At 45.6% G+C, this 40,829-nt stretch carries 65 protein-coding genes; 16 read left to right on the forward strand and 49 right to left on the reverse strand.

Annotated elements, in window-relative coordinates; all coding sequences use genetic code 11:
- Positions 1-222: 222 nt before the first annotated feature.
- The 11 genes from ACGF7G_RS17200 to ACGF7G_RS17250 all read right to left on the reverse strand — a co-directional run bounded on the left by ACGF7G_RS17200 (position 223) and on the right by ACGF7G_RS17250 (position 7,068).
- Positions 223-735 carry a KilA-N domain-containing protein gene (locus ACGF7G_RS17200; protein WP_387467070.1) on the reverse strand — a complete coding sequence of 171 codons (513 nt, stop codon included), beginning with the start codon at positions 733-735 and terminating at the stop codon, positions 223-225.
- Positions 736-778: 43 nt separating this feature from the next.
- Positions 779-994 carry a KilA-N domain-containing protein gene (locus ACGF7G_RS17205; RefSeq protein WP_387467071.1) on the reverse strand — a complete coding sequence of 72 codons (216 nt, stop codon included), beginning with the start codon at positions 992-994 and terminating at the stop codon, positions 779-781.
- A gap of 128 nt (positions 995-1,122) precedes the next feature.
- Positions 1,123-1,530, reverse strand: a complete 408-nt coding sequence (locus tag ACGF7G_RS17210; protein ID WP_387467073.1) for a type II toxin-antitoxin system HicB family antitoxin — start codon at positions 1,528-1,530, stop codon at positions 1,123-1,125.
- Between the two features lie 53 nt (positions 1,531-1,583).
- Positions 1,584-1,760, reverse strand: coding sequence for a type II toxin-antitoxin system HicA family toxin (locus ACGF7G_RS17215; RefSeq protein ID WP_387467075.1), 177 nt, complete (start codon positions 1,758-1,760; stop codon positions 1,584-1,586).
- A gap of 235 nt (positions 1,761-1,995) precedes the next feature.
- On the reverse strand, positions 1,996-2,763 hold the full coding sequence (locus ACGF7G_RS17220; RefSeq protein ID WP_387467076.1) for an antitermination protein: 768 nt from the start codon (positions 2,761-2,763) through the stop codon (positions 1,996-1,998).
- Positions 2,763-3,737, reverse strand: coding sequence for a toprim domain-containing protein (locus ACGF7G_RS17225; protein WP_387467078.1), 975 nt, complete (start codon positions 3,735-3,737; stop codon positions 2,763-2,765). Before ACGF7G_RS17225 ends, ACGF7G_RS17220 begins: the two co-directional genes overlap by 1 nt.
- Entirely contained in the window at positions 3,734-5,281 is a 1,548-nt protein-coding gene (locus tag ACGF7G_RS17230; protein WP_387467079.1) for a DEAD/DEAH box helicase, read from the reverse strand. The genes ACGF7G_RS17225 and ACGF7G_RS17230 overlap by 4 nt, the downstream gene beginning before the upstream one ends.
- 9 nt (positions 5,282-5,290) lie before the next feature.
- Positions 5,291-5,491, reverse strand: coding sequence for a hypothetical protein (locus tag ACGF7G_RS17235; RefSeq protein WP_387467081.1), 201 nt, complete (start codon positions 5,489-5,491; stop codon positions 5,291-5,293).
- Positions 5,492-5,520: 29 nt separating this feature from the next.
- Complete coding sequence (locus ACGF7G_RS17240; protein WP_387467083.1) at positions 5,521-6,318, reverse strand: hypothetical protein; 798 nt, start codon at positions 6,316-6,318, stop codon at positions 5,521-5,523.
- A 195-nt stretch (positions 6,319-6,513) separates the two neighbouring features.
- On the reverse strand, positions 6,514-6,834 hold the full coding sequence (locus tag ACGF7G_RS17245) for a hypothetical protein (RefSeq protein WP_387467085.1): 321 nt from the start codon (positions 6,832-6,834) through the stop codon (positions 6,514-6,516).
- Positions 6,835-6,837: 3 nt separating this feature from the next.
- Positions 6,838-7,068, reverse strand: a complete 231-nt coding sequence (locus ACGF7G_RS17250; protein ID WP_387467087.1) for a helix-turn-helix domain-containing protein — start codon at positions 7,066-7,068, stop codon at positions 6,838-6,840.
- A 126-nt stretch (positions 7,069-7,194) separates the two neighbouring features.
- Here ACGF7G_RS17250 and ACGF7G_RS17255 point away from each other — a divergent pair, with 126 nt between their 5' ends.
- The 16 genes from ACGF7G_RS17255 (at position 7,195) to ACGF7G_RS17330 (ending at position 13,662) form a co-directional block, all read left to right on the forward strand.
- Positions 7,195-7,905: an XRE family transcriptional regulator gene (locus ACGF7G_RS17255; protein WP_387467089.1), complete on the forward strand. Its 711-nt coding sequence runs from the start codon at positions 7,195-7,197 to the stop codon at positions 7,903-7,905.
- A gap of 201 nt (positions 7,906-8,106) precedes the next feature.
- Entirely contained in the window at positions 8,107-8,382 is a 276-nt protein-coding gene (locus ACGF7G_RS17260; protein WP_387467091.1) for a hypothetical protein, read from the forward strand.
- Between the two features lie 109 nt (positions 8,383-8,491).
- A complete protein-coding gene (locus ACGF7G_RS17265) occupies positions 8,492-8,686 on the forward strand; it encodes a hypothetical protein (RefSeq protein WP_387467092.1) in 195 nt (64 codons plus the stop codon).
- Entirely contained in the window at positions 8,679-8,882 is a 204-nt protein-coding gene (locus tag ACGF7G_RS17270) for a hypothetical protein (RefSeq protein ID WP_387467094.1), read from the forward strand. Before ACGF7G_RS17265 ends, ACGF7G_RS17270 begins: the two co-directional genes overlap by 8 nt.
- Complete coding sequence (locus tag ACGF7G_RS17275; RefSeq protein ID WP_387467096.1) at positions 8,875-9,189, forward strand: hypothetical protein; 315 nt, start codon at positions 8,875-8,877, stop codon at positions 9,187-9,189. Before ACGF7G_RS17270 ends, ACGF7G_RS17275 begins: the two co-directional genes overlap by 8 nt.
- The gene (locus ACGF7G_RS17280) at positions 9,177-9,473 is read left to right on the forward strand and encodes a hypothetical protein (protein WP_387467097.1); all 297 of its coding nucleotides are present in this window, start codon (positions 9,177-9,179) and stop codon (positions 9,471-9,473) included. The genes ACGF7G_RS17275 and ACGF7G_RS17280 overlap by 13 nt, the downstream gene beginning before the upstream one ends.
- A gap of 25 nt (positions 9,474-9,498) precedes the next feature.
- Positions 9,499-9,660, forward strand: a complete 162-nt coding sequence (locus tag ACGF7G_RS17285; RefSeq protein ID WP_387467099.1) for a hypothetical protein — start codon at positions 9,499-9,501, stop codon at positions 9,658-9,660.
- Between the two features lie 72 nt (positions 9,661-9,732).
- Positions 9,733-10,002: a hypothetical protein gene (locus ACGF7G_RS17290; protein WP_387467100.1), complete on the forward strand. Its 270-nt coding sequence runs from the start codon at positions 9,733-9,735 to the stop codon at positions 10,000-10,002.
- 36 nt (positions 10,003-10,038) lie between these two features.
- A complete protein-coding gene (locus tag ACGF7G_RS17295) occupies positions 10,039-10,434 on the forward strand; it encodes a hypothetical protein (protein ID WP_387467102.1) in 396 nt (131 codons plus the stop codon).
- A 91-nt stretch (positions 10,435-10,525) separates the two neighbouring features.
- Entirely contained in the window at positions 10,526-10,891 is a 366-nt protein-coding gene (locus ACGF7G_RS17300; protein WP_387467103.1) for a hypothetical protein, read from the forward strand.
- A 13-nt stretch (positions 10,892-10,904) separates the two neighbouring features.
- Positions 10,905-11,192, forward strand: coding sequence for an ANR family transcriptional regulator (locus ACGF7G_RS17305; protein WP_387467105.1), 288 nt, complete (start codon positions 10,905-10,907; stop codon positions 11,190-11,192).
- Positions 11,193-11,194: 2 nt separating this feature from the next.
- Complete coding sequence (locus ACGF7G_RS17310) at positions 11,195-11,935, forward strand: Rha family transcriptional regulator (RefSeq protein WP_387467107.1); 741 nt, start codon at positions 11,195-11,197, stop codon at positions 11,933-11,935.
- Entirely contained in the window at positions 11,935-12,573 is a 639-nt protein-coding gene (locus ACGF7G_RS17315) for a hypothetical protein (RefSeq protein WP_387467109.1), read from the forward strand. Before ACGF7G_RS17310 ends, ACGF7G_RS17315 begins: the two co-directional genes overlap by 1 nt.
- Before the next feature lie 71 nt (positions 12,574-12,644).
- Positions 12,645-13,205: a hypothetical protein gene (locus ACGF7G_RS17320; RefSeq protein WP_387467111.1), complete on the forward strand. Its 561-nt coding sequence runs from the start codon at positions 12,645-12,647 to the stop codon at positions 13,203-13,205.
- A gap of 2 nt (positions 13,206-13,207) precedes the next feature.
- Complete coding sequence (locus ACGF7G_RS17325; RefSeq protein WP_387467112.1) at positions 13,208-13,429, forward strand: hypothetical protein; 222 nt, start codon at positions 13,208-13,210, stop codon at positions 13,427-13,429.
- Positions 13,426-13,662: a hypothetical protein gene (locus ACGF7G_RS17330; protein WP_387467114.1), complete on the forward strand. Its 237-nt coding sequence runs from the start codon at positions 13,426-13,428 to the stop codon at positions 13,660-13,662. Before ACGF7G_RS17325 ends, ACGF7G_RS17330 begins: the two co-directional genes overlap by 4 nt.
- 145 nt (positions 13,663-13,807) lie before the next feature.
- Here ACGF7G_RS17330 and ACGF7G_RS17335 read toward each other — a convergent pair whose 3' ends face one another.
- From ACGF7G_RS17335 to ACGF7G_RS17520, 38 genes are all read right to left on the reverse strand, one after another.
- Complete coding sequence (locus ACGF7G_RS17335) at positions 13,808-15,073, reverse strand: tyrosine-type recombinase/integrase (RefSeq protein ID WP_387467115.1); 1,266 nt, start codon at positions 15,071-15,073, stop codon at positions 13,808-13,810.
- Between the two features lie 342 nt (positions 15,074-15,415).
- Positions 15,416-15,754, reverse strand: coding sequence for a recombinase family protein (locus ACGF7G_RS17340; RefSeq protein ID WP_387467117.1), 339 nt, complete (start codon positions 15,752-15,754; stop codon positions 15,416-15,418).
- Positions 15,733-16,359 carry a tail fiber assembly protein gene (locus tag ACGF7G_RS17345; RefSeq protein ID WP_387467118.1) on the reverse strand — a complete coding sequence of 209 codons (627 nt, stop codon included), beginning with the start codon at positions 16,357-16,359 and terminating at the stop codon, positions 15,733-15,735. Before ACGF7G_RS17345 ends, ACGF7G_RS17340 begins: the two co-directional genes overlap by 22 nt.
- Positions 16,359-17,732, reverse strand: a complete 1,374-nt coding sequence (locus ACGF7G_RS17350; protein ID WP_387467120.1) for a phage tail protein — start codon at positions 17,730-17,732, stop codon at positions 16,359-16,361. The genes ACGF7G_RS17345 and ACGF7G_RS17350 overlap by 1 nt, the downstream gene beginning before the upstream one ends.
- Before the next feature lie 11 nt (positions 17,733-17,743).
- Positions 17,744-18,400, reverse strand: coding sequence for a DUF2612 domain-containing protein (locus ACGF7G_RS17355; RefSeq protein WP_133815803.1), 657 nt, complete (start codon positions 18,398-18,400; stop codon positions 17,744-17,746).
- Between the two features lie 2 nt (positions 18,401-18,402).
- Positions 18,403-19,587 carry a baseplate J/gp47 family protein gene (locus tag ACGF7G_RS17360; protein WP_387467122.1) on the reverse strand — a complete coding sequence of 395 codons (1,185 nt, stop codon included), beginning with the start codon at positions 19,585-19,587 and terminating at the stop codon, positions 18,403-18,405.
- Positions 19,587-19,940, reverse strand: a complete 354-nt coding sequence (locus tag ACGF7G_RS17365; RefSeq protein WP_387467123.1) for a hypothetical protein — start codon at positions 19,938-19,940, stop codon at positions 19,587-19,589. The genes ACGF7G_RS17360 and ACGF7G_RS17365 overlap by 1 nt, the downstream gene beginning before the upstream one ends.
- Positions 19,937-20,695 carry a phage baseplate assembly protein V gene (locus ACGF7G_RS17370; protein WP_387467125.1) on the reverse strand — a complete coding sequence of 253 codons (759 nt, stop codon included), beginning with the start codon at positions 20,693-20,695 and terminating at the stop codon, positions 19,937-19,939. Before ACGF7G_RS17370 ends, ACGF7G_RS17365 begins: the two co-directional genes overlap by 4 nt.
- A gap of 60 nt (positions 20,696-20,755) precedes the next feature.
- Positions 20,756-21,088 carry a hypothetical protein gene (locus ACGF7G_RS17375; RefSeq protein ID WP_242688781.1) on the reverse strand — a complete coding sequence of 111 codons (333 nt, stop codon included), beginning with the start codon at positions 21,086-21,088 and terminating at the stop codon, positions 20,756-20,758.
- Complete coding sequence (locus ACGF7G_RS17380; RefSeq protein WP_133815807.1) at positions 21,081-21,512, reverse strand: hypothetical protein; 432 nt, start codon at positions 21,510-21,512, stop codon at positions 21,081-21,083. Before ACGF7G_RS17380 ends, ACGF7G_RS17375 begins: the two co-directional genes overlap by 8 nt.
- A 49-nt stretch (positions 21,513-21,561) precedes the next feature.
- Complete coding sequence (locus tag ACGF7G_RS17385; RefSeq protein WP_172910963.1) at positions 21,562-21,906, reverse strand: hypothetical protein; 345 nt, start codon at positions 21,904-21,906, stop codon at positions 21,562-21,564.
- A 25-nt stretch (positions 21,907-21,931) separates the two neighbouring features.
- Positions 21,932-22,993, reverse strand: coding sequence for a baseplate hub protein (locus ACGF7G_RS17390; protein WP_387467128.1), 1,062 nt, complete (start codon positions 22,991-22,993; stop codon positions 21,932-21,934).
- 8 nt (positions 22,994-23,001) lie between these two features.
- The gene (locus tag ACGF7G_RS17395; protein WP_387467130.1) at positions 23,002-23,307 is read right to left on the reverse strand and encodes a phage baseplate plug protein; all 306 of its coding nucleotides are present in this window, start codon (positions 23,305-23,307) and stop codon (positions 23,002-23,004) included.
- On the reverse strand, positions 23,307-23,921 hold the full coding sequence (locus ACGF7G_RS17400; protein ID WP_387467132.1) for a phage baseplate protein: 615 nt from the start codon (positions 23,919-23,921) through the stop codon (positions 23,307-23,309). The genes ACGF7G_RS17395 and ACGF7G_RS17400 overlap by 1 nt, the downstream gene beginning before the upstream one ends.
- The gene (locus ACGF7G_RS17405) at positions 23,921-25,924 is read right to left on the reverse strand and encodes a lytic transglycosylase catalytic (RefSeq protein ID WP_387467134.1); all 2,004 of its coding nucleotides are present in this window, start codon (positions 25,922-25,924) and stop codon (positions 23,921-23,923) included. Before ACGF7G_RS17405 ends, ACGF7G_RS17400 begins: the two co-directional genes overlap by 1 nt.
- The gene (locus ACGF7G_RS17410; protein ID WP_133815812.1) at positions 25,914-26,066 is read right to left on the reverse strand and encodes a DUF6889 family protein; all 153 of its coding nucleotides are present in this window, start codon (positions 26,064-26,066) and stop codon (positions 25,914-25,916) included. Before ACGF7G_RS17410 ends, ACGF7G_RS17405 begins: the two co-directional genes overlap by 11 nt.
- 35 nt (positions 26,067-26,101) lie before the next feature.
- Positions 26,102-26,527, reverse strand: coding sequence for a phage tail assembly chaperone (locus tag ACGF7G_RS17415; RefSeq protein WP_387467136.1), 426 nt, complete (start codon positions 26,525-26,527; stop codon positions 26,102-26,104).
- 2 nt (positions 26,528-26,529) lie between these two features.
- Positions 26,530-26,970: a DUF3277 family protein gene (locus ACGF7G_RS17420; protein ID WP_172911073.1), complete on the reverse strand. Its 441-nt coding sequence runs from the start codon at positions 26,968-26,970 to the stop codon at positions 26,530-26,532.
- Between the two features lie 6 nt (positions 26,971-26,976).
- Positions 26,977-28,440 (reverse strand): DUF3383 domain-containing protein, encoded by a 1,464-nt coding sequence (locus ACGF7G_RS17425; protein ID WP_387467138.1) that lies wholly within the window; start codon positions 28,438-28,440, stop codon positions 26,977-26,979.
- A gap of 3 nt (positions 28,441-28,443) precedes the next feature.
- Entirely contained in the window at positions 28,444-28,992 is a 549-nt protein-coding gene (locus ACGF7G_RS17430; protein WP_387467140.1) for a hypothetical protein, read from the reverse strand.
- Positions 28,982-29,371: a head-tail adaptor gene (locus tag ACGF7G_RS17435; protein WP_387467142.1), complete on the reverse strand. Its 390-nt coding sequence runs from the start codon at positions 29,369-29,371 to the stop codon at positions 28,982-28,984. The genes ACGF7G_RS17430 and ACGF7G_RS17435 overlap by 11 nt, the downstream gene beginning before the upstream one ends.
- Positions 29,358-29,876, reverse strand: coding sequence for a hypothetical protein (locus tag ACGF7G_RS17440; protein WP_387467143.1), 519 nt, complete (start codon positions 29,874-29,876; stop codon positions 29,358-29,360). Before ACGF7G_RS17440 ends, ACGF7G_RS17435 begins: the two co-directional genes overlap by 14 nt.
- Complete coding sequence (locus ACGF7G_RS17445) at positions 29,873-30,283, reverse strand: DUF4054 domain-containing protein (RefSeq protein ID WP_387467163.1); 411 nt, start codon at positions 30,281-30,283, stop codon at positions 29,873-29,875. Before ACGF7G_RS17445 ends, ACGF7G_RS17440 begins: the two co-directional genes overlap by 4 nt.
- Positions 30,252-30,464 carry a hypothetical protein gene (locus ACGF7G_RS17450; protein WP_172911067.1) on the reverse strand — a complete coding sequence of 71 codons (213 nt, stop codon included), beginning with the start codon at positions 30,462-30,464 and terminating at the stop codon, positions 30,252-30,254. Before ACGF7G_RS17450 ends, ACGF7G_RS17445 begins: the two co-directional genes overlap by 32 nt.
- A gap of 46 nt (positions 30,465-30,510) precedes the next feature.
- The gene (locus tag ACGF7G_RS17455) at positions 30,511-31,458 is read right to left on the reverse strand and encodes a DUF2184 domain-containing protein (protein ID WP_133815820.1); all 948 of its coding nucleotides are present in this window, start codon (positions 31,456-31,458) and stop codon (positions 30,511-30,513) included.
- Positions 31,459-31,466: 8 nt separating this feature from the next.
- Positions 31,467-31,967, reverse strand: coding sequence for a hypothetical protein (locus tag ACGF7G_RS17460; protein WP_133815821.1), 501 nt, complete (start codon positions 31,965-31,967; stop codon positions 31,467-31,469).
- Positions 31,968-31,977: 10 nt separating this feature from the next.
- A complete protein-coding gene (locus ACGF7G_RS17465; RefSeq protein WP_387467146.1) occupies positions 31,978-33,231 on the reverse strand; it encodes a DUF2213 domain-containing protein in 1,254 nt (417 codons plus the stop codon).
- 3 nt (positions 33,232-33,234) lie between these two features.
- Positions 33,235-33,768, reverse strand: a complete 534-nt coding sequence (locus tag ACGF7G_RS17470; protein ID WP_133815991.1) for a phage minor head protein — start codon at positions 33,766-33,768, stop codon at positions 33,235-33,237.
- A gap of 76 nt (positions 33,769-33,844) precedes the next feature.
- Positions 33,845-35,305, reverse strand: a complete 1,461-nt coding sequence (locus ACGF7G_RS17475; RefSeq protein WP_387467148.1) for a DUF1073 domain-containing protein — start codon at positions 35,303-35,305, stop codon at positions 33,845-33,847.
- Positions 35,305-36,924, reverse strand: coding sequence for a TerL protein (locus ACGF7G_RS17480; RefSeq protein WP_387467150.1), 1,620 nt, complete (start codon positions 36,922-36,924; stop codon positions 35,305-35,307). The genes ACGF7G_RS17475 and ACGF7G_RS17480 overlap by 1 nt, the downstream gene beginning before the upstream one ends.
- A 2-nt stretch (positions 36,925-36,926) precedes the next feature.
- Positions 36,927-37,553 carry a terminase small subunit gene (locus tag ACGF7G_RS17485; protein WP_387467152.1) on the reverse strand — a complete coding sequence of 209 codons (627 nt, stop codon included), beginning with the start codon at positions 37,551-37,553 and terminating at the stop codon, positions 36,927-36,929.
- 311 nt (positions 37,554-37,864) lie between these two features.
- Positions 37,865-38,164: a hypothetical protein gene (locus tag ACGF7G_RS17490; RefSeq protein ID WP_387467154.1), complete on the reverse strand. Its 300-nt coding sequence runs from the start codon at positions 38,162-38,164 to the stop codon at positions 37,865-37,867.
- 196 nt (positions 38,165-38,360) lie between these two features.
- Entirely contained in the window at positions 38,361-38,771 is a 411-nt protein-coding gene (locus ACGF7G_RS17495; RefSeq protein ID WP_133815827.1) for a hypothetical protein, read from the reverse strand.
- Positions 38,771-39,307: a KilA-N domain-containing protein gene (locus ACGF7G_RS17500; RefSeq protein WP_133815828.1), complete on the reverse strand. Its 537-nt coding sequence runs from the start codon at positions 39,305-39,307 to the stop codon at positions 38,771-38,773. Before ACGF7G_RS17500 ends, ACGF7G_RS17495 begins: the two co-directional genes overlap by 1 nt.
- A 173-nt stretch (positions 39,308-39,480) precedes the next feature.
- Positions 39,481-39,930, reverse strand: a complete 450-nt coding sequence (locus tag ACGF7G_RS17505; RefSeq protein WP_387467156.1) for a lysis protein — start codon at positions 39,928-39,930, stop codon at positions 39,481-39,483.
- Positions 39,927-40,151: a hypothetical protein gene (locus ACGF7G_RS17510; RefSeq protein ID WP_387467158.1), complete on the reverse strand. Its 225-nt coding sequence runs from the start codon at positions 40,149-40,151 to the stop codon at positions 39,927-39,929. Before ACGF7G_RS17510 ends, ACGF7G_RS17505 begins: the two co-directional genes overlap by 4 nt.
- Before the next feature lie 11 nt (positions 40,152-40,162).
- Positions 40,163-40,576, reverse strand: a complete 414-nt coding sequence (locus tag ACGF7G_RS17515; RefSeq protein ID WP_387467160.1) for a structural protein — start codon at positions 40,574-40,576, stop codon at positions 40,163-40,165.
- The coding region (locus ACGF7G_RS17520) for a phage holin, lambda family (protein WP_387467161.1) at positions 40,566-40,829 on the reverse strand (264 nt) is incomplete at its 5' end. The genes ACGF7G_RS17515 and ACGF7G_RS17520, both read right to left, overlap by 11 nt.

Consider the following 40,829-nt stretch of genomic DNA (forward strand, 5'->3'; position numbering starts at 1 on the left):
AACCACAGCTGCATCCATATATCAGGCTGCTTGTCCATGAGTTTCATATCCACCCCCATAAATGGGTGTCCGTGGGGTGAACTATGTTACCCCTGTGAGTTGTAGTTAATTAAAGACGCCAACCGCAACAAAGATTGGAGTGTTGAGAAGTTGCGGCGGCGAATAGGAAAAAACCAGCACTTGGCTGGTTATATAGCTATCCAAATCAAATATTGAATAGTTTTAATTTTCAGGAGAAGGTAAAGCAACAATGATATTTTCTAGATGAGGCAGTGCTTCACGATCCCTTGAACCAAAATAACTGAGAGACTTATCTCTAATCCAGTTATGAACCTCTAAGTTGAAAGATGTCATCAACTCATTAGGATAAAGTCTTGCCGCTACCGCCTTCCTTTTCCCATCATCAAACTCGTGTGTATATGTAGGGAATGAATCAGGATCGTGTCCTTGAGAACGCAAGAAAGCACTAAACATTCTTCCTAATGAAATATCAGGCATTAACCTATCAGGCAATAAGTACCCCCTAGATTCCAGCGGGGCCAGTAGTTTCAATGTCATCTGATCCAACATGGAAAAGTGAGTGGGGGGAATCTTATCTCTATTAATAAGATAGCGTTTTACATGGTATGGCATGACAGATTTCTGTTGCTTTCCGCCAGTCATCCAATCAAACACCCATTTTGAGACTAAAACAGCAAACTTAGGTGATGCCCATTGACCTAAATTTATTGCCACTTGAGGATGAACCCATGTGCCTTGAAGATCAGAAAAACCACCCTTAACTATTTGAATTAGTTCCGATATCGGAATTCCGATATCGGCAGACAACTCCGATTAAGAACAATTTCGCGGTACTATTCTCTAAATAATGCCCAAGTTGCTTCCCAGCCGCTTTACACATCGCTGTTGCATTAATGTAACCATCATATGCACGCTGAGCTATCACCACATTATTCTCTTCACGAGCAATAAGCGGTAAATCTAACTGTTTCATCCGACCTCCGTTTTGCTTGTATCGGATGAACATCTTAGATCGTATACATATCAAACAAAGGACTTTTTCAGAATTATGTGAAAAAGGCCACGCAATGCGTAGCCTGGAATAATGTGGGTAATGCGTTGTCAATTAATCGCGAGATCCAATCTTTTACCGAGTGCGTTCAACGCGCTTTCTACTGTGTCAATCTTCGTGCTGTGACGCAATGATACTATACGTTGCACGTCTTGCGGACGCGTGCCTAGTTTTCTCGCTAACTCTGCATTGCTTGTTTTTGTTTGCAGCATGGTGTTTAACAACAGTACCTTAGCTGCAACACTCGCCGGAACATCAACAAAAGCCTCCCCTTCATTAGAGGGCATCGGTACTTCGCGTTGATCATCAAAATAAAAATCAAACGCAGTGACAAGAGCATCTTGCGCCATTTCCAACGCCTCCTCTCTTGTTTCACCCCCTGTTAACGCTTCGGGAATATCGGGAAACATGACTGCCCATCCCGTTTCATCGTGTTCAAATTTTACCGGATACCGCATAGTATATTTAGTGAAGCGCGGCGAACAACCGGCCCATTTCTGAGCCAGTTTTATTATTTAATGCCAAGTTGTTTCAGTATCAATTTCCGCAATGGTTCGGGGAGCTCTTTACTGGGGTGCCTTGGCATCGTTGTTTGCTTGCCATTCAGGAAGATCTTTAGATGATTACTACCCTCTTTAAATTCCGCTCCCTGAGCTTTAAGCCACCGTCGAAATTCGCTTTGCTTCACTACCTCCTCTCCTGTTTGTTTAACTTGAAACAAGTATAAACATTTTTGTTTATAAAAACAAGGGAAATATAAACATTTTTGCTTATATTATCGTGAGAGGGAGTACAAGATAATAGAAATAGAAAAACCCGCTCATCGGCGGGCCTGAATGTTCTTTAGTGAGCATAGCTACAATTCCCCACTATTGATAGACAATAAACCAATTGCGGACAAAATGCAAATTGTCGATATGTTTTTATTGTGTAACTTTGCTGAATTCGGATGCTGCCCTGCTTTCTTCAATATCGCATTTCGCCACCAGCTTTTCATAGAATGGCTTCCAGTTCCTTCTCCACGTCCTTTCGTTTAAATCAGGCAAAAGGGCCTTAATCGCTGAATATGCAACTGATGATGGCACCCGGCTATAACCGCGGCCAGAACAACGCTCACAGATTTTAATCACCGGCGCACCAGCGACTTTCGTTGCTTCACGATCAACGACTTTTCCGGTACCGTTACAACGACAACGGCCGGATACAATCCCTTTGCCGTTACAGGGAGAACAAAGCTCATCCACCTGCTCAGTTTCTACCCGTTGCTCTATCACATCCTTATACCCTGCATACTTAATCACATCACGCTGAACTGATATCAGCCCACGTCCATTGCAGTGAGTACATGAAGTGGTAGTTGCCGCCGATCGGGAATATTCTTCAAAAGCCATTTTTGCCAAGATCACAATGCATTTTCCTAACTTCCGCCCGCCCGCCGCCTTGGTAATAAGTTTGGGTACCTGACGTTTGGCATACAAAGTCAGTTGCTCAACAGTCCGAATGGTATCTTCATTGCTGACGCCGTGCTTGCCAAGGAACGCGGCCATCCCAAATGTCGCTTTAGATTCGGCCATGCCTAATGCTGCCATCACATCAGTACCGGTGATCCGGTCTGTTGATGTGCATTTTGATGAGTTGCTAATTGCCAGTCCTTTTGGGCTAAAATGTTTTAATGCTGATTCGAGTTTCATTATTCCATCCACTTCTTAAAAGACAGTTGACGCACCTCATCACCGTTAAGGAGCATGTCATTAAAATCACCGTGATCGGGCCAGCGAATACTGACCGTTTCTAAATCATTTTTGGCAATGAGATTGCCTCTGGCGCACTCAAACGCGGCGGCGTGTCCGGTCGCTGAATGCAGATCCATATCAGCGAAAATAATTAAATGTTTAACCCCGTTCGGTACCCGGAATTTCTCCATGAATCCCGCGTTCATCACCGACCAGGTATTGCAGCCGTATATCTGTTTGCAGGACAGTGCTGTTTCTATGCCCTCTGAAATCCCTAATGTTGATGAAACTGGAAATATGCGGATAGCAACAGAGCCTGTGTGCTTTAAATAATCATCAGACTGGAGGGAATAAGTCTGCTTGGCGAGATCCATATTGGCTTTTTTGTCACCCTCTAATAACGTCCTGTGCAAGTAACAAAGCGCACCTTTATCATCCGTCGCCAGAGAATACATGGCCTGAAAAGCTTTCGCTCCCACGGGCTGATGATTGCAATACCTGATTTGTTCGACAGGTAAACAGTTAATCCCCCGGTTACGTAAATAGCTTTCGGCTGACGTTCCATGTAGATTCACCAGTGTGGAATACTTCCTAATCACCCTGTCACGAAGTAATGACCGGTCATCTTTATTGACAGAAGATTGAACGCTTTCTGTCTGATAGGCATACGTATTGCCAATAATTTCATCAACTTCTTTCGCTTGCGTTTTAAAGTCTTTCTTTTGAGTCAGCGCAAGTAATTTCCAGCCATCGCCGGTATTACAGACACAAATAAAAGTTCCCCGCCCATCTCGATCATCACAACGATACTTACCTTTCTGACCGCAAATAGGGCACTTGCCTTTGTAATGTTTCCTTCCTGTCACAGGGGGCAGGCCGTAATACTCAAACACTTTCGACCACTGCCCAATTACCGCATCCGTTGTTTTCATAAACCACCTCCCTGCATTGCTGAACTGCGTTGTTTTTTCTCCTGGCTCTTCGCGTAAGCAATTAATGTCCATTTGATGAAATTGTTTACTTCCGGGGTGATCTCGACCGGATGGTCATTTAAGCCATCAGGCCACTCGCTGAATTTGCTTCTAAAGGTATGCGCACACCAGCCATCACTAATGGGCTTCCCTTGGTTGGCTCGCTGGCGCTGGTAGTATTTGATTTGTGACCACCAGCTTTGACGCTCTGCCTTGCTATAGACGCGATCCTTGCCGTTGAGCTTTTTCAGTCCTCGAGAGCGATCTACTTCCACATCTTCACCGCTTAAGGGCTTAAATCCGCACTTAGGGCAGACATAGACGCCTACCGGCTTCATAAAGTGGCAACTGGGACATTCCTTCGGCAGTCTTTCGGCTTTATCGCTGTCAGTGCTGCGAGAGGCGTCTTTCATGCCATCATTTTTAGATGGCAATGCGTCATACTCAATATCGTCGGGATAACCAAGCCGGTGAATAGAGCCGCTGTGATCGAATATCAAGCAGGTTTCTTTGCCGGGCGCAGCCCTTAAGCCTCTGCCAAGACTTTGAGCCCATCGGATTTCTGATTTGGTCGGACGAGCATAAATGATACAACGCACATCACTGTCAAACCCGGCCATCAGCGTACCGACACTCACTAATATTTTTGTTGCGCCTTGTTCGAAGCGATGAATGATGATCTGCCTTTCTTCCGGGGGGGTCTCAGCAATGATTACCTCGGCATTGACACCCGCTTTATTAAATTCGACCGTGATAAAATTGGCATGAGCTACGTTGACGCAAAAACAGATCGTCGGTGCATCGTTACCATTCTCCAGCCAGTTCCTGACGATATCGCCTACCAGCGTTGAATCCCCCATAATTTCAGCCAGTTGATCCTCTTTATAATCCCGCCCGAACTCATCACTGGAAGTCATTTTTACGCCTTTCAAGTCCGGCTTGGTGGGAGCATAAAATTCATAAGTACTGAGTTCGCCTTTATCAATAAGCTCTTTCATCGTGGTGGGTTTCAGGAGCTGCTGATAGTAGTTTCCCAGAAATGGGGAAAACGGCGTTCCTGACAGGCCGATAACTTTTACATCGGTGTTTTCTGCCAGATATTGAATCACTTCAAGCAGTTTTTTACGGCGTAAATGGGCCTCATCAATGATCAACAGATCGATGTTGTCCGGGAAGTCACGGCGGATCAGCGTGTCAGCCGAGGCAATTTGAATCAGCCGGTTTGGGTCATGAGGCTGGTAATCCCGCCATACGTAACCAATTTCCTCCTCTGGCAGTCCGTACTGAATAAATCGGGTTGCAGTCTGGCGAACCAGAGTCAGGTAAGGCGCGACAAACATGACACGCATACCGCGAGAAATAAAACCCGCTGTGATGAAGGCTGATAAGCCTGTTTTGCCACTCCCGGTAGGCGCATATACCATGAAGGTACTGTGTTGTTTCCAGTTCTGGCGCAGCATGTTTAATGCACGGCTCTGAGTTGTATTTGGGGTTATCGTCAGCATGAATACCCCTTATTTACGCAATAATGCGGTCTTGTGATGTTCGATAGCAGACGAAGAAGCTGTATTCGCCCTTCGCAGTATGCTTTCCGCTTCAAGATTTCGACCTTCCCTTATCAGCGTGATAGCGACATCAATAAGTTGGTGAGTGCCACATAAGGTTGCGAATAAGTCGGCATTAGTGACATAATCCCTTTGAGATGTGATGTTCATTATTTCGTCTCCTGTGCAAGAACCGGTGCTCAACTCGCCAAAGTTTCAGCCGGTTTCTTGCCTCCTTTGATTTTCAGTTCGTTTTTCCATTCATTGATAATCCGCTTACTGTCCTCAGCGTGTTCACGCGCGGGCATATCGTTGTACTGGCGCTCATAGTCAATTTTGTGGAAATAGGGATTAATGATTACAGGCGCAACGATACCCACCGCGTATTTGACATCTTCGTCAGTCGGTACACGGTCAAGGTATTTTTTAAAGGTTAATTCTCCGTTATCCGTCAGGTGGTCAGTGATTTTTTTCAGTTGCTTAACTGCACGAAAAACCCCCTTCACGCTGTCGTTATTCGCTGACGGCATGATTTCACCCTCGATCATCTCCCCGTCAATGAGTAACGGAATGCTGTCGATGAATGCCCCACGACTGAGGAATTTATTCACCTCGGCTGTCGTGATTATCGGATAGGCTTTAACTAATCCGAACAGCGTTACTGCCATTGGTTCGTCATACCATGAACTCTTGCCTTTTCCGTTTCGGATAGCGGCAATCAATACATCCTGATGCTTGAGGCTCAGCAGGTCATAATCACCGACCACGATGTAGTGAGTACTCAGCGCTTCCAGATCTACCGGTTTTGCGTGGCTGTTGTGAGGCTTGTGAGGTTTGTGTTTTTTGCGTTCCGGTGCGCTCGCCCTGACCATAGCGGCGGCGTCAGACTCTGATATGCCAGCGGCGACTAATTCAGCAATGGCTCGCGCAGGCTTCCAGCTCACGAGAGCACGATGTTTTTTGATAATCTTTTCTGCTTTTTCGTTTTTGATAATCATTCTCATTTGTCCTAAAAAAATAAGGGGGTACTTATTTAATACTTTTCCGTGCCTGCCATTTTTTTGGCTTTTTACCCACTTTGATAATCATTCTCATTTGGCTATTTTTCTCATGCTTAGCCCCAGTGATCCCCTAACCTCCGATCCACAGCCAGAAGACAAAAGCCTTCTCCGTGCTGCCTGTTAGATCCCCGATCACAACGCCACCTCAGGTTGGGGCTGGTTCTCTGGCAGTGCTTTCGGTGCCTCAAGCGGCTTCTCTGTGTAACCCTGACTCGCTCTGGCATACTTCCTGACGAATTCCCTAAGCCGAATATTTGCTGCCCGTCTTGCCATATTGTCTTTCCGATATGAAACGGGTTCTTCATCCCAAGTCGCTTGATAAACCTCGGCATACTTCACCGTGATTTTTGCCCGGGTAGCCGGATCAAGACTCAGTAACATCTCCTGTATCCACTTCCCATCGTCTGGGTAAAAATGCGACGGCATTGTTATTTTTGCGTGTTCAGAAGGCATGTTTTAGTCCTGATGTACGACCGGAGGAGGGAATACATCAGGGAGATCAGGGCGGATTTGATGAGCCAATACCCGTCCCTTTGATGCTTTTACGATTGACATAACATGATCGGCTTTTACTCGACGTCCATGCAGCCAGCGAAATACAGCAGGCTGGGAAACCCCACATGCCCTAGCAAGAGCAGACTGTCCGCCAGCAATCTCTATTGCAGTTTTGATATGAGAATTAAACATAAATATTCCAAAAGTTATAGGCCGTTAGACAATATTAATCAAACTATGACTTTTTGCAATACCAAAATGCATTTGTTAATTTATAACAAAAGGTATAAATTAGTAGAAAAGATAAGGTAAATAAATATGAAAACTACATTCTCAGGACGACTTTTGCTGGCAATGAAAAAGGCCAACATCAGTCAGAGTGTGCTTGCTGATAGAATTGGTGTCTCCCAGCCATCAATATGGAAACTTGTATCTGGCAAGACCAGTACCAGCAGAAAGCTTGTTGATATCTCACGAGCACTGAATGTCAGGCCGGAATGGCTGTCATCAGGTGAAGGACCAATGTATGAACCTAACGAATTACACCATCTAGATTCAGCAATACCACCAGAAAACGAATGGGATGTGCAGGGTAGCAAAGCAAAGCCATTTGATGACGAGGTGAAAGTTCCTCTCTTAAGAGATATAGAGCTTGCAACAAGTGATGGCAGCTTTTGTGAAGATGACCATCGGGGGTTCAAATTACACTTTTCTAAAGCCGCATTGAGAAAAGTTGGGGCCAATAGTAATGGTAATGGAATTCTGTGTTTTCCAGCAAAAGGAAACAGTATGGAGCCCGTAATACCTGACGGGACAACCGTTGCTGTTAATGTTCATAATAAACATATTGTTGATGGTGGGATTTACGCAATTAATCAAGATGGGTTGAAGCGTATAAAAATGCTCTACAGGCAACCAGGAGGCAAGATAATGATACGAAGCTTTAACCGAGAATACGATGATGAGGAAGCAAATGAGAATACAATCGAAATAATTGGAAAGGTGTTTTGGTACTCTGTTTTGCTTTAACCGTTTCAACCAATCAAAACCGGCATTCGCCGGTTTTTTTTGCCCTCACAGTAAGCACAAAATTCCTCGCATCAAAACTAAATAGTATTAAAGATCAATAAAATAAACAAAAGGCATAAATAATCATAACTTTTGGTATTGCAATAAGTTATTTCACGATGTACTCTTTTAAACACACCGATAGAACAAGGTAATAACATAATGAATACTGAAAATTCTGTTTGTTTATTGAGAAAACGTACTGAAGAGTCGGCGGTGTTTAACTCAGCAATAAAGCGCCTGATGGAACATGAAGCTATTGAAGAGAGTGACCTATTAGTGATGATGTGCATTCACCAAAGAATCTGCGATGAAATATTTTCATTAACTCAAAAACTCCACGGTGAAGAATCTGTTAAAAGCACTGAGCAAACCACACAGCAAAATAATTACCAATATAACTTCAAGTCGATTACAGAGGTGAAATATAAAGAGTAGCAAAAAGAATCTCCGTCATAAACGGACTGAACTGATTTAAAAATAGCTCTGGTGCTCGATTGGCGTCACCACCAGAGCCTGAACACTTAAACGCTGAGGTGCGATTACTATGTTCAACACAAATACTAACACAAAGACTTTTATTTTTGCAGTCAAAAAACTCGCAGGTACTGAACAACTCATCGTCAAAGTTAAATATGTGGCTGAAAGTTATCAACAAGCTAAGGATGCGTTATCTGAAATGCTTTCAGGGTATTTCATTGTCTGGATGGGGCAAGTTAATTCGGAGGTACACAATGCGTAAACCAATTACTTTAGACGACGCAAAATATCGCTCAGGTTTAGCCTGTTCACTCTATGAGGTCATTATAGATACAGTAGCCAAAGAAGAATGCTCAGGCGTCCTAGCAGATCTAATTGCACTTGCTTGTGATATTAATTCGGAGGTTTATCGCTCCCTTAAAGCGGCTTTAATTAATAATGAGGTGAACCGTGCCTAATATAACATTATCTCCATCAGTGCTCGCTTACACTGTTTTAGAGGGTTATATCGAGCTCAGTGATAAATTATCCATCGTTATTGAAAATAATAAAGAATTACTTACTTTCAATGACAGTTTCTTTATTGAATTTATTGAATTCAATAATATCCACGATGAGTTTTGCATTTCATCGGAAAACAAAGGGAAACCGGATGGTTTCCTACTCTTAAAAGTCATCAAACAAATCACTAAATTGATTGACGTTGCAAATAACATCGTAATGAATGAAGCATCGAAAAAAGAGAGGGAATTATGTTTGATTTAGAGACCGCTTTCTCATGTGTGGAGATAAAGGCAAAACAGATAAGGGCACTTCTCCAAATATGGCAAGAATTATATAAAAAAGAATGTGATGAATCTTATGCCATCGGTGCATTACAAGATCTGGTTTTTGGGCTGATAAAAGAGATAGAAACAATGGGCAGGCAAATAGAAGAGATTAAAGACCAAAATAAACCCGAAATAAATTTATGTAGCAAAAATTATATTGACGCTTTCGGTGAATATGAGCGATTAAAAAAAGAATTTATCAACATCACCAAACAATAACCCGGTTAAATTTAAGGAGTAAAAAATGTACGAAGTTGAAATTATATATCTCTCAATTAACAGTCAGGCAACAACGCTTTGGGTTAAAGCTGATAACGACGATGACGCTAAATGCGAAGTTGAACTATTGCGAGATATATTTAATGAGGTCAATGTTGAATTTAGATTGACGGGGGTGAAAAAATAATTTCACCACACCAAAAAGCAACGGGACTTATCGGCAGGGATGCTAATTATTAATTAAATAGAGAGTATGAATATGGAAATATGGTTTAAGTGTTTTGAGTCAGACGGCAGGCAAGTTTTAGTCGAAAAAGTTGAGGATGGAGAAACAGGAAAATTAGGGATCAAATTCTGCTGGCAAGAAGATTTTGGAGAAATATCTATTGGTCCGTGGTTTTCATTTAATGATGATAATTACGAACATGTAGCGCGACTACGTGATGATGCATTCGATAAAACTGATCAATCCAATGTTGATAATGTAGTCAAAGAAACATTAGAAACATTAGAAAAATTGGGTTATTAATGGAAGCCAATCGTTAATTAAATAGAGGATTAAACAATGTCAGACAATAAAAGACACATGCACGCTGATTCAATGGCTCAATATGCACAGGATGCTTCGAGAACTGATGAACCTTGGTTGCTGTGGGAAAGCTCGCTCGATGACGGAAATTCGTGGCGTTCATTAACAGACCACCCAAGTTGGGTTGTTGAGGTTAAATATCGCCGCAAGCCCGAAATAATTAACATTAGCTATCCAAAGCCGGTTTGTTACAGACTTGAAAAAGGTCAACAATATTGGACTCCCGCTTTAACAGGTGATGTTCGTCCCGACTGTTGGGATGATAGTAAATTTGACTTCCATAGTTTGAAGAATGGTTTTATTCACTTAACGGAAGAAGCCGCTAAACAACATGCGGAAGCCTTAGTTAAAGTAATGGGAGGTGAGTTTTAAATATAAACTCTTACTAATTTAGAAACTAGTTAACTTTTAATTACAGCTTAATGGCTGGGGATTGTCTCAGCCTAAAAACAGAGTGGTATCTATGATTACTCAAACATTAATTGAACGATACAGAAATCGTTTAATAGTAGCAAAACTCGATGCAATGATGAAGAAAACTAACAGTCATTGTATTGCAGTCACTCTTCACGATAATTCTATGTGTACTGTTGAATTGTCGGAAGAAATATTAAAGAAAGCCTTGTATGTGTTTTTTGAAGTTCCTGTTTATGACACATATAGGCAATGTGAGGCGGATGCATATATTTTAGATAGCTATAGCAGTTATCTGTCAAAACACGGCGATAAGTTAACAAAAGAAGGCGATGACTTTATGTGTGCTCTTATTAAGTTCATTGCAGAAAGAGCTAAACATAGCGGGTTTTCACCAGAATATACCTTTCAGTAAATAAGGACTCACAGTGAATATTACCCATTTTAATTTCTCACAAAGAGCTATTCAAAGTGAGAAAGAAGAAAAATATGAAATTGCGGCGGCTCTCTGGAATAAAGTCGCTGAACATGCCAAGCACCAAGTTAACCGTGAATGGGCTGAATATCGTGCTGAACTGAATTTAAAGCGTCATTCATTACAAGGGCGCTGTGAACAATGGCAGGAAGATTATAAGCAGCGTCGTAAAAGAGAGAGAGAAGCGAAACAACTCGCCAATGCTCTAAAGGTCCATATTGATAAAGAAAAAGAGGTATGAAAATGACCAATATAACTACCACCAGCAATCAAGCAACCATGATGGGCAGTCGTGAAATCGCTGAATTAACAGATAAGCGCCACGATAACGTTATTCGTGACATCCGGGAAGTTCTGAAAGTTGTCTATAGCGTTGAATTTGATTCCTCATTTTTGAGGAATCATAGAAATCAACAGGTTATGTTTGCTGCCGGGATTACTGTTGCTATTGATGAGAGGGGTTTTATCAGTGAAATTCTCCTTGATCGCCGGAATACCGAAATACTGATCACCGGATATGATGTCAAGCGTCGCGCTGCCATCATTGACCGTTGGTTTGCTCTGGAGTCTGGCACCACAAAACCAAAATCTCAGGCTGAACTTAACCTCGCCTACGCCTTAGCACAAGTAGAACAGGAGCGCCGCCTTAATCAGGTCGAAGAAAGAGTTGAACAGGTTCATGAAACCATTGACCGCATAAAACAAGGCGCGATTCCCACAGGTTGGATTGGGTTCTCTCTGGCTGCGACCGAATCAGGATTAACCAATGCCAAGTGCCGCACCTTGGCTGAACAGTACAACGTTCCAACGGACAGCATCATCATCATGACACCAGACGGACAACCTCGCCCGATGAAAATCATATTTAAAGAGGATTTTATGAGCGCGTTTCGTCTGATGATGGGTGAGGCTGAGCAACGTAAATCCAAATGGCATCACCCCAAAATGGGGCTGTTTCAGGTTATCGGCTGGGAGGGTAAGTAATGAGCAAACATCACACTAAGCCAGCATTTGATTACGGCAAGTATGGCGTCATTGTCATCACTGAGGCAGCGAACAGCAAAGTCATGAGTTATGCGGAGGCGGTAGTATCACTGGACACTGGTCAGTATGACAATGATTTGTTACTGGGCTTTGAATTGATAGGGGCTATTTCTCGTGGCTGGAAAGCGGACTTCCATGCGCCAACCAGTGAACAGCGGTTGATGTTATGGCGGTGGATTGTGTCAGCCTCGTTTGTGCAAGAGCAAATAGACAGAAACGGCACCTGTGAAGTTGATAACGACGAGGGAGGCTCCGATACCGCAGCCCTCTACGTTAATGGTCCAGCGGCAATCACAATATACCCATTAGCAGAGCGCATGATGTTAGCAACCCATATTGAGGGGATCGCCTTTGAGAAGTGCGGTAACGAAGACGGGGCGGATATGGCGGTCAGAATGTACATGGATCTTATCAATATGCAGCCAGAGATCGGCAATCGGCTATCTGATAAAGGGCGCGAAGGGCTTTCTATCTTGCACGATGAATTAATCAAAGCAGCAGAGGCTGGCGAGTTTAACACCATGCCGGTTTATTCATTGACAGGAGGCTCAAATGATAACGAAAAACTTTCATCTTAATGCGCTGGCAAACACCTACGCCGCAGATCTTAAAAAATTGTTCGGTACTGAAAATTTACAAGGAAAAAATAATGATTATTGATTCTAATTTACTGCGAGCGGCTTTGGTTTGCGTGGCTAAGGTGAACAAACACCCTCAATTAACAGGGGTGCATATATCACCTAAGTATATTGAGGCAACCAATAGCCATGTTGCCGTTCGTATGGAGCACAACGTTGATACTGAGATTGACTTAATTATTCGGTTTGATGGTGATATTCCAGAAGCCGCTGAAAATACAAAAATAGACTTAGAAGGAGGCAGCAAGGCATTTCACTACGATGAAGATGGCCGCCTGTTTGGTTTTAATAATCTGAAAATACTGAATGATCGGTTTCCTGATTTTGACAAAATCATCCCAACAGAGAAACAGGATGTCATGCCGTTCTTTCGCACCGAATATCTGTCCTACCCCGCTCAGATGTTTGACAGGTTAGGGATAGTGATTATGGAGCCATCCGGTATGAAGACAGCTTGCCGCTTTCGGTTCTGCCCTATAACGAACAAGTATTACGGCAACCCTGTGTTTATAGTCATGCCTTGCGCAGAGGATGTTTTCGAAGTAATAACACGGGAAATGAAGAGCTGGTAACCATGAGAATCGAATACTTAGACAAAGGTAGCACGGCTCAAATCGTCATTGCCAGTTTCATCACTGAACGCCGCAGACATAACCGTTGTGTCGATGCTGCCCTGTTAATGACACCCGTTCGTGCTTCATCTGTCGGCTTTCTGTTGAGGAAGACCACGATCACTGGCAAAACAGCGCACATATTGCGGGCCTATAAAATCATTTGCAGGGAGAGCGAGCAGTGACAGAAGAACATCGCGAGAGGGTAGATATCGATGATGAACTGATCAGGCCGGCATTCCATATCGACGATGGCAGGGACCATACAAAACGGCTCATTCACTACATGAGAAAAAATTACTATATCCACGAGGGCATTTGTCCTCATCCACCACCTGCGCCGCAAGTGGTCGGGGTGAAGTTAACGCCCGTGAAGAAAGGCAAAGGAAGTAAACGTAAAACTAAAAGACAGGAGTAAAGAATAATGAATCAGCCTCTCTATATCAAAACAAAGGAATTAGCCGAGCGATACGGTGTAAAGCCACACACCATAAGGTTATGGGTGAGCAACGGGAAGCAAAAAAGGGAGGGCTTCCCGAAGCCCAAGTTTAAATCCGACCAGCTTAATTTTTTGTGGCAGGATATTCTTGACTGGGAGAACGGGAAACAATTTTAGTCAGCTTCGCCCACCAGCGTTCATATGCCTCTCGTTGTTCGTTTAGGTAGGTGTGCTTATCGTACACCTGCCACACTCCCGGCAGTTTATGACCGATCATCGTTTCAGCAACGTGAGGCGGTATTAATTCAGAAACCCCGGTGCGCATGGTTCTGCGTAAGTCGTGGATTGACCAAGATGTATAAGGATCAAAGTGAGGAGCCATCTTTTTATTGAGAACATCAATGATGTTAGCATGTGATCCTTTATTGAAGGGTTTGCCATCAAATACAGTAAACAAATATTCACTCCCGTGATTTAATTTTTTTGCATGCTCAATTAATTTTTTAGCTTCTGAAATAATCGGTCTGATAAGAGGTTTTTTGGATTTTCTCCCTGTTTTATGATTTGTAGGAGGGACAACCCAAATATTTTTTTCACAATCAAAATCACTAACTTTCGCCTTTAATAACTCACCAATACGACACCCAAATAACAGACATAATTTTATTATTAATGCATTGCGTGGATTATATTTAGGGGCATCAATAATACGGAAAAGAATCACTAGTTCCTCTTCACTTAATGCCCTTTCTCCTGCGTCAGTATCGATATCAACATCAATGTCAGTATTAGACTCCTTCCCTTTCAAATCATTAGATACCACATCAGATAAAGGAGTAGTATGTGTCATTCCTCTCCGAACCGCCCATCTATGCGCAGTTTTAGAATAGGTCAATATACGCTCTCCGATTGATGGAAACCGTTTTGCGACTTCTTCGATTAAAGTAAGCCAGACATGCAGCGTCACCTCATCGTGAGGCAATTTACCAATTTTAGGGAAAACATGAATTTCGAAAGAGCGCAATATCTGGTCAGCGTTAATTTTCGAACCTTGCATTGTCGTTCTCCACCATTCCCGAATAAGCTTTTCCACTGTTACAGCGCTCAATGCAGATTCTTTGCGAACACGTTTAACTATTTTAGGGCTACGATGTTGCTCCAGTTCTCCGCGATAAGAAATCACCGAGTCACGAGCATCTTTTAAGCTCGTTGCTGGATAAGTACCAATATCAATTCGATCTCCTTTCCCACCCCATCGGTATCTAAACTGAAATATAACCTTACCTTTCGGGGTAACACGAACAGACAAGCCATCTCTATCAGACTTAGTAATCATTTTTTCCTGGGGTTTGCCGCTGACTGAACGCAGCCATGAATCAGTAATAGCCATATTAATTTTCTCAAAAAATAACACAGCTCTTAATGTAGTTTATGTACACTGACATGTACATATTTTCTATGACACTTGATGAATATTTATGATTACCACTGACTAAGGCAAGCCCACAATAAAATAAATTTCAATTAAAAATCAATTAATTAACTTAATTTTCATGACTAAGGATGATCATTGATGTTGAATGGTGATTACATTAAGACATTTCGGCAACGAATACAATATAAACAATAAATTATTAAAATAAACAACAGGTTAATATGAATTCAATCAACCAAAAAATAAGATATGCACACACATATGTACAAACCAAAAAAGCACTCAAATTAGATAGGATTACCCAGCTCTAACAGGCAAATACTTATACACAGTAGACAGTGACGTATTATAAATCAGTGATAGCTGTTTACGTGTGTGACCTTTAACTAGTAGTCTTATAGCTTGTTGTTGTTCAACAGATGAAAATGACACTGGTCTTCCTCCAATTCTTCCCTTTGCTCTAGCTGCGGACAATCCTGCATTTGTTCTTTCAACAATCAATTCCCGCTCCATTTCAGCCAAAGCACTCATCATATGAAAGAAGAACCTTCCCATAGCTGTTGATGTATCGATACTGTCAGTGAGGCATATAAGCCGGTCGCCCGGCTTTTGTCTTACTTCGGCTGCTCCGGCCACTCAACATCAGGTGCTTGATTCACATCTACACGAGTGAGTAGTACCCGGTATTTCTTCCACTCCAGCAAAGCAGCTTTCTCTGAGTCTGTAGCAACCTCCAAGTCAACTGAGTCTTGGAGCAACGAGAGTGTTTCATTTGCCTGCTGTAACAGTGCTGCTTGCTGTTGCTTGGCTTCATCAATCTGATGCGATTTGAGAAGGTCTTTATCTACTACCCATTCTTTACCGTTCCACTTGTCAAAATCAGTGGGTGGTTTTTTGAATGTGAGCGTATCTGGCAACTCGCCGATTTCAGATATCTCAGTAGCCGCGCGGGTTTGCGTGTCGTAAGCGGTTTTACCCCGGTAATCAGGCAGGATTTCCCAATAGAGTTTATCTTCGCTTCGGCAAACAGCTTCATCATCAGATTTCGGAAGCTCTGGCGCATCAGAATAAGCCCCAGCCGATAAGCTGACACCAAGCATGACATATTCGATATCAGAGCTCGTGAATTCTCGTGTAATTTGATTAGAGTGATAAACCTTTATCCAGCCTGCCTGAATAGCTAAACCATCTTTACCCAATACGGCTGTTTCGTGGTCTAAAGAATATTTTTGTTCTGTCATTATGCTGCTCTCACTATGTAGTTAAATGCGATGTTACGGGGGCGGGTTTCGTTGCCGCCTGTATTGTTAGCAATTGATGTAGCTGTGGCGTTGCCCATAGCATCCCTGCCAAGCGGGTACCTGAGGCCGCCAGGTGCGCCTTGATACGTCCACAAGTGACCATTTTCGTTACCGTAACCCTCCGCGAGCTGTATTCTTTTTGTGCTGTCAGCTTGCCAGCTCCCACACGCACGCCCCGGATCGACCCCTCGGCTATCATCCCAGCCACGAATAAATTCCCCTCTTAAATCAGGTACTCTGCCGCTAGGGTAGGCTTCCGCTAACTTCGGATAGCGAGATTTATCAAATGTCTGACCGTTACATGTGAGATAACCTGCGGGAGTGTATCTGTGGGGATATGGAAGCGGGACACCGACAGGGACAATCAAACTATCTACTTCATCTTTTGTATAGTCTCTGCGCCATCCCGGACGGTACTCTTTACCATTATTAGTATAAGTAAATTGTGTATCTGGGATGCCGTTTCCGCTTGCTGTCGTCGGTGTTGTGATACGGATTGTCGTTGCAGATTCTACGCCCATGACTTCAACCACGGCCCCCGCAAGACAGATATTACCGCAGCCTGTATCGTTGATTATGCGATTGTCGGCATATGACCATGATCCCTTACATATCCAGTATGGATTATCAAAAGCCCCGTTTTGCTTAAGCCATACGATAAACTCTTTAGTAGTCCATGTGCCATCACCGGTATTGATCGAGCCACTATAGGCCCGACATGCCCCCACATCCCCGGCACTCAAACTGACATCCCCGGTCAACGCCTTGCCATTAATTTTCCGGCTGCCCGGTACTGCGTTCCTCGCCAACTCCACCGTTTCCGACAAACCGAGGTTTTTCACAAAGGCATTCTTATCGGGAATGTCTGCGCCGTTTTGTGATTTCGAGAGTTTGGTGTTGGCGTTGGTGTTGGCTGAATTCGCTAAGTCATAAGCGTATTTTACCGCTCGTGGAGTAGCAGCCAGCTTTTCACTTGTGCTATCAGTAGCATTACTTAATTGTATTATGCCTTTTTCTGTGAGCGTTGCATCCCGTACTTCGGGCAATGCATTTTTAATCGCTGCTGCTAAACTCTTTTTCAGCGCGTCAATATCCCCGTTATCTAAAACATCATTGCCGGATTCGTCAGCAATATATTGCGCAAGAATATGTGTAATAATAGATGACTGACGCCACGCTTTATTTAACTCACGAGATTTAGCAACACCCGCACTAAATCCATTAACTCTTGCAGCTAATGCTGCGTACTCTTCATTTGATAATACGTTAGCACCTTCGGCTATGCCGAAAGTCAGAAATTCATTCTTAGCCATTTATCTTACTCTTAATTTAATAGAATGGGCCACCCGCCTGTATCGAATCCGGCGATATATTTACTGTCTGAATCAAAACCGAAAATAACTCCTCTATTTTCCGAATTGGTATAATTATTCACTCTGACCGCACCCGGCTTAATATTTAAATATCCTTGCTGAATGACCGCTTTGACAACTTCGGGCACGACTCCCCCGGTGACATAAACGTCCATACTCATGTCTTGATTATCGACGAAGAATATTAATACCGACTCGTCGGGAATAACGCCCTGATAAATCTCCGCCAGCATTTCATTTGTACCGTCCCAATGATTGGCTCGAATTTTAGAGCGCAATATTGTTCGGTAAGTTTCATCATCAAGCTCTGTAAAGCCGGAATCAGAGTCATATTGCCGTTTCCAGCTGCCTTCGTCTAATCCAACGCCTTCTGTATCAAGTGCGAAATACACACCAACGATGGGTGTTTTGACATAACGTGAAAGTCCTATCCACTCGCCCACGGCGTCTAATTGAACACCTACCGCTTCATCAATAGAAAATTGACTATTCAGGAGTTGAACGGCATTTGAAATATCAGAGAGAGGCCGGGTAATGAAATCAATATGAGCGACAAATTTATTTGCGGTTCTATGCTGAGAGGTAATAAGCGATAAATAATCTCTCATTTTCACCTCGCAATTAGTTTAACATGTTCCGGTTTACACGTAACAGCTTCGTCAAATGTCACAATTAAATTGCTCGGCGATACATCATCTTCTGACCTGCCGATTTGGATTTCGAAAATATCATAAGTTAAGCCCTCTTCATCACGTAAATTAGCGGGAGAATATAAACGACTTAAATAAACGTTATCACCGATTAACTGAGCGTCGATATAACTTGCAATTGCTGACCGAATTCTGTCACCCACCAGCGTTGTATACCCTTCAAATGCCGTCAGAGTTATCTCAACAAATACCGGAACGTCTTTCGGGCGTGAAAAGTGAATCGGATGCATGAGACCATAGCTATCTGCGACTTTAATTTCCGTGTCACCAAAAGTTCCTGCACCCGGTCCTTTTTTCGTTTCAATTGTTTGAGCGATTAATTTCGCGTCACCACCATCAACTATCATTGCAATTGAGTGGGGAGGAATGCCGTTGTTGTCCGTCACATTAGTGTCATTCTCAAACCCACGCCGCCGAACGACACCCGGGATTAAACTGATGGCACCTTGAATTCCATCAAGTACGGTTCTGGATGGCAGTGCAACAGATTTCCGTTGCCGTTCTCTCAATGCTGTATCGGCTTCAATCGGCTGTCCGGGCGTAGCCGCTGACAGGTTCGTGACATTTTGCCAGCCCTGCGTTGGCGTGCCGATAATCGAAACATCCCCGACTAATGCCGTAACATTGCCTTTTGTCTGACACGTAGCTGTTGCGATAACAAAGCCATGTATGCCAATCGCAACACTGGCAGGCAGGCTCCAGCTATAGCCGTTTATGTCACGAACAATACCGTTTTTTACAACCGTACCAACGGTACCGACTAGCTTAACGTCTACTGTCGAATACGTGGATTTATGCCGGGTTATCCCGTTAATTCTTACGTTATTAGATAGCGCGGCACCGGTAGCTGACGCCGGGCTAAACGAGTTGTAAGCCGCAATCACAGCATTATTCGCATCGTGTATCGCTAGTGAAAAGATAGCCAGCATCTGACCGTCTTTACTGTCGGGCTCCAGATAAGCATCGGTACCGTATATCTGACGGGCAAACTCAGTGATTTTGCTTAGAATGGTCTGGTAATCAGGCGCACTGATGCCAGAAGCTGTCACAGTTGCGGACAGCCCCAAAGTGTCAAGATTTAACATTATGCCTCGCTTGTTACCGTGATTTGGCCGTAAAGCGTATCGATGGTTGCTGTGAAGGTGAGACGGCGTGTTGTGCCGTCATTGCGTGTATCAAATGAAAGAATCGACTTAACGCCTTTGGTTTTTAAGATGCGGTCACGAACAGCAAGGATATACACATCCGATCGCTGTTTTCCAAGCACTGACTGTACGTAAGGAGTGCCTTCTTTCATGTCTAAGAACCAATCCCCACGCCACAACGCCAGCCGGGTTTTTACTGCCAGCGCTACAGCTTCGGGGGAGTTAATCAGAAACGTATTATCCCCTTGCCCGAAACTGTAATCACTATCAGGATCTTCACGTCGATATCTCACTGGGGACCTCCCGTGTTACTACCACCCGACTGTACACCGCTATGCACGTGATTTTTCAGGCTAATACCCGCCGCTGTCACATCGTTATTCACGGTGACCGGGCCTTGCATCGTTGCCGTTCCTCCACCCGATCCCATCCCTTGCGATAAGTTGCCATTAATGGTGACGTTGCCGTTCAGAGTGATTTCAGGTGAGGTGATTTCAGTACCACCGTTCGCTGTCGCGATAAGTTTTGCCGGTGTGATAACCGTGACGTTATGGCTATTAGGATCGAGTTCGATATACGCTGCGCCATCATCACTTCTCAGTTGTGCGGTGCTCGTGCTGATACCCGATATTCTCTTTGACTGAGATTGTGGACCAACGATAGCAAAGGCATCAGATAAATCATGCTGTCGGTCATCTGCCGGTTCCTGTACGCCGCCAGATTGCCACCAGAAATCAATGCAGCGATCGGCAAATACGACTAAGCATTCATCACCCGCTTTTACCGGGAACGTTAACGTCACGCCACCGCCCCTTGGAAATATCACCGGCACGTCTACAAGCAGGGGCAAGGATACCGAAGTAGTTTTCCCTTCCTGATCAGCAATGCTGCTTTTAATCGCAGGCTGAACAACACACGTTACCGCCTCAGCATTGAATGATTGAATAATGCCGGGTATCGCCACTCTAAGCTGAGAAGAAAGAGCGTGATTTATGGCTTTCAGCGTTTCGGATAAATCGCCGGTTCTTGATTCTGTTGATACGGGCATGGGAAAGCTCCATAAAAAAAACCGCAGTTAAGCGGCTTAGTAAATAATATGGTTATTAAATTAAATCCAGTGAAATCCTTTAGCCATTAAACCAGCTAATCCAAGCGCCACGGCAATTATCGCACCAAATAACAAGCGGAAATCTGAACGTGCGTCTTTTCTCATTTCTCGTACGTCAGTTTTTACTTCGTCTATAGATTTTTTGATATGCTCAACATCTGACTCAAGTCTCGCAACACGAGCTTCCAACATATCTCCACCTCCACCATCTCCGCTACCCTGTTTGAATGATGAACCATTATCAAGTGAATGTCTACTTGGTGGCGTATCGGTATATGACCACCGGCCATCAGAAAATCGCATGCCATCAATGACAGAATTTTCACTACCCATTGTGCGCCTCCGATGAAACCATTCTAAAGTAGGCTTCTGATTTATGAATAGTCTCGTCAGGCGTATCAGCGCGAGCTATAGAACATTTTATTACATAAATCCCAGCATTTATCACCCTAATCGAAACCGAAGCGCTCAAAAAACCCGGCACGTCTGTTGGTTCTGCTTCAAGATCATCAGCGGTTACTGATACCTTTGCGGGTATATCTTCCGTCCGTCCATGTAGAATTGTTGTGCCGTTGCTGTCAGTAATATCGATAGAAATTAGATAGTCTTTAGATTGGTGAAGCCCAACAAAAGCGACAGCAATAATGATTTTCGTTTCAACGGGCAATGCTGGACATCGAAAATTAAGGATCGGTTCTTCCCTATCTCTGGCATCTTTTGTAGCGGGAAAAATGAAAGCTATTTTCTCTGAACTCATTCAGACCTCTTGTGTGTTCTTGCTGATGTTTCACAGCTGATGCATCGGATTAATCCGCCACTTTCTTACAAGGAAAAGAGCCGATGATCTTCGGTGCATCCATAGCGTTCTGTAGTAACTGGACGTTTAGCCACGCTTTGCCGTTACGTTTGATAAACTGAAAGCCGTACATGTTACCGTCGCGGGCAGGCATGAGGCCCATATCGTATTTCACGTTGGCTTCGTCTCCCTTCTCTTTCAAGTATGTGACCTTTTGGGATGTAACAGTTTCCCCGTTGATCACTGTCATTCCATCACCAGTCAACCTATAACCGCCGCATTGAATAGCAGCATATGCCGGTACAACCATCGATACCGATAAAATAAAAGCAAAAATGTTCCGTCCTAATTTCATTGCAACCTCTTTCAAGCAATGGCTATCACAACCCTTTTTCTCTCGCGGATTGAGAACGCAAATCCGCAGCCCCACGGGCTTCACACATCATTTCCTGATACCACTCATTGCCGCGAGTATCTCCAGTATACATAATGCCCTTGACGATATATACACCATCCGTCGCAATGCTTGCTGGGGGTTTAGACACCCCACTGACGTAAAGGTTCCCGTTATCGTTTTCATCCGTCAGCCGTCCACCAGACATTTGTATATCGGCGTTAGGTAGGGACGTTCTATATACCGAACCTTCATCTAATTGAATTAACCCATTTACCCGGATATTTGGATTAATTAAGCACCTGACATTAACGCCAGCCCCGATCGTCTGTTGCGGCATACCGATTAATCCGGTCCGACTGTTTAACACCACGACATTGTGCACGGCCATTTCCGGGGAAATCATCTCCACTTTACCGTCTACAAATTGCCATTTTGCGTTACATTGCTGCGCGATATTGTCTAATATGTATCGCGTTTTCCCAAAAAACATTTTTCCACGAGGGAAAACCGTATCCGGCATTTTGGGTTTGGCCCCAGCTGTAATACCGTAAGGCTCCAGACTGCGTAAAGCGAGATTATAGACATCATTCAGGGTATACCCCGCCGCTAAGGTTTGATTGACGAAAGCATTAATAAAAGCTTCATTGCCATCACACGCCTGAATGAGCGTATACGTATCCGTGGGGTTATCACGGCCTGTCATCGTATAACGAATATCGCCGCTAAAGATCTCCCCGTAGTTTTTGCCGTCACGCTGCCCAGTGGTTCCCGGTTCAACAGGCCGGGCTTTGCCGACTTCGCTCTCAGGAACGGTTGGTGTGATGCCGTCATAGCCTACGATAATTTTTATCTTCGAAAATTCACTACCAAGAATACGATTGCTGGTATCTTTTGACAGATTGTAAACCTTTAATGTCGCAACACGTGGATTGCTAATCGTGAACCACTCGATATTGAAAGTCACTTTAAAATCTGACAGGACTATGCCTTTACCCTGATCGTCTAACAACATTAATTCAAAGTGACGTAACCAATTCTGACTCATATTTTTACCTATTGTTGTACAAAATAAAGATGGCTAGATAACCCAAGATTTGTGCTTGTCGGGTATTTAGCGCTGTCTGCATCACTGGCAATGACTAACATGCCGTTGATCCCTAAATAAGGATATTGTTCAAGCAAATTAACACCGGGTATTAGCGGCGCACCCACCAGCAAATCAACACCTGCATTATTTTGAATATCCATAATCCAACCCGCTCTATCCCGGTAAATCAGACGTATCTTGATATTATTTTCACCGAGTTTAATGGCAAAAAATTGATTGCTTGCCGTGAGCGGAATTTCTGAGACTTGCATCAGCCGCCTCCTTTTATGTAGCTTCTAAATGCATTAACGGCACCCTCTTTTATCTCTGATAAAACAGACTCGTTGACGGGTTGTGGGGCCTTGGTGCCTGAATTCTCAACCGCTGACGTACTCACCCCGGTTTTCATGACCTCTTTTTCCGCAACCTGTACTTTCTGCGTCGATGTTATAATTACTTCACGTAATGTCAGCGTGCATAACAACACATTCTCGCTAAGCCTGTCCGTAGTGACTTCAATCGCTTTGATCAGCATATTTTCATAAGTGCGCTTACCCGTAATGACCTTGAAGGGTTCTCGTAATTCTTGGAGATCAAGGATTTTTTGATAAGTCTCTTTCGGGCTTAACCCCATACTCAAGCCGATCTTTGACGTATCGACAAAATCGAGAAGCGAACCACCACCAGCAAAACCCAGCTCCATTGTGATTTCGGATGGCTTTTTATACGCATGGTCACTGACTGCGGCCCCAATTTCTACCGGATGTTCGGTAATTTCCAGTGCATCAGTGTGCTTTTCGGATATCACTACGCTGGGCACGAGTAACATACTTTCAGTGCCAAACTTCCGGGTTTGTTGCTGAAAAATCGCTGATAAAATATCCATTAGCTCACCTGTTGTATCAGACGGGCATTCACCCCATTTTGCCGACTTGCAATTTCATTTGCCGTCGCTTTCGCGTCAGTTGCCCCATGCACTGTGATGTTCGTGGTTTGCTGAACGCTGCCACTGCCTGCTATCGCGGCTTTATTGATGAGTTCACTGTTGTATGGATTACGACCGTTCTCGCGCTGAATGATGCCACTCATCATCGCTGTCAGAGTGTTGGGGTCCTGTAAATTTAACTGCGCATCGGGATCAACGCTAAGCCACTTTGTAAGGAATGCAATATAATCTTCCGTATCATTCTCTTCCGGTGGCGCATATTTCGTGATAATGCCGCGTATCGTTGTCAGTCCACGCGAGGCATACAACGTTAACTGTCGTGAGAGCGCCCGCAAGCCATCAAACGCCGTTTCAAACCGGGCAAAACGTCCCTCCCCATTTTCCCGACTCGCGCCGCGTTGTCCCACAAAATTCAAGTTACCGGGGTTGTTGTTACGCAAGCCTCTTTCTGAATATTCAGGTGAAGGCGGGGGTGTCGGTGCGCCGGGCATACCGGGGATATCTGACGTGATCGGATTGGGTAAACCGCCCTGATGCTTGTTAGCCCAGTCATTGTCTATACCCAGCCATGCGCCTACGTCCCCGATCCCGCGTTTTATTTGACGGGTGTTATAATCCCATGATGATGCTGCACTTTGTTTGATGTTGTCCCAGTCACTGTACAAGTATCCACCATAGGCAACCAGCCCTAACAAGGGTGCGAGACGCGCAAGCAAAGGGGTTAATGCAGCGGAAACCCTCGCAAATCCCGCGAGCATTTTTACTGCCCATGTCGTCGCAACAACTCCGCCAAGAATTAAGAATGCATTTTTCCAGCCGCCAACGCCATCAACGCCTTTTTTAATCCACTTTCCGAGGGTTTTAAACGCCTCAACGGCGCGGTCGATATCTTTTTCCCACTTGCTCCAGTCGATCAGGCTTTTACCGCCTTCTTTCCATGTTTTATAGTCGTCATAGAGAAGAAGAAGCGCACCGATTAATACCGTGATCGCGCCGATGGGTGACATCAGGAACGCGCTGTTCAGAAGACGCCAGGCAACAACGATAGCCCCGAACATGGCAATCAGCATTTTGCTGCTTTCATCCAGTCGCTTCCACCAATCTATGACATCTCCAATACCTTGAACCACCCGGTAAACCATGCGACTAAAGACCTCAGCAAACCAGAGAATGCCTTTGATAATCTTAGTGAGTGTCGCTTCAATTTTGGGGAAGTTATCCAGTATTTTCTGACGTAACGAGTCGAAAGAGCCGGCTAAACCGTTAGCCAAATTTGCGCCAATTTTATCCCGAAGAATACCCAGTAGCGCGTTAAAGCCACGTAGTGCAGTGGTGAATTTATTGGCCTGTTGCGCGGCTTTATCCGCATTGAACCCGGTTTTCTGCAACATCCTCTGATAATCAGCAGTAAACCCCGCTAAGCCACGCCGCATAGCCATTAGCGTATTTTCATCAATACCGAGCATCTGGGCGTATTGATTGGCGCGATAATACGGCATGTTGCTCAGTTTCTGGCCGACGCCCGCCAGTATGCTCGCTGCATCACGCATCTGACCGGATGAGTCGCGAGTCTGCACCCCAAGCCGATTAAGCCAGCCCTCCGCACCGGGATTATTGCGCATAAAACGCGCCATGTTTTCTAACGCACCCTGCGCGGCTTCTGCACTGCCGCCCATTTGTGCGACGGCATAACCCAACGCTTTGATGCCGGCGACGGTGGCCCCGGTTCTCTGTGACTGCCAGTAGAGTTTATCCAGACCCGCGGCAATTTTGGTTGTAAATCCGACAATAGTGAGCGCGGCCCCTTCAACTGCGGCACCGACTTTTAGCACGTTGGCAGTGACACCTTTTAACACGGCATCAAATTTACCCCGGCCTTTCTCGTCTACATCAAACCCCAGGCTGATCAGGAAATCTTTAATGATGTTAACGTTATCGCTCATTTGCGTCCCTCCAGCGGGCTATACGGGCTTCATTGTCGGCTTTTAAATCCAGCCAGTCATTCATGCGTGCAATATCCGCTAAGTCAACGGCACCGCTTAAGAGATCGGGGTAGTGGATATAGCCGGCGTCGACGGGGCGCATCAGATAATCTTCCCCGTCAGGCAGGCAATCGAGTACTAAGCCGCTGGCGGGAACGGCGTCTCTTGTGCGGGGAGTGCGTGCAAAAAATTTCCCAGTGAATCCCCAATTACGCGAGCGACAAGTTGCAACAACGTGGGTAAGTCAATGTCATCGAAATGCAATACCCCCTGAGAGAATACAGCAGTCCACCCTTTGCCATGCTGACGCGACACAACTGATAAGCATGGATAGAGGATCGCATTGCAATCTTCGTCGCTTAAGTCAGAAACGGCTTGCGCAATTTTAGGCAGCGCCTTCTCTAAAGCGCCTTCCATGTTCCTATCTTGTGCCATTGTCTGTACGGCGCGAATATCTGATACCAGCCCTGCTAATACCGGCAGTAATTTACGCGACACTTTGAGTTGATCGAACACGCTTAACTTTGCAGTGCGATACTGAATACCGTTAATTTCAAATTCCATTGTTAAAACTCCCCTAATACCTGATCGATTTTGATGCAGTCAAACACCCACGCAACCGTACCGCCGTCTTTTGCGTTCGTGTAATCGGGTTGCTTCTGAAAAGCACAGCCCCGCGCTGTCGTGATTTCACCGGAAACCGTGTTACGGATCACAATCACGTTATTCCCCCATGTACCTGATGACAGTGATTGTGCGTTGTAAGCGAGTGACAATTTTTTATTTGTCGGTGAGGTTTTCAGCAGGTTCACGGTGATAGAGCCGGATTTACCCGCATGTAACGAGTGCATCCCCTCACCATCGGCACCGATGGTCATGGTGTTTTTGGCTTCGGTCATGGTGACCGTGATCCCTTCGTCTGACGTCGCTGAACCATACCCGACATCAATAACCCCGGTCGGGCCGGTTAGGGATGCTGAAACATCCATAAATGAATATGTAGCCATAAGCCCTTACCTATTTACATTAATAATGACATCAGCGTAGTGGACAGCGCCGGCCAATTTGATAGCGCACTGAATAACCGGTGCTTTGCGGGCCTCCCGATCAGCCTGTGCCTGCGTTGCAATTGCCGGTGCATAGACGTAATACCCTTTAGTCAGTGTGTCACCGGGCTGAATTTGTCCAATCTGCCCGCCGTTCCAGACACCGGGGGCCACCAACCCATTAGTAACAGCCTGATCAAGTGATTGCTCAACATTGGTGAGTAAGCGCGTCACACCCGCATCAGTCTGCGGGATCTTACCGGTACTGGTATAAAGCAGGTTATACAGGTTGTTCTGAACGTAGTTCTGTAACCAGTCCAGACCGTGGCGCTCATCGATGAAATCCCCGTTCGCCATGACGCCTTCCTGAATGATGGCCGTATCGTTGTTGTATTTAACAAACACGTTGCCATTTTTCTTCTTCAAAGCATTGGATTGCGTCGCGGTGAGGTTTTCTGCGGTTACTGCCGGTTCCTGTTTAAATTTCAAGGTTATCGTGGTGTTGTTACCGTTGAAATTGACGGTGAACATCCGCCCCATCAGAGAAGCCACGGTATAAGGTTTACCCGATGAATATTGCCAGAGCGTGCGCTGATAGTTTCCACCTTTCAGCTTTGAGCCGATATCAGTGTCAACATCAGTATCCAATGCATCTGTTTTCTGTGCTGTATGTCCATAAATACGGGACACAGACGCGGACTCGATGTAATCAGCCACAGACAAAACATCTTCATCCGTCAGAGAGTTATCAGCCACCACCAGCCCATACCAGCCATTGGATACCGCCCCCAGTGCTGCCACCGCCTCAGCAATCGTTTCTGCTTTGGCGGGTTCGATAGCCGTAGCGCCAGATCCCTGATCCAGTTTTAACAGGTCGCCGATATAAGTCCCCGCGCTAGCGGATGAGGCATAACCCATCGTACCCGATGCTTGCAATGAAATGACGAAACGGGAGGTATCCCACGTCACCGTGCACTCTTTCAGCTTTTCCGTTATCCGTTGGGCCACACCATTAAGATTGGTCTCTTTACTCAGATCGACGCCGCTGCATATCGTTTCTTTACCGTTAAGCGTTAACTTAAAAGAACCATCCGTGATAGTTGTAAACTTACTGATGGCTTGCTGTTGTTTGGTCAGTATCGCCCCTCGTAAGACAGCCAATGCCTGATCTTTTACCCATCGCCCCATATACAAATCAACCGGACGGGGTGACTGAGAGTAATACAGTGCGGCGGCCTGATATTCTGGGGTATCCAGACCAAAATCCGCCCCGACACCATCAATATCGGAATACAAGCGTAACCGCTCGTGGGTATCAATCACATTGCTGGCACCCACAATCAGTAGTGAGCCAAAGTTCCGGGATTGCGCAGCCCGCGGGGCCATATTTATCGTAACATTGACGATATTTGAAACAGGTAATCCCTGCATAATTTAATCTCCAAAGAATTTTACAGGTGCTTCCACCAGCGATTTAACACCGTATTCACGCTCGACCTTTCGCCGCAAGGTGACCGTCATGTCATAACGACGCACCCACTGGTTGTTGATGAGTTCAGGCGCAGCAAAAATACGACTGTAGTTGCTGAGTGACAGACCGGCCTGATTTAACTCTGCGTTGTTCGGACTGAGTGTTACCCCATCCCTGAATTGTGTGCAGTAGTGCTGACCGGCTGGACCATAAAATGAAACTAAGCATTCGATTTCTTCATGACGCCATAATTCGGTGCTGTCATCGGTCTGATTAACGAAAGCGGGCGTGTCATCGGAAACTATCGATGAAATCCCGAAGGCACACCAGTTAGTATCGTTACTTGGAAAGACGCGCGTTTCGTCGTTTGGCTGCCATTTCGGAAACATCATCTTCCCCGGTAATCCGCTGACTGCGCTTATCCAGTGGGATAACTTCCTTTCAACCTCACGATCATAATCCGGGGCTGACATCGGCGTAAGCCAGCCCGGTTGTTGTGTGCTATTGCTCAATGGGCATCCCTCCATCAAAGGGCAACAGCTCACAATGCGCCTGCACGAACCCAGCGCCGTAAGCGGTATACGGATCAACCGATTTAACTAAGTAATCCCGGTTTTGATACGTGACTACATCCCCCGCTTTGTCGGTTTCGCCTGCTATCAACCGTGTTGTTGTGATAATCAGAATATTACCGCTGACGACTTGCCCGGACATTCTTATCTGGGCCTCAAGAGAACTATCAACGGTCACTACCCCGGCAAACCCTTTGGTGGTTTTTTCCGAAGTGGCAAACCCGTCATCATCGACAATGACCGTTCGCCGGGTATATTTCAGTGTCGTATCGCAAAAGTCGGGGTCAAATAAAACATCAGTGACATCAAGAAGTGGCATTTTTATTCCTCACTACATAGTTGATAGCGCGCAACAGATAGCCATGGGCGTAAAGTGGCTTGTCGCCGGGGATGCGCTGAGCACGCCTATTCCGAAGGGTCTTTTCTGACAGAGGAAAAAGCCGGTCGCCGTCACTGATCACTTTCTTTGCCCCCTCCCGTGCGATCTGTCCCGCTTTTTCCAGCTCACGAATAGCCGCATCCTGTTTACCTTCCAATGCCAATTCCGCCGACGCTTTTAAATGCAGGGTTGTGCGGTCCTTGGTATCCTCAATACCGAGTTCAAGAAATGGGCGCGGTGGAAGCGTAACCGTTCGTCCACCCAGCTTGACCTCGCCCCCGGTTGATTGCAGATAGCCGATTTCCGCGTTGTTTAGCGCCTCCCCGTCTTCGCGTGTTGCGTTTTCAGCGGGAATACCCACCAGTACATCCATACCTGATAGCTTTTTGAGGGATGCCAGTATCGCCGCCGCATTGTCCACCCTGACAGTCAGACCGCTTTTCATAACAGTTGTCTCCCCCCGGCACCGAACATGGACCACAACCAAAAAAACTCACGTCCGTATGCCGTGTTATTCCAGAATCCGGCATCAGGATTAATGATGCCGGACACGTCATAGCTGACACTGATTTTATCGACCGATTTTGACGTCGCTACCCCACCAGCGGCGGTATTTACGTTGCCGCTGATAGACACGCCGACAATAGCTTTCCCTTTCAGCTCAACGTAATGGGCCGTGAACAGTTCGGCCAGATAGACGAACTGGTCACCGTGTACGTTTTGGTCGAGTAGCTTATCCGCCTGGCTGAGATAGAAATGGATTGCAGTGTCGGGATAGTGGGTTTTGTCTGAAAATTCGGGAAAGTCGGTACGGAACTGATCAACTGTCGGAAGAAGACTGTTTTTTGCCATTGCCAGCCCTCCCCTTTTTGTCGTCCTGCGGAACAACAGGATTGTCTAATGTCTGAGCATAAAAAGGGAAGGCCCAGTGTCCCGCGACATCATCCGTATATTCGTGAATACCGGGTTCAAGCGTAACGGCGCGGCCATCTTCAAAACATAAGATAGCTTTACCTGAAACGAGATATTTCATTTTTCACCTCTGAATAAGGGGCGGGGATCTCCCACCGTCCTTTTTATCACTGCACCGGCACATCAAGATAGGCAATGGTATTCGCATACGGCGTTTCAACCTGCCCCAAACGACCGTAATAGGTTGTCAGTTGCCACAAGCCGCGATACTCCAACGGTGTGTTTAATAGTGGTACCAGCGGGAAGCGAATATATCGCTCTTCCTGTGTATAAGCGACCATTCTGTGTGCCCCGCGAGCACCACGTTTTGACGCCCATTTCATTGAAACAATTTCAAGTGGTTCGCCGTTCTCTTGAAAAGCGATCGTGTTGATTTTCACGTATTCCAGCACAGAGATATTCCCGGCAGAAGAGACTTTTTTGCTCGATAGCAACCCGAACAATTCAGGTGCCAGACCCACTTTACCCGGACAAATCGCATAGCCAGACGACACCCAAGCATCTGTAAGCAGGATATTGAAATCCTGAACGATAACATCCGGATCTGTCTGGGCCGTCCACGGAGCGGGGGCTGCGCGCGGGATAACTTGCGGGATGTTCAGTAATCCGCACATGCCTTTTTCCACATCACCGATGTATACCTGCTCGTCAACGTCCATGTTGTATTTTAGCTTCATCGCGTCGTATTTCTGGCTGTCAATGGGGCGTCCCACTTGCATAGCCGAAGCCAGTTCGGTGACGGTATAGCCCACTTCCATCCCCCACAACTCAAGCGCTTGAGCCGTACGTTCAATATTCAGGATGGGTCCGGAATTGGCGGTTGATGTTTTGCTGACCCAGTTTTTACCCGCGGGGTTTGAGCCCCCCGCCGCCGCAAGTGAGGTATTGGTGTAGGAGGACACTTCATCCGCAATAGAAACATCGGTACGAAGTGGCATATCACGTGACCACTTGGTTGACACCAGCGGCATGTTCAGTGTCTGGTCTTTGCGTTCCAGTTCACCGATAAGAAACACACCGGTGGAATCTCTGGTAGCTTTATCGATAGTAAACATAGCGTTCCTTAAATGTTGTAAGCAATTTCAATGTTGCCGTTAGCGTCTCCCGGCCCCATCACTTCTGCGCCCGGAAGGACCGGTGTATTTTCTGCCGTCGCATCGGGCGTCAACATCATTGACCCCAGCGGACTCTCGGCTGTAGCCCCGGCAACACGCACATAAACCGGATTGCCTTTACCTGCACTAGCCGCGGATGAACCCGCTGACACGCAGATATAACCCCGTTTCAGATTGTCAGCGGCGGACCCGACTTTAATACCGAGATAAGCCAGATCGGTTTGTGACTGGATAGGATAAGGACGAACGAGAATGCCTTTCACCTTGTCCACCGTATCGCCTTCCTCAAGCGGTACAAATTTTCCGTTCGAATATTTTCCCACCAGCCCGTATGCACTGAACAACTTCTCGGGATCGAAGGTTTCTGGCTGAATAGTCAGGTCACGAGGACGCGTTACCGCACCCGGAATGCCCAGCGGCATCCTGTCAAGATAAGAAATTCCACCCATTGTATTTACCTTATTTGTTACGTTTCCAGAGGTTGGCGTACAACTCATTCAGTTGTGCCGGTGTAGCGTGCTTTGATCCCACTGCCGAACCCGCAGTATCAACAGTTTGAGACGCAGGGCTGAACCGGTTCTTTTGCCGGTTAATTTCTGCCGCTGCGTTAAACACCGCGTCAACGGTTGCTTTTGGTGTTTTTGAAAAATCACTAATACCAAATGATTTCAGGCTGTCACCCGTGCGCATAGCGTGATCCAGCACTTGACGCTTAAGTCCTTTATCCCCTGTGGGCTTAAATCCCGGGCAAATGATCTCTGCGTCAGCAATGATATTACGACGATATGCAGCATCACCCGTGACTTTCGCGTCTTCCTCTTCGTCATCAGGGTTACTGTCCGCCGTCTTCCCCTCCAATGTATCCAGACGACTCGATATGGAGTCCATAAATTTCTGGGCCCATTCCGGGACATCGTTATCCCCGGTTTTGTTTTTGGGGTCGTCGGGATTATCATCAATGGTCGTGCGTTCAGCGGGCGGTAATGCCGTTGCCTGAGACGGTACATTGATATTGATTGTCGCACCCGGAATAGATGTCATTCCGTCAGATGGGAGTTCCGGCGCTTCATCGATGAGTTTCGCTAACGTGTCATCGTCTCGTGTTTTAACAGCTGTCGCTAATTTTTTAAGCCATGACATAACAGGCTTCTCCTTCTTGAATGTTGGGGCTGAATCCCCGATTGCACAGCGCGAACCCGCCCGGCCATTTTCAACAATGGCGAGATGGTTTCCTCTGATTTGATATTGCTTGCCCTTGCCCGGAGCCAGTTGCTTGTATTTCGTGTCATAGCCGCAACTGACGTCTGTCATTCCTGCATTCACTGCGTCAATAGCTTCTTGTCGCTTAACCAGCACGTCAGCGATCAGCAAATCCGACTTATCGCCGGTACCACGCCGGACGTTTTGGATATGTCCGTGAGCCAGCTCTGAGAAGTTGGAAGGATTAACAAAAACATTATTTCCTTCCGCATCTTCCGGATGATCGAGCGTAACGGCCACACCTTCAAAACTCGCCATTGTCTCCGGCGAAAACACTTCATCTTCTGTGCGGTAAATAGTCACTAAGCCACTGGCATCGGGCTGTAAGTCGACTTCTTCGGGAAGATAAGTTTGGGTGCCAGTACGCGCTATCGGCACATCTTTACACAGCAAAGAGCCATCGGCTTGCAGATAGCGCGTTTCCCCAAGCTTCGTCGTAAAAAAATATTTCATGGGTTACTTTCTCGGCGGGGGTATATGAACTTCCGGCCAGCATTTACAGTTCGGAAGGCAGCCGGCATGACCTGTCATGCTGTCAAGCGTCGGGGGATCTTCCCAGCGCACAAATTTATCTTTCATCTTTCTGTGTGAAGGTCGGGTACCGGCACCTTCGATACGCCACCAATACCCCTCAGAACCAACGGACAACGCACGAGCTTGCGTAAGTGCCGTTGTCGCCCTGCCAATTTCGGTACGCGCTATCATCCTTGCCCGACCTGCTGCTACATTGCCTGACATCATGATCATCTTATAAAGCTCACCCGGCCGTTCGCCGTTGATAACTGCCTGTATTGCCCTGTCCTGAATCTCTTTGACGCGTTCAGCGGCTTCAAGCGGTAATGACTTCATCAGTTGGATTTGCCGATAAACAATGTCTTGCGCTACTTGCCCAACCGGTGTATTGCCAACCACATCCCGCAGTCCCACTGAAATCTCTTGCGATACTGACCGCCACTGGTGCCATTCTTCACCCTCTACTTGCATGAACATTTTATGCGCAACGGAATTAATCCAATCGTCAAGAACCTGTGAGTAGTCGATAAGATGACCAGAGACGGTATCAGCGCTAGCTTGAGAACCATCGTAAGAGCCAATGATGATCTGATTTATTTGGCTGACTATCGCCTGTAGGCTTTTCTCGTACTGTACTATTGAGCGTCGGCGGAGGCTCGGCCTCAGATTCAGACTCCTCCCACTGCGTTTTTGCGCTTTCAATGTCTTCATCTGTGATTGAACCTCCGATGCCGATAATGTCAGCCATGTTACGTAAGTCTGTCATTGCGGCGTGAACGGGCATGATTTGCCGATCCACCAGCGTACTAATAGCCGTGGCGACATTGTTAGCCATTGTTGCTCTGTCTGTGTCCGACATTTCCCATAATTTATTGAACTCAAACGTAAAATCGTCAGGAAGCGGCTCGCCGAATAGTGACCGATGCGAGATATCCAGCAGCCAGCGTAAAGGTCGTCTGAGACGTCTTTCTTGTAGTGTGTTAACCCGGCTGTAATAGTTCTCTAAATCCCCATCGCCAGTACTGAAACCCGCTGGAGACTGACCAAACAAACGGACAAGCGGGATACCTGTAGCGCCAGAGACTTGTTCGGCAAAGCGCAGGATGACATCGGCAATCCCTGAGAACGAATAGCTGTGAGTCTGAAATATGTCTTTAGCATCCATTATCGTCATGCCTTCGATAGTTTGATATTCACGGATCATATCCATGTGTTGCATTAAGACATCTTTCAATGCACCGCCCGTAGCCAATATTTTTCTTAGGCCATCGATGCTGTACGTCCGCAAGTGCGCTTTGTGGATGAGTTGAGTCGTCCCTACAGTGGCTGTATCGAACGCCTGAACCCTCTCGAAGATGCGCTCTACCACTGACATCCCCCAGCCATTTTCTGTTTGTGCTTGCTGAAATGGCAGCGTGTCGCCTTCCATTCGAATGACGCGTGAATAATGAATTTTCCAAGGCGGAATGCCCTGTTGATTGATCACCACGTTATAGAACTGGGGTTTCCCGAAGTGCGGGCCGTACTCTTTTACTAAGTCACTGTCTGTCGGTTTGACCATCCACCGATCAAGACACATTACGCCTTTGAATTGTCCTTCACTGATGGTTTCGGGATTGAGCGGCGTAGACATGTCCTGACCGTCGATCAGTGCCACTAGTAATGCACCACCATATAACCGCGCCCATTTCAGCGTATTGTTTAACTCATCCCACAGCCCGATATCTTCCCAGAGCGTTTCGAGCTGACCTTTTGCGTCTGGCTTCATTCTTGAACTGATCGATATGCCTTTTCGCGTCATATCGTCAGCCATCGCATCGACACCCGCACCAATTAAGAATGAGCTACGATAGCCAAACTCAATCTGCACTCTGTTGCGTGATATGTAGCCGGGAATGTAAGTGCCACCCGTCTGAATATTCGATGTATATCCACCCAGTTTTGCGGCAAAGTTGTTATACCCGTCAGCGGTCCTAACTGACTTTTTCGCACCGTTGTTGCGTTTACGAGCCATTAACCCTTCCTTCCTAATAACCGCCAAATATCCAGATCGGCATCCATCGGCGCATAGTTGATCATCACAGTGTCTGCGAGGTTCGGCGATTTCGTACCGTCTGGTTGTTTATCCACAACGATTTTCCCCACACCATTTATTGAGTAGGTCGGTTGGGACAGTTCAATGATCAACTTGTCTTTATTGTCGAGATTGCCGGAAATAGAAATAATCTCGTCCGGGTTGTAATCCATGCCTTGAATAGCACGAAACGTATTGCGAAATAATTTACGTAAATGCCACCAGCTTTGTGCTTTGGCGTTGGCGAAAAAGTCCTTATTGATGCGCGCCGGTTTTCCATTGTCGCCCGGTACCGCTTCCTCATCAGGATCGAATACGCCGCCGCTTCCGCGAAACGGTGTAGCGGTTATCTGTCTCAGACGTTCAGCTTTGCGCAGTTCGTTAATAGCTCTCGCATCACCTCGCACGCCAGCCCCTAAGCCGTCCTCGTCGAACCGGAATTCATCAAGGCCGTATTCATCACAAAAGCTAAACACTTTTACCACTGATGCGTAAATGTCACTCCCAACACCCGACCACTCTTTCACTTCTTTAAGAAGGAAGCCGTAGCGAACGGAGAATGCGTTTTTGTCCCTGCCCTCATCAGCAACGTCCATCGCTCCTAAATGTTGCCCTGTTGGCTGAATACCCAGCTTAATGTGTGCGTCAATAGCCGCCTGAACCCAATCAGAAGGAATGAGAACCCCCTCAGCAGAGGCGCTATAGTTCAAATCCAGTTCTTGTGCTATGACGACTGGGTTGTCAATTTTTTCGCATTCTTTTTTGTACCACGCATCATCTTTACGTGGGTCGCTGCGCCAATGGAATGTGAATACCGGGATTTTTCCACCGTGACGCTTTTGTGCGAACGGATTTGCCATACCGTTAATTGATGAAAGATCAATACGGCACCGTGTTGTTTGTGATAACGCCGCATCAATCAATAACGGGCGTTTAAGAAATGCGGACTCATCAACTAGATAAAGCGTTGTCCTGTCGCCACGGCCGATGTTATCGCCAGCTTCACCCTTGATCACAGCCCCAGAATCAGGGAATTCAACACGCATGTACGGTGCGTGTTTCTTCTCGTTCCAGCTACCCCGAAATTCAACGGGTAATGTTTCAACGAACTTACGGGCTTTCCAGAACAAAGCTTTTGGGTCACCGGTGCTATCTACGTATTCCTCTTTGCGTGAGCCAAAGCCGATCACCATTTCTTTATTAAACAGACAAAGTGAACAGGCCATGCCGACCGCCGTCCAGCTCAACCCCATTTCACGGCTTTTTTCAGTAATGCCATTTTCTTGATTACGCCGCCGTTCCATAATCCAATGAACCCATTCTTCCTGTTTCGGAAATAACAGGAATGGGATAGTGACAGGTAAGCCATAATCAATATTGCGCGGGTCCGTAGTCATCCCCCAGTCAATGATGAACTGAGCCGGATTATCTTTATAAAAAGCTTTCAGTGCGGGTAATGAATCCGGGTTCTTACGAATGCGTTGTAACCGCTCCATTCGCCATTCAAACACTTGCATGTAGTCTGGTTTTTTAAAGTCAAAAGGGAACGGAATAGGCATGGTTACCCCATCATTTTTCTATACCGCTCCGCGGCTTCTTCTGGCGTCATGTTGATGTTCTCTGTTTTAATCGGCCCGCCATCTTTACCCGTAAGCTCTGTCTTCTTCGGTGCTTCCCAGCCCATCAGTTCTGACAGCTGCTTGATTGCAGCCTTGGGGTCATGAAGCTTTAACTTGATGCCGTCTTTGCCTGTAGTCAGTTCTGAGATGGCGCTCAGATACAGCGGGTCTTGTAGTGCTGAATCTTTGAATTGCAATGAAGCCTGAAAGACTGGCTTGCCGTCTTCGTCTTCGCCAATTTGACTGTTGCGAAACTCAGCAATGTCATAGATAGATACTCGGCCCATTGTAGAAAGCCGCTCTAAGGCTTCCTGACGACTCATAACAGCATCAGAGACGGCTTCTTGGTTCATTGCGTCGAGAAAGGCTTTGACCTTAGGATTTCTTAGGATTTCGCTTGCGCAAGAATGGGCCGTTTCTTCTGTCTTTGCCTTATATCCTGCCTGCTTATAAGCATCTATCTGATTCAATCCTTTTAAGATACCCAATGCGAATTTCTGTTGTAATTTCGTTAAGGCATCGAAAAGAATCTTCTGCTCATCTGTGAGCGTGACTTTCTTTTGAGCCATCTCTTTCCCTTAAATAAAAAAGGCCGCACTGGGCGACCTGTTATCTGATTTTCCACCACGCCCACGCAGCAGAAACACCCCAACACATTAAGCCGTACAGAAAATTGCCGTGTAGCATGAACCAGAAACCGCCCAGTAAGGATTGGGGTTATCCATGCGTAGAATTCAAAATCGTTCATGTTTTAATTTTCCGGTATTACGACTTATCGGATTATATGCCTGCTTTGTTAACCCGCTCAGGCGGCGTGGGTTTCTCGCTTTCCACAGTCAAGAAAAATTGATATGTTGATCAATCCACAGTCAAATGAGGATTACTCATGAGTAAGATCAGCTACTCTTGCCCGCATTGCGGCAATAACCTTGTTGTAAGATCCCAAATCAAACTTAAGAAAATAAGTGATATCGATGGAACTGTTTGCAGTAAATGTGGAAAGTCCATCAGTAAGGACGATATCGTCAAGCAGTCCAAAGATTATGCCAAGAAACTCATCTCGGATGCCTTCAAGAAAGCAGGGTTCAAGTCTAAGTAACTCAACCAAGGTATTAATTTGATCTTTTAATTCGCTGGCATCTAAATGTATTGATGCCAGTGTTGGCTTTTTTATTTCCACATCAAAACCCTCATTGAACCCTTTCCAGCCCGGAAACGGTTGGAATTAGAATATTGTGCTACATCTCAAAATATAAACCCGCGGTAACGCGATACCATTAGCCTATAAAACTTATACAAAACTCTGTCAAAGGCACTTCATGAGCACCTTTTGCGGAATATTGTAAAATCAGGATTTGGGCTTAACTGAGCTGTATTTACTCATGCCATGGGAAAACAATGTTGTCTTCATCAGTCGGCAGCTGATAGCGCCCACTCTCTTCTCTGACGCCGATATCCATCAGCATCATCCCGAATTCATGCAGGAAAGCGTTCATGTATCGTTTGCCACGTCTGCTTAGTGCCGGTGCAACACCACCGATAAAGACAACTCGCTCATCGGGCTTTCTTTCAAAAGGTTCAAGCAGCTTGTAGTAAAACCGCGCCTGACTATCGTGGTTGAGTTTTTCCCTTAGCCTGCCATCAAGCAAACCAGCAATGAAATGCTGGTTTATTTGTATATCACCAAATAAATGACGGTATACCAGACATTGATTAACTTTCATCAGGTGATAGCAATATGCTTCCGCAACACGCCAGCAAAAAAATTCATGGGTTGGCATATCCATTATTTCATCTCCACCAAACCAGGAATAGAAACCTGCATTTCTTTAGCCAGTAGATCCCTTTCTGATTCGATTTTATGTTTCTCTCCACCCACGCCCCACTTGTTCATTATTCTCGCTGCTGTACTCACTTTCCGTTTCTTACTTTGATATTCAAGCTCAAGCCGGTTTGCCTGCGCAAACTTACCCAGATGACTGAGAATAAAAGCACGGAATGTTTGATAAACTTTCACTTCGAAAGCCGGGGAGAGCCAAGCAGCATAACGAAGAGCAATGAGCTCATGCGCCCATGTACCGCGATAAGCACCACCACGAATAACATCAAGTATTTGATTTTGTTCCAAAGTGTTTTTTAGCACTTTGGAAACTTCATCGATAAATGCCTGAATTCCATCAGAAGAGAGAAATTGACTAGGCACCTGCCACTTTTGCGCTAAACCTCCCGCTATTGCGGCTTTATGTAAGTCATTAAGGTTATAGGTGCCATGCTCATTACTACGGACTTGAATGTTTTCAATTACGATAGTTGGGTAATTCATTGTGCTTTACCTTTTTAGAGATAGAGCCTGCCTCATAGAAAATCAGACCAAAGAATCAGCACAATACTGAATTTCTCAGGCTCTATTTCCTAAACAGGTTCTTTGGGTTTGAATGCGCATGAGGTGCGCGGTGAAAATACGGATATAAAAAAGCCCCGAATTAAACGAGGCTGTTACTGACATTGAGTTTTGATGTAGTCCTGCAAGTATTTAGTTTGCTTTTCGTTCTCAACAATCATCCTTCGGAGATCGAAATAATCTTGTTCACCTGTCGGGTTAAATCGTGGGGCTCCTGCATTGCCCACGCTGCCGGAGGAATCGGTTTCGCTTTGATTACAGGTGGCCGCGATACGCAACCGGCGACGACCAGCGGCAACATCACCACGCAGAGCATCAATTTCAGATTTGGCATTGGTAAGCTCCTTTGTATGTTTAACATCCAATTCGTTCAACATCGTGATGTGGGAGTTCTGATAGTTGATAGCGTCTGTGAGTTGCTGAATGTCTTCTTGCTGCTGCTTTGTGACACGTTGCTCTCTCTGTAACTCAGCGTGATAGTAATACGCTGTCAGTGAAATAACGATCAATGCGAGTATCGTGTAGTAATGAGCGTTGAATTTCATGACCGTCTGCCAACGAATTGATCGTATTTATTATTGAGAAAACCGAATCCAAAAATAATTGGCATCAAAATAACAAATAGCGGCCACAGAAATGACATAAACAAAATGAGTCCAAAACCTTCCGGATCATTAGCGCGTTTTTCTATCAATGTAAAAATAATAAATGCCGCAATCACACCGACAAAATAAATTACTGGAACCAGAATCTGAATAATGCTCATCACTCAATTCCTTATAGCATCTCAAACGCCCGTTCGAACGTCTCCGGTGAATAGGGTTGCTGATTGGCGTTCTCCATCTTGATAATGCCCTCAGCTAAAGCGAACAGGGTTATCTTGTCTTGGGTGGATATCCGATCATCCGCAGATACACCTACCTTTTTAGCTGCGAACTGGATGTAGCTTTCCGTATTATTCTCATTTGGCGGGGCGTAACGATTGATAATCTCTCTGACCGTGTTCAGATTGTGCTTGCGTTGGTAGTTTTGCAGTAGCTTGAACAGTGCTCGAATGCCATATTCGGGTGACTCAAACCGACAGAACCGGGGTTCAATCTTTTGATCATAAGGTAATTGCCCCTGCCAATTGTTGAAACGGTTATAGTCGATATTACCGGGGTTATTATTACGAACGCCTCTACTTTGCATCAGATACCCCCGCTCTTTTCTCTGCTGATCTACGAAGTAATTGACCAATAAAATCAGTACCCAAATAACCAATCACTACGCTACCGATGTATGCCAAGTCAGGATTCAGACCAAAAAGATTTAAAATGTCACGAATGAACCATGCGAACATGGCACACATGAAGGCATCAATAGAGACACGCAGCCATCCCCCACCGTTATATCGGCCTCTGAGACAAGCCATCGTTCCTGATAATATTGCACCTAAACCTTG

The sequence above is a fragment of the Photorhabdus sp. RM323S genome, from assembly GCF_042879375.1.
Classification (GTDB): Bacteria; Pseudomonadota; Gammaproteobacteria; order Enterobacterales; family Enterobacteriaceae; genus Photorhabdus; species Photorhabdus tasmaniensis.

Bases quoted from the DNA above. Each gene is read 5' to 3' on its own strand.
- ACGF7G_RS17375 (WP_242688781.1), bottom strand. From the start codon at position 21,088: ATGGGTAGTGAAAATTCTGTCATTGATGGCATGCGATTTTCTGATGGC.
- ACGF7G_RS17290 (WP_387467100.1), top strand. From the start codon at position 9,733: ATGGAAATATGGTTTAAGTGTTTTGAGTCAGACGGCAGGCAAGTTTTA.
- ACGF7G_RS17255 (WP_387467089.1), top strand. From the start codon at position 7,195: ATGAAAACTACATTCTCAGGACGACTTTTGCTGGCAATGAAAAAGGCC.
- ACGF7G_RS17480 (WP_387467150.1), bottom strand. From the start codon at position 36,924: ATGCCTATTCCGTTCCCTTTTGACTTTAAAAAACCAGACTACATGCAA.
- ACGF7G_RS17295 (WP_387467102.1), top strand. From the start codon at position 10,039: ATGTCAGACAATAAAAGACACATGCACGCTGATTCAATGGCTCAATAT.
- ACGF7G_RS17390 (WP_387467128.1), bottom strand. From the start codon at position 22,993: ATGAGTCAGAATTGGTTACGTCACTTTGAATTAATGTTGTTAGACGAT.
- ACGF7G_RS17420 (WP_172911073.1), bottom strand. From the start codon at position 26,970: ATGGCTACATATTCATTTATGGATGTTTCAGCATCCCTAACCGGCCCG.
- ACGF7G_RS17285 (WP_387467099.1), top strand. From the start codon at position 9,499: ATGTACGAAGTTGAAATTATATATCTCTCAATTAACAGTCAGGCAACA.
- ACGF7G_RS17515 (WP_387467160.1), bottom strand. From the start codon at position 40,576: ATGCAAAGTAGAGGCGTTCGTAATAATAACCCCGGTAATATCGACTAT.
- ACGF7G_RS17265 (WP_387467092.1), top strand. From the start codon at position 8,492: ATGTTCAACACAAATACTAACACAAAGACTTTTATTTTTGCAGTCAAA.
- ACGF7G_RS17500 (WP_133815828.1), bottom strand. From the start codon at position 39,307: ATGAATTACCCAACTATCGTAATTGAAAACATTCAAGTCCGTAGTAAT.
- ACGF7G_RS17410 (WP_133815812.1), bottom strand. From the start codon at position 26,066: ATGCGCCCCGTCGACGCCGGCTATATCCACTACCCCGATCTCTTAAGC.
- ACGF7G_RS17220 (WP_387467076.1), bottom strand. From the start codon at position 2,763: ATGAAACTCGAATCAGCATTAAAACATTTTAGCCCAAAAGGACTGGCA.
- ACGF7G_RS17240 (WP_387467083.1), bottom strand. From the start codon at position 6,318: ATGATTATCAAAAACGAAAAAGCAGAAAAGATTATCAAAAAACATCGT.
- ACGF7G_RS17210 (WP_387467073.1), bottom strand. From the start codon at position 1,530: ATGCGGTATCCGGTAAAATTTGAACACGATGAAACGGGATGGGCAGTC.
- ACGF7G_RS17385 (WP_172910963.1), bottom strand. From the start codon at position 21,906: ATGAAATTAGGACGGAACATTTTTGCTTTTATTTTATCGGTATCGATG.
- ACGF7G_RS17440 (WP_387467143.1), bottom strand. From the start codon at position 29,876: ATGAAAAGCGGTCTGACTGTCAGGGTGGACAATGCGGCGGCGATACTG.
- ACGF7G_RS17205 (WP_387467071.1), bottom strand. From the start codon at position 994: ATGAAACAGTTAGATTTACCGCTTATTGCTCGTGAAGAGAATAATGTG.
- ACGF7G_RS17505 (WP_387467156.1), bottom strand. From the start codon at position 39,930: ATGAAATTCAACGCTCATTACTACACGATACTCGCATTGATCGTTATT.
- ACGF7G_RS17465 (WP_387467146.1), bottom strand. From the start codon at position 33,231: ATGAAATATTTTTTTACGACGAAGCTTGGGGAAACGCGCTATCTGCAA.
- ACGF7G_RS17400 (WP_387467132.1), bottom strand. From the start codon at position 23,921: ATGGATATTTTATCAGCGATTTTTCAGCAACAAACCCGGAAGTTTGGC.
- ACGF7G_RS17235 (WP_387467081.1), bottom strand. From the start codon at position 5,491: ATGAACATCACATCTCAAAGGGATTATGTCACTAATGCCGACTTATTC.
- ACGF7G_RS17415 (WP_387467136.1), bottom strand. From the start codon at position 26,527: ATGGAATTTGAAATTAACGGTATTCAGTATCGCACTGCAAAGTTAAGC.
- ACGF7G_RS17335 (WP_387467115.1), bottom strand. From the start codon at position 15,073: ATGGCTATTACTGATTCATGGCTGCGTTCAGTCAGCGGCAAACCCCAG.
- ACGF7G_RS17370 (WP_387467125.1), bottom strand. From the start codon at position 20,695: ATGCCCGTATCAACAGAATCAAGAACCGGCGATTTATCCGAAACGCTG.
- ACGF7G_RS17425 (WP_387467138.1), bottom strand. From the start codon at position 28,440: ATGCAGGGATTACCTGTTTCAAATATCGTCAATGTTACGATAAATATG.
- ACGF7G_RS17315 (WP_387467109.1), top strand. From the start codon at position 11,935: ATGAGCAAACATCACACTAAGCCAGCATTTGATTACGGCAAGTATGGC.
- ACGF7G_RS17245 (WP_387467085.1), bottom strand. From the start codon at position 6,834: ATGCCTTCTGAACACGCAAAAATAACAATGCCGTCGCATTTTTACCCA.
- ACGF7G_RS17300 (WP_387467103.1), top strand. From the start codon at position 10,526: ATGATTACTCAAACATTAATTGAACGATACAGAAATCGTTTAATAGTA.
- ACGF7G_RS17475 (WP_387467148.1), bottom strand. From the start codon at position 35,305: ATGGCTCGTAAACGCAACAACGGTGCGAAAAAGTCAGTTAGGACCGCT.
- ACGF7G_RS17485 (WP_387467152.1), bottom strand. From the start codon at position 37,553: ATGGCTCAAAAGAAAGTCACGCTCACAGATGAGCAGAAGATTCTTTTC.
- ACGF7G_RS17380 (WP_133815807.1), bottom strand. From the start codon at position 21,512: ATGAGTTCAGAGAAAATAGCTTTCATTTTTCCCGCTACAAAAGATGCC.
- ACGF7G_RS17455 (WP_133815820.1), bottom strand. From the start codon at position 31,458: ATGTTTACTATCGATAAAGCTACCAGAGATTCCACCGGTGTGTTTCTT.
- ACGF7G_RS17405 (WP_387467134.1), bottom strand. From the start codon at position 25,924: ATGAGCGATAACGTTAACATCATTAAAGATTTCCTGATCAGCCTGGGG.
- ACGF7G_RS17460 (WP_133815821.1), bottom strand. From the start codon at position 31,967: ATGGGTGGAATTTCTTATCTTGACAGGATGCCGCTGGGCATTCCGGGT.
- ACGF7G_RS17445 (WP_387467163.1), bottom strand. From the start codon at position 30,283: ATGGCAAAAAACAGTCTTCTTCCGACAGTTGATCAGTTCCGTACCGAC.
- ACGF7G_RS17495 (WP_133815827.1), bottom strand. From the start codon at position 38,771: ATGGATATGCCAACCCATGAATTTTTTTGCTGGCGTGTTGCGGAAGCA.
- ACGF7G_RS17360 (WP_387467122.1), bottom strand. From the start codon at position 19,587: ATGTTAAATCTTGACACTTTGGGGCTGTCCGCAACTGTGACAGCTTCT.
- ACGF7G_RS17470 (WP_133815991.1), bottom strand. From the start codon at position 33,768: ATGTTCATGCAAGTAGAGGGTGAAGAATGGCACCAGTGGCGGTCAGTA.
- ACGF7G_RS17320 (WP_387467111.1), top strand. From the start codon at position 12,645: ATGATTATTGATTCTAATTTACTGCGAGCGGCTTTGGTTTGCGTGGCT.
- ACGF7G_RS17260 (WP_387467091.1), top strand. From the start codon at position 8,107: ATGAATACTGAAAATTCTGTTTGTTTATTGAGAAAACGTACTGAAGAG.
- ACGF7G_RS17395 (WP_387467130.1), bottom strand. From the start codon at position 23,307: ATGCAAGTCTCAGAAATTCCGCTCACGGCAAGCAATCAATTTTTTGCC.
- ACGF7G_RS17350 (WP_387467120.1), bottom strand. From the start codon at position 17,732: ATGGCTAAGAATGAATTTCTGACTTTCGGCATAGCCGAAGGTGCTAAC.
- ACGF7G_RS17435 (WP_387467142.1), bottom strand. From the start codon at position 29,371: ATGCCACTTCTTGATGTCACTGATGTTTTATTTGACCCCGACTTTTGC.
- ACGF7G_RS17510 (WP_387467158.1), bottom strand. From the start codon at position 40,151: ATGAGCATTATTCAGATTCTGGTTCCAGTAATTTATTTTGTCGGTGTG.
- ACGF7G_RS17310 (WP_387467107.1), top strand. From the start codon at position 11,195: ATGACCAATATAACTACCACCAGCAATCAAGCAACCATGATGGGCAGT.
- ACGF7G_RS17270 (WP_387467094.1), top strand. From the start codon at position 8,679: ATGCGTAAACCAATTACTTTAGACGACGCAAAATATCGCTCAGGTTTA.
- ACGF7G_RS17345 (WP_387467118.1), bottom strand. From the start codon at position 16,359: ATGACAGAACAAAAATATTCTTTAGACCACGAAACAGCCGTATTGGGT.
- ACGF7G_RS17450 (WP_172911067.1), bottom strand. From the start codon at position 30,464: ATGAAATATCTCGTTTCAGGTAAAGCTATCTTATGTTTTGAAGATGGC.
- ACGF7G_RS17250 (WP_387467087.1), bottom strand. From the start codon at position 7,068: ATGTTTAATTCTCATATCAAAACTGCAATAGAGATTGCTGGCGGACAG.
- ACGF7G_RS17225 (WP_387467078.1), bottom strand. From the start codon at position 3,737: ATGAAAACAACGGATGCGGTAATTGGGCAGTGGTCGAAAGTGTTTGAG.
- ACGF7G_RS17230 (WP_387467079.1), bottom strand. From the start codon at position 5,281: ATGCTGACGATAACCCCAAATACAACTCAGAGCCGTGCATTAAACATG.
- ACGF7G_RS17355 (WP_133815803.1), bottom strand. From the start codon at position 18,400: ATGAGAGATTATTTATCGCTTATTACCTCTCAGCATAGAACCGCAAAT.
- ACGF7G_RS17280 (WP_387467097.1), top strand. From the start codon at position 9,177: ATGTTTGATTTAGAGACCGCTTTCTCATGTGTGGAGATAAAGGCAAAA.
- ACGF7G_RS17325 (WP_387467112.1), top strand. From the start codon at position 13,208: ATGAGAATCGAATACTTAGACAAAGGTAGCACGGCTCAAATCGTCATT.